Source organism: Oryzobacter faecalis (genome assembly GCF_046764005.1).
In the GTDB taxonomy this organism is placed as follows: Bacteria; Actinomycetota; Actinomycetes; order Actinomycetales; family Dermatophilaceae; genus Oryzobacter; species Oryzobacter faecalis.
The window spans coordinates 450,148-505,984 of record NZ_JBKOFW010000001.1 but is presented as its reverse complement, the minus strand read 5'-3'; the positions used below and the strand labels follow the sequence as shown (position 1 = coordinate 505,984).

General features: G+C 74.0%; 57 protein-coding genes and 1 pseudogene (2 of these 58 running past the window's edge). 31 read left to right on the top strand and 27 right to left on the bottom strand.

Annotated elements, in window-relative coordinates; all coding sequences use genetic code 11:
- On the bottom strand, positions 1-89 hold the beginning of the coding sequence (locus ACK8HX_RS02440) for a glycosyl hydrolase family 28-related protein (protein ID WP_411939048.1). 1,843 nt of this gene lie to the left of the window's left edge; only the first 89 of its 1,932 coding nucleotides appear in the window; its start codon is at positions 87-89; its stop codon lies beyond the left edge, outside the window.
- 216 nt (positions 90-305) lie between these two features.
- Entirely contained in the window at positions 306-1,940 is a 1,635-nt protein-coding gene (locus ACK8HX_RS02435) for an HNH endonuclease signature motif containing protein (RefSeq protein WP_411939047.1), read from the bottom strand.
- 74 nt (positions 1,941-2,014) lie between these two features.
- Between ACK8HX_RS02435 and ACK8HX_RS02430 the strand changes: the two genes are divergently transcribed.
- Entirely contained in the window at positions 2,015-2,605 is a 591-nt protein-coding gene (locus tag ACK8HX_RS02430) for a hypothetical protein (protein WP_411939046.1), read from the top strand.
- A 161-nt stretch (positions 2,606-2,766) separates the two neighbouring features.
- Here ACK8HX_RS02430 and ACK8HX_RS02425 read toward each other — a convergent pair whose 3' ends face one another.
- From ACK8HX_RS02425 to ACK8HX_RS02415, 3 genes are all read right to left on the bottom strand, one after another.
- The gene (locus ACK8HX_RS02425) at positions 2,767-3,555 is read right to left on the bottom strand and encodes a DUF4352 domain-containing protein (protein ID WP_411939045.1); all 789 of its coding nucleotides are present in this window, start codon (positions 3,553-3,555) and stop codon (positions 2,767-2,769) included.
- 219 nt (positions 3,556-3,774) lie between these two features.
- On the bottom strand, positions 3,775-4,683 hold the full coding sequence (locus tag ACK8HX_RS02420) for an ABC transporter permease (protein ID WP_411939044.1): 909 nt from the start codon (positions 4,681-4,683) through the stop codon (positions 3,775-3,777).
- Positions 4,680-5,585 (bottom strand): ABC transporter ATP-binding protein, encoded by a 906-nt coding sequence (locus ACK8HX_RS02415; protein WP_411939043.1) that lies wholly within the window; start codon positions 5,583-5,585, stop codon positions 4,680-4,682. Before ACK8HX_RS02415 ends, ACK8HX_RS02420 begins: the two co-directional genes overlap by 4 nt.
- A gap of 345 nt (positions 5,586-5,930) precedes the next feature.
- Between ACK8HX_RS02415 and ACK8HX_RS02410 the strand changes: the two genes are divergently transcribed.
- The gene (locus tag ACK8HX_RS02410) at positions 5,931-6,629 is read left to right on the top strand and encodes a nuclease-related domain-containing protein (RefSeq protein WP_411939042.1); all 699 of its coding nucleotides are present in this window, start codon (positions 5,931-5,933) and stop codon (positions 6,627-6,629) included.
- 164 nt (positions 6,630-6,793) lie between these two features.
- Here ACK8HX_RS02410 and ACK8HX_RS02405 read toward each other — a convergent pair whose 3' ends face one another.
- Both ACK8HX_RS02405 and nrdR read right to left on the bottom strand, forming a co-directional pair.
- The gene (locus ACK8HX_RS02405) at positions 6,794-9,769 is read right to left on the bottom strand and encodes a vitamin B12-dependent ribonucleotide reductase (protein WP_411939041.1); all 2,976 of its coding nucleotides are present in this window, start codon (positions 9,767-9,769) and stop codon (positions 6,794-6,796) included.
- A gap of 56 nt (positions 9,770-9,825) precedes the next feature.
- On the bottom strand, positions 9,826-10,332 hold the full coding sequence (nrdR, locus tag ACK8HX_RS02400) for a transcriptional regulator NrdR (protein WP_411939040.1): 507 nt from the start codon (positions 10,330-10,332) through the stop codon (positions 9,826-9,828).
- Between the two features lie 439 nt (positions 10,333-10,771).
- Here nrdR and ACK8HX_RS02395 point away from each other — a divergent pair, with 439 nt between their 5' ends.
- From ACK8HX_RS02395 to ACK8HX_RS02380, 4 genes are read left to right on the top strand one after another with little or no spacing between them, the layout of a single operon-like run.
- The gene (locus ACK8HX_RS02395; RefSeq protein ID WP_411939039.1) at positions 10,772-13,591 is read left to right on the top strand and encodes a DUF6603 domain-containing protein; all 2,820 of its coding nucleotides are present in this window, start codon (positions 10,772-10,774) and stop codon (positions 13,589-13,591) included.
- Positions 13,588-16,836, top strand: a complete 3,249-nt coding sequence (locus ACK8HX_RS02390; RefSeq protein WP_411939038.1) for a hypothetical protein — start codon at positions 13,588-13,590, stop codon at positions 16,834-16,836. The genes ACK8HX_RS02395 and ACK8HX_RS02390 overlap by 4 nt, the downstream gene beginning before the upstream one ends.
- A complete protein-coding gene (locus tag ACK8HX_RS02385) occupies positions 16,827-20,987 on the top strand; it encodes a hypothetical protein (RefSeq protein ID WP_411939037.1) in 4,161 nt (1,386 codons plus the stop codon). The genes ACK8HX_RS02390 and ACK8HX_RS02385 overlap by 10 nt, the downstream gene beginning before the upstream one ends.
- 9 nt (positions 20,988-20,996) lie before the next feature.
- Entirely contained in the window at positions 20,997-22,793 is a 1,797-nt protein-coding gene (locus ACK8HX_RS02380; RefSeq protein ID WP_411939036.1) for a hypothetical protein, read from the top strand.
- 36 nt (positions 22,794-22,829) lie between these two features.
- Here ACK8HX_RS02380 and ACK8HX_RS02375 read toward each other — a convergent pair whose 3' ends face one another.
- The 3 genes from ACK8HX_RS02375 to ACK8HX_RS02365 form a co-directional block, all read right to left on the bottom strand.
- On the bottom strand, positions 22,830-23,018 hold the full coding sequence (locus ACK8HX_RS02375; protein WP_411939035.1) for a hypothetical protein: 189 nt from the start codon (positions 23,016-23,018) through the stop codon (positions 22,830-22,832).
- Positions 23,019-23,140: 122 nt separating this feature from the next.
- A complete protein-coding gene (locus ACK8HX_RS02370; RefSeq protein ID WP_411939034.1) occupies positions 23,141-23,362 on the bottom strand; it encodes a hypothetical protein in 222 nt (73 codons plus the stop codon).
- Positions 23,359-23,826 carry a hypothetical protein gene (locus tag ACK8HX_RS02365; RefSeq protein WP_411939033.1) on the bottom strand — a complete coding sequence of 156 codons (468 nt, stop codon included), beginning with the start codon at positions 23,824-23,826 and terminating at the stop codon, positions 23,359-23,361. Before ACK8HX_RS02365 ends, ACK8HX_RS02370 begins: the two co-directional genes overlap by 4 nt.
- 225 nt (positions 23,827-24,051) lie before the next feature.
- Between ACK8HX_RS02365 and ACK8HX_RS02360 the strand changes: the two genes are divergently transcribed.
- Positions 24,052-25,515 (top strand): hypothetical protein, encoded by a 1,464-nt coding sequence (locus ACK8HX_RS02360; RefSeq protein WP_411939032.1) that lies wholly within the window; start codon positions 24,052-24,054, stop codon positions 25,513-25,515.
- Here the strand turns inward: ACK8HX_RS02360 and ACK8HX_RS02355 are convergent.
- Complete coding sequence (locus ACK8HX_RS02355) at positions 25,505-26,359, bottom strand: cobalamin-binding protein (RefSeq protein ID WP_411939031.1); 855 nt, start codon at positions 26,357-26,359, stop codon at positions 25,505-25,507. The two genes, ACK8HX_RS02360 and ACK8HX_RS02355, sit on opposite strands and share 11 nt — an antisense overlap.
- 183 nt (positions 26,360-26,542) lie before the next feature.
- Here ACK8HX_RS02355 and ACK8HX_RS02350 point away from each other — a divergent pair, with 183 nt between their 5' ends.
- A complete protein-coding gene (locus ACK8HX_RS02350) occupies positions 26,543-27,094 on the top strand; it encodes a GNAT family N-acetyltransferase (protein ID WP_411939030.1) in 552 nt (183 codons plus the stop codon).
- Positions 27,095-27,110: 16 nt separating this feature from the next.
- Here the strand turns inward: ACK8HX_RS02350 and ACK8HX_RS02345 are convergent, their stop codons facing one another.
- Positions 27,111-27,779, bottom strand: coding sequence for a hypothetical protein (locus tag ACK8HX_RS02345; protein WP_411939029.1), 669 nt, complete (start codon positions 27,777-27,779; stop codon positions 27,111-27,113).
- Positions 27,780-28,219: 440 nt separating this feature from the next.
- Positions 28,220-28,396: a hypothetical protein gene (locus ACK8HX_RS02340; RefSeq protein ID WP_411939028.1), complete on the bottom strand. Its 177-nt coding sequence runs from the start codon at positions 28,394-28,396 to the stop codon at positions 28,220-28,222.
- A gap of 151 nt (positions 28,397-28,547) precedes the next feature.
- Here ACK8HX_RS02340 and ACK8HX_RS02335 point away from each other — a divergent pair, with 151 nt between their 5' ends.
- Complete coding sequence (locus tag ACK8HX_RS02335; RefSeq protein WP_411939027.1) at positions 28,548-29,816, top strand: winged helix DNA-binding domain-containing protein; 1,269 nt, start codon at positions 28,548-28,550, stop codon at positions 29,814-29,816.
- On the opposite strand, the gene ACK8HX_RS02330 is transcribed toward ACK8HX_RS02335, so the two are convergent.
- A complete protein-coding gene (locus tag ACK8HX_RS02330; RefSeq protein WP_411939026.1) occupies positions 29,800-30,192 on the bottom strand; it encodes a LysM peptidoglycan-binding domain-containing protein in 393 nt (130 codons plus the stop codon). The genes ACK8HX_RS02335 and ACK8HX_RS02330 overlap by 17 nt on opposite strands.
- A 250-nt stretch (positions 30,193-30,442) precedes the next feature.
- Between ACK8HX_RS02330 and lexA the strand changes: the two genes are divergently transcribed.
- The gene (gene lexA / locus ACK8HX_RS02325) at positions 30,443-31,165 is read left to right on the top strand and encodes a transcriptional repressor LexA (RefSeq protein WP_411939025.1); all 723 of its coding nucleotides are present in this window, start codon (positions 30,443-30,445) and stop codon (positions 31,163-31,165) included.
- 29 nt (positions 31,166-31,194) lie between these two features.
- On the opposite strand, the gene ACK8HX_RS02320 is transcribed toward lexA, so the two are convergent.
- Positions 31,195-31,725 carry a GNAT family N-acetyltransferase gene (locus ACK8HX_RS02320; protein WP_411939024.1) on the bottom strand — a complete coding sequence of 177 codons (531 nt, stop codon included), beginning with the start codon at positions 31,723-31,725 and terminating at the stop codon, positions 31,195-31,197.
- A gap of 12 nt (positions 31,726-31,737) precedes the next feature.
- Positions 31,738-32,661 (bottom strand): NAD-dependent protein deacetylase, encoded by a 924-nt coding sequence (locus ACK8HX_RS02315; protein ID WP_411939023.1) that lies wholly within the window; start codon positions 32,659-32,661, stop codon positions 31,738-31,740.
- A gap of 83 nt (positions 32,662-32,744) precedes the next feature.
- On the opposite strand from ACK8HX_RS02315, the gene ACK8HX_RS02310 reads away from it, so the two are divergent.
- Entirely contained in the window at positions 32,745-33,698 is a 954-nt protein-coding gene (locus ACK8HX_RS02310; protein ID WP_411939022.1) for a LysR family transcriptional regulator, read from the top strand.
- A gap of 47 nt (positions 33,699-33,745) precedes the next feature.
- Here the strand turns inward: ACK8HX_RS02310 and ACK8HX_RS02305 are convergent, their stop codons facing one another.
- Together ACK8HX_RS02305 and ACK8HX_RS02300 are read right to left on the bottom strand one after the other, a co-directional pair.
- A complete protein-coding gene (locus ACK8HX_RS02305) occupies positions 33,746-34,393 on the bottom strand; it encodes a response regulator transcription factor (protein ID WP_411939021.1) in 648 nt (215 codons plus the stop codon).
- Entirely contained in the window at positions 34,390-36,123 is a 1,734-nt protein-coding gene (locus ACK8HX_RS02300; protein ID WP_411939020.1) for a sensor histidine kinase, read from the bottom strand. The genes ACK8HX_RS02305 and ACK8HX_RS02300 overlap by 4 nt, the downstream gene beginning before the upstream one ends.
- A 130-nt stretch (positions 36,124-36,253) precedes the next feature.
- Here ACK8HX_RS02300 and ACK8HX_RS02295 point away from each other — a divergent pair, with 130 nt between their 5' ends.
- The gene (locus tag ACK8HX_RS02295; RefSeq protein WP_411939019.1) at positions 36,254-37,150 is read left to right on the top strand and encodes an alpha/beta fold hydrolase; all 897 of its coding nucleotides are present in this window, start codon (positions 36,254-36,256) and stop codon (positions 37,148-37,150) included.
- Positions 37,151-37,211: 61 nt separating this feature from the next.
- Entirely contained in the window at positions 37,212-38,795 is a 1,584-nt protein-coding gene (locus ACK8HX_RS02290) for a TRAP transporter substrate-binding protein (RefSeq protein WP_411939018.1), read from the top strand.
- A gap of 33 nt (positions 38,796-38,828) precedes the next feature.
- Here ACK8HX_RS02290 and ACK8HX_RS02285 read toward each other — a convergent pair whose 3' ends face one another.
- From ACK8HX_RS02285 to ACK8HX_RS02275, 3 genes and pseudogenes are all read right to left on the bottom strand, one after another.
- Positions 38,829-40,478: a sensor histidine kinase gene (locus ACK8HX_RS02285; protein WP_411939017.1), complete on the bottom strand. Its 1,650-nt coding sequence runs from the start codon at positions 40,476-40,478 to the stop codon at positions 38,829-38,831.
- A gap of 98 nt (positions 40,479-40,576) precedes the next feature.
- Positions 40,577-41,338 carry a ComEC/Rec2 family competence protein gene (locus tag ACK8HX_RS02280; protein ID WP_411939340.1) on the bottom strand — a complete coding sequence of 254 codons (762 nt, stop codon included), beginning with the start codon at positions 41,336-41,338 and terminating at the stop codon, positions 40,577-40,579.
- Between the two features lie 138 nt (positions 41,339-41,476).
- Positions 41,477-42,160: pseudogene (locus tag ACK8HX_RS02275) on the bottom strand (ComEC/Rec2 family competence protein); the annotation flags it as partial.
- Between the two features lie 47 nt (positions 42,161-42,207).
- Here ACK8HX_RS02275 and ACK8HX_RS02270 point away from each other — a divergent pair.
- Positions 42,208-43,614: a recombinase family protein gene (locus tag ACK8HX_RS02270; protein ID WP_411939016.1), complete on the top strand. Its 1,407-nt coding sequence runs from the start codon at positions 42,208-42,210 to the stop codon at positions 43,612-43,614.
- Here ACK8HX_RS02270 and ACK8HX_RS02265 read toward each other — a convergent pair.
- Positions 43,598-43,861, bottom strand: a complete 264-nt coding sequence (locus tag ACK8HX_RS02265; RefSeq protein ID WP_411939339.1) for a DUF3263 domain-containing protein — start codon at positions 43,859-43,861, stop codon at positions 43,598-43,600. The genes ACK8HX_RS02270 and ACK8HX_RS02265 overlap by 17 nt on opposite strands.
- Before the next feature lie 112 nt (positions 43,862-43,973).
- Complete coding sequence (locus tag ACK8HX_RS02260) at positions 43,974-44,438, bottom strand: hypothetical protein (protein ID WP_411939015.1); 465 nt, start codon at positions 44,436-44,438, stop codon at positions 43,974-43,976.
- A 101-nt stretch (positions 44,439-44,539) separates the two neighbouring features.
- Between ACK8HX_RS02260 and ACK8HX_RS02255 the strand changes: the two genes are divergently transcribed.
- Positions 44,540-45,106, top strand: coding sequence for a sce7726 family protein (locus ACK8HX_RS02255; RefSeq protein WP_411939014.1), 567 nt, complete (start codon positions 44,540-44,542; stop codon positions 45,104-45,106).
- Here ACK8HX_RS02255 and ACK8HX_RS02250 read toward each other — a convergent pair.
- From ACK8HX_RS02250 to ACK8HX_RS02235, 4 genes are all read right to left on the bottom strand, one after another.
- The gene (locus ACK8HX_RS02250) at positions 45,075-46,163 is read right to left on the bottom strand and encodes a beta family protein (RefSeq protein ID WP_411939013.1); all 1,089 of its coding nucleotides are present in this window, start codon (positions 46,161-46,163) and stop codon (positions 45,075-45,077) included. The genes ACK8HX_RS02255 and ACK8HX_RS02250 overlap by 32 nt on opposite strands.
- A 79-nt stretch (positions 46,164-46,242) precedes the next feature.
- Positions 46,243-46,803: a hypothetical protein gene (locus tag ACK8HX_RS02245; protein WP_411939012.1), complete on the bottom strand. Its 561-nt coding sequence runs from the start codon at positions 46,801-46,803 to the stop codon at positions 46,243-46,245.
- Between the two features lie 88 nt (positions 46,804-46,891).
- A complete protein-coding gene (locus ACK8HX_RS02240; RefSeq protein WP_411939011.1) occupies positions 46,892-47,311 on the bottom strand; it encodes an ImmA/IrrE family metallo-endopeptidase in 420 nt (139 codons plus the stop codon).
- Between the two features lie 34 nt (positions 47,312-47,345).
- Positions 47,346-47,759, bottom strand: a complete 414-nt coding sequence (locus tag ACK8HX_RS02235) for a hypothetical protein (RefSeq protein ID WP_411939010.1) — start codon at positions 47,757-47,759, stop codon at positions 47,346-47,348.
- Positions 47,760-48,003: 244 nt separating this feature from the next.
- Between ACK8HX_RS02235 and ACK8HX_RS02230 the strand changes: the two genes are divergently transcribed.
- From ACK8HX_RS02230 to ACK8HX_RS02155, 16 genes are all read left to right on the top strand, one after another.
- Positions 48,004-48,249, top strand: a complete 246-nt coding sequence (locus tag ACK8HX_RS02230) for a helix-turn-helix domain-containing protein (protein WP_411939009.1) — start codon at positions 48,004-48,006, stop codon at positions 48,247-48,249.
- Positions 48,246-48,443: a hypothetical protein gene (locus tag ACK8HX_RS02225; protein WP_411939008.1), complete on the top strand. Its 198-nt coding sequence runs from the start codon at positions 48,246-48,248 to the stop codon at positions 48,441-48,443. Before ACK8HX_RS02230 ends, ACK8HX_RS02225 begins: the two co-directional genes overlap by 4 nt.
- On the top strand, positions 48,440-48,616 hold the full coding sequence (locus ACK8HX_RS02220) for a hypothetical protein (protein WP_411939007.1): 177 nt from the start codon (positions 48,440-48,442) through the stop codon (positions 48,614-48,616). Before ACK8HX_RS02225 ends, ACK8HX_RS02220 begins: the two co-directional genes overlap by 4 nt.
- Positions 48,613-48,909 carry a hypothetical protein gene (locus tag ACK8HX_RS02215; protein WP_411939006.1) on the top strand — a complete coding sequence of 99 codons (297 nt, stop codon included), beginning with the start codon at positions 48,613-48,615 and terminating at the stop codon, positions 48,907-48,909. The genes ACK8HX_RS02220 and ACK8HX_RS02215 overlap by 4 nt, the downstream gene beginning before the upstream one ends.
- Positions 48,906-49,292: a hypothetical protein gene (locus ACK8HX_RS02210; protein WP_411939005.1), complete on the top strand. Its 387-nt coding sequence runs from the start codon at positions 48,906-48,908 to the stop codon at positions 49,290-49,292. The genes ACK8HX_RS02215 and ACK8HX_RS02210 overlap by 4 nt, the downstream gene beginning before the upstream one ends.
- Before the next feature lie 228 nt (positions 49,293-49,520).
- Positions 49,521-49,973, top strand: a complete 453-nt coding sequence (locus ACK8HX_RS02205) for a hypothetical protein (RefSeq protein WP_411939004.1) — start codon at positions 49,521-49,523, stop codon at positions 49,971-49,973.
- Positions 49,970-50,374 carry a hypothetical protein gene (locus tag ACK8HX_RS02200; protein ID WP_411939003.1) on the top strand — a complete coding sequence of 135 codons (405 nt, stop codon included), beginning with the start codon at positions 49,970-49,972 and terminating at the stop codon, positions 50,372-50,374. Before ACK8HX_RS02205 ends, ACK8HX_RS02200 begins: the two co-directional genes overlap by 4 nt.
- A complete protein-coding gene (locus ACK8HX_RS02195) occupies positions 50,371-50,625 on the top strand; it encodes a hypothetical protein (protein ID WP_411939002.1) in 255 nt (84 codons plus the stop codon). Before ACK8HX_RS02200 ends, ACK8HX_RS02195 begins: the two co-directional genes overlap by 4 nt.
- On the top strand, positions 50,619-51,647 hold the full coding sequence (locus tag ACK8HX_RS02190) for a ParB/RepB/Spo0J family partition protein (protein WP_411939001.1): 1,029 nt from the start codon (positions 50,619-50,621) through the stop codon (positions 51,645-51,647). Before ACK8HX_RS02195 ends, ACK8HX_RS02190 begins: the two co-directional genes overlap by 7 nt.
- Positions 51,644-51,883 carry a hypothetical protein gene (locus ACK8HX_RS02185; protein WP_411939000.1) on the top strand — a complete coding sequence of 80 codons (240 nt, stop codon included), beginning with the start codon at positions 51,644-51,646 and terminating at the stop codon, positions 51,881-51,883. The genes ACK8HX_RS02190 and ACK8HX_RS02185 overlap by 4 nt, the downstream gene beginning before the upstream one ends.
- A gap of 91 nt (positions 51,884-51,974) precedes the next feature.
- The gene (locus ACK8HX_RS02180) at positions 51,975-52,241 is read left to right on the top strand and encodes a hypothetical protein (protein WP_411938999.1); all 267 of its coding nucleotides are present in this window, start codon (positions 51,975-51,977) and stop codon (positions 52,239-52,241) included.
- Positions 52,242-52,268: 27 nt separating this feature from the next.
- The gene (locus ACK8HX_RS02175; protein ID WP_411938998.1) at positions 52,269-53,750 is read left to right on the top strand and encodes a ParB/RepB/Spo0J family partition protein; all 1,482 of its coding nucleotides are present in this window, start codon (positions 52,269-52,271) and stop codon (positions 53,748-53,750) included.
- Positions 53,747-54,367: a hypothetical protein gene (locus ACK8HX_RS02170; protein WP_411938997.1), complete on the top strand. Its 621-nt coding sequence runs from the start codon at positions 53,747-53,749 to the stop codon at positions 54,365-54,367. Before ACK8HX_RS02175 ends, ACK8HX_RS02170 begins: the two co-directional genes overlap by 4 nt.
- Positions 54,364-54,669, top strand: a complete 306-nt coding sequence (locus ACK8HX_RS02165; protein WP_411938996.1) for a hypothetical protein — start codon at positions 54,364-54,366, stop codon at positions 54,667-54,669. The genes ACK8HX_RS02170 and ACK8HX_RS02165 overlap by 4 nt, the downstream gene beginning before the upstream one ends.
- Entirely contained in the window at positions 54,666-54,962 is a 297-nt protein-coding gene (locus ACK8HX_RS02160; RefSeq protein WP_411938995.1) for a hypothetical protein, read from the top strand. Before ACK8HX_RS02165 ends, ACK8HX_RS02160 begins: the two co-directional genes overlap by 4 nt.
- An 84-nt stretch (positions 54,963-55,046) precedes the next feature.
- On the top strand, positions 55,047-55,837 hold the 5' portion of the coding sequence (locus ACK8HX_RS02155) for an HNH endonuclease (protein ID WP_411938994.1). 391 nt of this gene lie beyond the right edge of the window; only the first 791 of its 1,182 coding nucleotides appear in the window; the start codon lies at positions 55,047-55,049; its stop codon lies beyond the right edge, outside the window.

The following is a 55,837-nucleotide window of genomic DNA, read 5'->3' as shown; positions in this document are numbered from 1 at the left end:
GATGCCGTCGCCGTCCCGGCGGCCACCGCCACGCCGGTGAGGGTCAGGGCCGCCGCTGCGCCTGCGATCGAGACACGGTGTCGGGTCATGGGGGCGCCCTTCTGCCGGCTCCCTCGCCGATGAGGGAGCTCTCGCCTTCGCGAGACAACCACAGGGCCCGACGGCTGACAACCGGTGACCGGTTGGCGCTGCACGCTGTCCAAGGTTGGGAGGTGGAGGTGGTCCGACGGGTGGCCAAGGATCGCCGGTCCCCTCCCTGGAGTGGCTGCCACTCGGCCCACCCATCGCCCGGCAGCCGCGGCTCGTCACGCCGGTTCGGCCAGGTCCATCAGCGACAGCCGAGCAACGTCGTCACCGACCTCGGTCCAGGGCGGTCCGCCATCGTCCTCGGACCAGGGCGCTGCGACATCGTCCGCGACCCGGGGCGACCCGTCATGGCCCTCGGCCCAGGCGCGCTCCTCGGCCTCGATCGCGGCGTGGTGGAGCTCGTGGTCGGCCCAGAGGGCCTCGATCCTGTCGTCACCGCCGACCGCGGCGAGCAGCCCTCGCAGTCGTCCGGGGGTCATCGGCTCCGGGTCGGCGGCCCGGCGTTCGCGCGCCAGCCGTTCGAGGTGCCGGTCGTAGCTGCCCCGGCTGAGGTCCCAGACCACGTACCGGCCGCGTTCGTCGGGTCGTCGCCGGACCTCGGCCATCAGCCGCCGCTGGTGCACGAGGGTGTGGTGCCGCTGGCACAGGGAGGCGGCGTTGTCGAGGTCGGACCAGCCGCCGTCGGCCCAGTGCTGCACGTGATGGGCGCGGGTCCAGGAGGCCGGCGCGGAACATCCCGAATACGTACAGCCGCGGTCGCGACGGCGCAGCGCCCGTCGCTGCGCCCGGGTGAACAGGCGCACCACCCGGCCGAGGTCGAGGTCCTCACCTGCCGTACCCAGCACGTGAGGGATGAGGTCGGCCTCGCAGCACAGCCGACGCAGCACCTCGGGCGAGAGCACGACGCCGGTGGCCGTCGACCCCAGCACCTCACCGCATCCGGAGCGCGTCTCGAGGTCGGTCAGGGCGATCGTCACGTGGACGGCAGCCGAGGCGGCGGCCGCCCCGTCAGCGCCACCGCTGGACTCGGCGTCCAGTGCACTCGAGCGGCGGCACACCTCCGCGAGCGCCTCGACACGCCGCTGCCCTGCCGGCCGGAGGTCGCGTTCACCGGTCTCCTCGTTCGGGGCGGGTGCCGACAGCGGGCCGATCGCGGCCTCCATCGCCACGGCCTGCTCGGGCGTCATCCGCAGCTGGTACTCGGTGACGTCCCCCGACGCCACCACCGGCGCCGAGAGGCAGGCCGCCGGCGCGAGCCGCGACTGCATGTCGTCGAACGCTCCCCGGGCGCCGTACTCGGCGAGCAGCCGCGGGCGCAGGCGTCGCATCTGCCCCACTCCCCACGACAGGCCGAGCTCGAGCAACGCCCGCGTGACGGTGGGGCGGGCCTCGTCGCGCAGCAGCGGGTCGAGCCGGACGTGCTCGCGAAGGACGGCGGTCGCCATCGCCGGAGCGACGGAACCGTCGACGACACCCGCCCACACGATGCCCAGGGTCGACTCGTCGTCGACACCTCCACCCACTGCGCCCTCCAGACGCCGCCCCGCGGAGGCGACCGCCTGTGCCAGCACGGCCACGTCCCCGGCGCCGCCCTGGCGCAGCGACGGCGCATGCGCGCGCACCCACGAGAGCACGCTCTCTCCCGACTCGGCCACCACCCCGCGAGCCACGGCCTCCGCTGCGATCGACACGCGCGCGGCTGCGGCCAGCGCCTCGAGCCGGTCGACGACGGTCATCGACTCGGCCAGCTCCGCCGAGCCCGCCTGCCACAGGTCGTCCCCGAGCCCCGCGAGCGCAGCCGACGCCGCGGCCACGGCCTCGCGCCGCTCCCCCAGACCCGTTCCCCCTGTCATGCCATAATCGTACACACGTGCACCGACAGGCCACTGCCGTCATCCACAGGGCGCCGGCCCGGTACGTTGCGGGAGTGGCCGGCGACGAACCCATCGACCCGCTGGAGGACCCCCTCGCTCGAGAGCGGGACCGGGGCCTCGGCGACATCCCGCTCCGGGCGAGCGCCGCCCTCGCGCCGTTCAGCGAGACCCAGCAGGAGGCCGCGGCGAACCTGCTCGAGAAGGCGCTGCTCGCCATCGACGACGGGGACGACGCCAGGGCTCGCCGGATGGTCGAGCGTGCCGTCGCCCTCCCCTACGACGAGCGCGAGCAGGCGCACCCCGCCGCGCTGGTGGCCGAGCAGGCCATGTACGACGCCGTCACGGACGCCATCGAGGAGGACCCGGACGAGGACTGGCTCGACGCGGCCGTCGGCACGCTCACCCATGGGCCCGAGGAGGGACGCCTCGCCATGCGCGACGCCCTCCTCGCCGTGCTCCAGGACTACGACCTGTCGGAGCCCGAGCGCAGACGGCTCCGTCAGGCGATGGCGCGGGTGCCGGAACGATCCGAGCTGCACACGCTGGAGCTGACCCCGGCACAACTGACGGACACCGTGCTCGGGGTCCTCGACGGCGTCCTGTACTTCGAGGACGGTTACGAGGAGCTGGGCCGCCTCCACTGACTCCAAGCGCGTGAGCTCCTGTGCTGGCTCGTGCCGACAGGGGAGGACGACACCACCGCGGGCTCAGGTCGTCGCCCAGCGCGACCGTTACCGCAGGTGACCCGTCCCCCTCCGGCGCCTGGTGCCCCCGCCCGGGCCGGACAGGGGCACCAGCTGCGAGGTCACTTCTTGAGCGCGACCTCGACGCCGCCGGAGAACATCGAGTCGTGCAGCTCGACCGTCACGAGCTTGGTGCCCTTCGGGACGTCGAAGTAGATCCGGCCGTCGACCGTGTTCCCTGGGTTGATCTCCTCCCAGAGCACCTGGGACTTCTCGTCGTAGAACGAGGCCTCCGAGCTCGCCGAGAACTCACGCTTCTTGGCGTCGAAGGCGAGCTGGTTGTCCGCGAACATCGACTGCGCCTTGTCGCCGATGTTGGTGATCTTCACCGCCAGGCGGCAGAACTCGCCCTGGGCCTTCGTGTTCAGGTACTGCGAACCAACCGTCGTGATGCCACACTTCACGCCGGTCACGACGAACTCGAACTTGCCGTCGCGCGCCTTGCTCCCGATCTTCGGGCCGGCCGGAGCCGGCTTGGCCGCGGTCTTCGTCGGCGTGGGCGTGGGCGTGGGCGAGTCCGCGACCGCGGGCTCGGCGGATGCCTCGGTCGACGCCTCCGCGCTCGGCGAGGACGACGCAAGCGCGACGCTGGTGCTCGGGGTGTCGGCACCGCCCATCGCGGAGCCGAGGATTATCAGACCGACGAGGGCACCGGGGATGATGAAGCGCTTCTTCTTGAACCAGGGCCGCTCGGTGCTCACCGGGCCCGCGGCGCCCACGGCGCCCGCGGCGCCCGCGGCAGCGGACTGACCTGCCCCACCGGGCGCGAAGTGCTCGGTCCACTGGGTCCCGTCCCAGTAGCGCTGGCGGCCGTCGGCCTGGGGGTACCAGCCGGCAGGGGTGTTGGTCATGGCATGTCTCCTCGGTGAGTGTGTTCGGGCGCAACGGAGCCCCCCGGTGTTTTCACATGGGCCCCGGGGAAACCGTAGGGCGTGCCGCTGACCTGCGTGTTCGCTTTCGCTCAGCCGTTCGGCCACCGAGTTCGGGCCGATCGGGCGGGTTTCTCCCTGGACCGTGCGACCCGCGCGTCACCCAGGAGCGCGCCGGACCATCTGGCGGGTTGCCTGCTTCTACCGGACCCACTGGAGGCTGGCGTCGCGGGCCGCCTCCACCTGCGATCCCGTCTGGCGGCGCGACATCCGGCGGAGCACCCGCGGTGTGACCAGCCACCCCACGACGGCCCAGACCCCCAGGACGACGAGGGTCTCGCCAGTGCGCCACGACCCGCCGACCTCGAGCGCCGCGGCCTCGCCGGGCAGGAACGCCGAGCGCATCCCGAGGGCGATCCAGTACATCGGGAAGACGTGCGCGACGACCTGCACCCACGTCCACAGCACCTGGATCGGGTAGAAGATCCCGGAGATGCCGGCCAGGACCATGACCGGCAGCATCCCCCACGTGCCGACCTTCTGCGTGCTCGGCACGAGGCTGCCGATCACCATGCCGATCGGCATGGTCGCGAGCAGCCCCAGCACGAGCACCCAGACCACCGTGAGCCAGCCGGACGCCTCCGCCATGAGGTCGTCGAAGAGGAGGAAGCTCGGCACGAGGATGACGACCATCTGCGGCAGCAGCGACAGCGACTGGAACAGCAGCTGTCCGGTGAAGTAGCCGCGCAGTCCATGGGGAACTGCCTTGTGCCGCAGGAGGGTTCCGTCCTCCTTCTCCATCGCGAGGGCGTACGCCGGGCCGATGACGACGCCGAACGCGATGAGCGCGCCGAGGATGCTCGGCAGGGCCACCGACGGGAGCAGCAGGTCGGTACCCTCGACCTCGCTGTTGCGCCGAAGGAAGAGGTAGCCGACCGTGATCGCGGCCGTGAACAGGTAGAACCCCTGGTCCTGGGTGCTGCGGATGCTCTGGCTGAACTCGGTCCACCCGCGCTGCAGGCCGAGCCCGACCGCGTGCCGTGCCGGGCTGGATGAGGACGTGGCGCGCGTGGGGTCGGGCGCGGACGTCGTGCCACCCGGGGTCGTCATCGGGTCACCTCCGCGAAGAGCCTGGCAGCGGCCTCGCCGTGACCGGCCTCGTGCTGCTGGACGAGGGCGAGGTAGGCGTCCTCGAGGCTGGCGCGCCGCACCTCCAGGTCGTGGACGTCGTCACCGTGCTCGGCGAACAGCCGCCGGACGAATCCCGTTGCATCAGAGACCGACTCGGTGTGCCGCACCCCGTCGGTCGTCCACCGCACCTGCGACTCCCCCTCGAGCCGCTGCGACAGCCCGTCGACCGTGTCGTCGGCGACGATCCGCCCGGCCGCGAGGACGAGGACGCGGTCGGCGAGCTTCTCGGCCTCGTCGAGGTCGTGGGTGGTGAGGAGGATCGTGGTGCCCTCCGTCCGCGCGAGGTTGCGGACGAGCTCGTGGAACTCGCGCCGCGCCTGCGGATCGAACCCGGCGGTGGGCTCGTCGAGGAAGAGCAGCTCGGGTCGCCCGACGATGCCGACGGCGACGTCGAGCCGCCGTCGCTGGCCGCCCGACAGCGTGGCGATCTTGCGGTCGGCGAGCTCGGTGAGGCCGACCGTCTCGAGGAGCAGGTCGATGTCGTGGGGGCGGCGCCGCTCCGGCGTGGAGTACGGCGCGAAGTAGCCGCCGAGCTGGGTGAGCAGCCGCCGAGGGGTCCAGCGCGGGTGGTCGCGCCACGACTGGAGGACGACGCCGGTGCGGGCCCGCCAGTCCTCGTCGGCCCTGGCGGGGTCCTGGCCGAGGACGTCCACGTCGCCGGCCGACCGGATCCGGAACCCCTCGAGGATCTCGATGGTCGTCGTCTTCCCCGCACCGTTCGGACCGAGGAGGCACACGACCTGCCCGCCCGCGATGTCGAAGTCGACGCCGGTGAGCACGTCGGTGTCCCCGTACCGCATCCGCAGGTCGCGGACGCTCACCACCGGCTCCATCCTGTGACCTCCCGGTGCGCCACCCGAAGCCAGCAGCGTAGGGGCGCCGACATCCGACCCGCCAGAGCCACGGAGTCGGTGACCCCGAACGCCCTGGCGTGCCGCGACCGACTGACAGCGGACCGTCGCCCGCCCTACGGTCGGACGCATCCACGACAGAGGGGACGGGGAGCTGTGGAGGCAGACGTCAAGGTCATGAGGCTGCGGTACGCCGGTCGCTGCTCCTGCGGGACCGAGCTGCCGCGGGGTGAGCGTGCGGCCTACGACCGACGCAGCCGGACGGTCAGCTGCCTGCCCTGCCACTCGGGGCGTGCGGCGCCGGCAGACCCGACGGTGGACGACGCACCGGCACCACCGACGCTGGACGTCGGGACCGCCGGCGCGGGGGCACGGCGCGAGTACGAGCGACGCAGGGCGAAGGACGACGCGGCCAGGGCCGAGCGCTCGCGCGTCTGGCGGGCGCTCAACGCGTTCTTCTACCCCGACGGTCGGCAGAGCACCCATGCGTGGCGCGTCGGTGCGGCGGGCGAGGAACGCGTCGCCCAGGCGCTGACCGTGCTCGTCGACGCCGGCGAGGGATACGCGCTCCACGACCGGCGCGTCCCCGGGCGCCGCTCCAACATCGACCACCTCTTCGTCGGGGCGAGCGGGGTCTTCGTCATCGATGCCAAGCGGTACCAGAACGCTGACGTGAAGGTCGAGCGGACCGGAGGCCTATTCGGGCCGACCAAGGAGACGCTCCGCGTCGGCGGCCGACGCAAGAACGACCTCGTGGAGGCCGTCATCCGGCAGTGCGACGTCGTGCGGACCGCCTTGGCGTCAGCGGGCCACGATGACGTCGCGGTCGTTCCCGTCCTCTGCTTCGTCGACGCCTACCTCCCGATGATGAAGCGGAGCCGGCGAGTCGGCACGGTGCACCTGTCCGGCCCGCGGAAGCTCGGCGAGGTCGTCGCGGCCCCCGGCGAGCTGGATGACGCGCGCCGGTTCGCCATCGCAATGGCCTTGTCCACGGCACTCCCCTCGATGACCTGAGGCCGCCGCCCACCCCCCTGCTCGGGGTGGGCGGCGGCCCGAGGTGGGCGGCGGTCAGGCGACGCGCGTCTGAGGGGCGTTCGCGGCGGTGAGTCCCGGATCGGGTTCGTTCACGCGTGAAGTGGCCCGGGAGCGAGCTCCCGGGCCACTTCGTTGCTGGTCGCTCAGCTGCAGCCGGAGGTGCTTCCGCAGCCCTCGCAGACGTAGCAGGAGCCAGCGGGGCGCATCTTCGTGCCGCAGGTCATGCACATCGGGGCGTCGGCGGCCTTGGAGTCGCCGAACATCGCGAGCAGGTCCGCGGACGAGTGGATCTCCGACCCGACCTCACGAGCCGAGGCCGCACCGGCCCCGGACGTGACCGTCGAGGCGTCGATCGCCGTCCCCGGCTCGGCAGCCGGGGCCGAAGGAGCAGCAGCGACGGGCGCCGCGGCCTCATCCGACTTCTTCGACGAGGCGCCGATGCCCTGGCTGAAGGACTCGATCTCCTCCTCGAGGTCCTCGCCGGTCTCCTCGTCGACCACCGGGGCGTACGAGCCGGTCTCGAGCTGGCGGGCCCGCTCCTCGGCCGTGTGGATGCCCATGAATGACCGGGTGTCGAAGTCGAGGTAGTCGAGGGCCAGCCGGCGGAACACGTAGTCCATGAGCGACTGCGCCATCCGGACGTCGGGGTCGTCGGTCATGCCGGCCGGCTCGAAGCGCATGTTCGTGAACTTCTCGACGAACGTCTCGAGCGGCACGCCGTACTGGAGCGCGACCGAGGTGACGATCGAGAAGGCGTCCATGACACCGGCGAGCGTGGAGCCCTGCTTGCCGAACTTGAGGAACACCTCGCCGAGGCGACCGTCGTCGTAGGTGCCGGCGGTGAGGTAGCCCTCGGCGCCACCCACGGCGAACGACGTCGTGTGCGAGACGCGGCGCTTGGGGAGGCGCTCACGGGTCGGCCGGTAGACGACCTTCTCGACGATCTCGGTGGTCGCAGCGGAAACCGCGGCGGACGCCTTGTCGGCGGCCGCGTCCTTCGCGGTCGAGCCACCGTCGGACAGCGGCTGGCCGACCTTGCAGTTGTCGCGGTAGACGGCGAGCGCCTTCAGGCCCAGCTTCCAGCCCTGGATGTAGACGTCCTCGATCTCCTCGACCGTCGCGGTCTCGGGCAGGTTGACCGTCTTGGAGATGGCGCCGGACAGGAACGGCTGGACGGCCGCCATCATCCGCACGTGGCCCATCGCGGAGATGGCGCGCGCACCCATCGCGGTGTCGAAGACCTCGTAGTGCTCGGGCTTCAGGCCCGGGGCGTCGACGACGTGGCCCTTGTCGGCGATGTACTCGACGATCGCCTCGACGGTCTCCTCGGTGTAGCCGAGCTTGCGCAGGGCCCGCGGGATCGTGAGGTTGACGATCTGCATCGAGCCGCCACCGACGAGCTTCTTGAACTTCACGAGCGAGAAGTCGGGCTCGATGCCGGTGGTGTCGCAGTCCATCATGAAGCCGATGGTCCCGGTGGGGGCGAGCACCGACGCCTGGGCGTTGCGGTAGCCGTTCTTCTCGCCGACCTTGACGACGGCGTCCCACGCCTTGGTGGCGACGCGGTGGATGTCCTTGTCCATCGTGTGGATGGTGCGGATCGCGTCGTTGGCGGCGGCGTGCTTGCGCATGACCCGCTTGTGGGCGTCGGCGTTGCGGGCGTAGCCGGCGTACGGGCCGACGACACCGGCGAGCTCGGCGGAGCGCTTGTAGGCGGCACCGGTGAGCAGCGAGGTGATCGTCGCGGCGAGCGCGCGGCCACCCTCGGAGTCGTAGCCGTGACCGGTCGCCATCAGCAGGGCGCCGAGGTTGGCGTAGCCGATGCCGAGCTGGCGGTAGTCGCGGGTGGTGATGCCGATCGACTCGGTCGGGAAGTCCGCGAAGCAGATCGAGATGTCCATCGCGGTGATGACGAGCTCGGCGACCTTCTGGAAGGTGACCGCGTCGAAGGTGTCGTCGTCGCGGAGGAACTTCAGCAGGTTGAGCGAGGCCAGGTTGCACGAGGAGTTGTCGAGCGACATGTACTCCGAGCACGGGTTGGACGCGGTGATGCGGCCGGTCTCGGGGTTGGTGTGCCAGTCGTTGATCGTGCCGTCGTACTGGATGCCCGGGTCGGCGCACTCCCACGCGGCCTTGGCCAGCTTGCCCATGAGCTCGCGGGCGTCGACGGTCTCGATGACCGACCCGTCCTTGCGCGAGGTGAGGCCGAACTCGCGGCCCTCCTCGACGGCGCGCATGAACTCGTCGGTGACGCGCACCGAGTTGTTGGCGTTCTGGTACTGGACCGAGGTGATGTCCTTGCCGCCGAGGTCCATGTCGAAGCCGGCGTCGCGCAGCGCGCGGATCTTGTCCTCCTCGCGCGCCTTGGTCTCGATGAACTCCTCGATGTCGGGGTGGTCGACGTCGAGGACGACCATCTTCGCCGCGCGGCGGGTGGCGCCACCGGACTTGATGGTGCCCGCGGACGCGTCGGCGCCGCGCATGAACGACACCGGGCCGGAGGCCGTGCCACCGGAGGACAGCAGCTCCTTCGAGGAGCGGATGCGCGAGAGGTTCAGGCCCGCGCCCGAGCCGCCCTTGAAGATGAAGCCCTCCTCCTTGTACCAGTTGAGGATCGAGTCCATCGAGTCGTCGACCGAGAGGATGAAGCAGGCCGAGACCTGCTGCGGGCTCTTCGTGCCGACGTTGAACCAGACCGGCGAGTTGAAGCTGAAGACCTGGTGCAGCAGGGCGTACGTCAGCTCGTGCTCGAAGATCTCGGCGTCCTCGTCGGACGCGAAGTACCCGTGGTCCTTGCCGGCCTTGACGTAGGTGAGGACGACGCGGTCGATGAGCTGCTTCAGCCCGGTCTCGCGCTCCGGGGTGCCGACGGCGCCGCGGAAGTACTTCGTCGTGACGATCGTGGAGGCGTTGACGCTCCAGAAGTCGGGGAACTCGACGCCGCGCTGGTCGAAGATCGTCTCGCCCGTCTTCCAGTTCTGCTGGACGACGTCGCGCTTCTCCCAGGTCACCTCGTCGTAGGGGTGGACGCCGGGCGTGGTGTAGATGCGCTCGACGATGACCCCCTTGCCCTTGGGGGCCTTGCGGGCACCTGCACGTGCTCCGGCGGTCTCGGTCATTCCTGTTCCCTCTCTTCTGCCCCCCGGGGGGCCTGGTGACCTGGTCTGGTTCTGTTCTACTGCTGGGGTCCGACAGAGCTGTCGGGGCGCGTCCTCGCCGGCTCCTCGCCCGTCGCGTCGCGTTCGGCGCGCAGGAGGGTGATGGCGCCCTCGAAGTCCTCGAGGGAGTCGAACGCCTGGTACACGCTCGCGAAGCGCAGGTACGCGACCTCGTCGAGCTCGCGCAGCGGCTCGAGGACGGCGAGGCCGACCTCGTGGGCGTCGATCTCGGCGCTGCCCGCGCTGCGGATCGACTCCTCGACCTTCTGGGCGAGGAGGGCGAGGTCGTCCTCGGTGACCGGCCGGCCCTGGCAGGCCTTGCGGACGCCGACGAGGACCTTCGCGCGGCTGAACGGCTCGGTGGCGCCCGAGCGCTTGACGACCGACAGGCTGGCGGTCTCGACCGTCGTGAACCGGCGCCCGCACTCGGGGCACTGGCGGCGGCGACGGATGCTCGAGCCGTCGTCGGTGGCGCGGCTGTCCATGACCCGCGAGTCGGTGTGGCGGCAGAACGGGCAGTGCATCTGCGCTCCTCCTCAGGGGCTGCGAGGACCCGCCCCTGTGGACGGACCCGTGGACACCGGTGTGAACAACGTGTGGAGAACCGTCATTTCGTGTGCACAAGATGTGGACGAACTACAACGGTGTAACCACTAGATCTAGATCATGCGCTGGTTCGGGGCGTGACGCAAGCGACACGCGCCGACATCGACCGAACGGCCGATACGGGGGTGCCCAGCAGGCCCGATGACGCCCGCCCGCCCCGCCGCCTCGCGCGGCCAATGCCCCGACCGGGCTATGGACGAGCGCCCCGGAGGGTCGCGATACTCACCTGCAGCGGCGGCTCGGTCCTCGGCGCGCGGCGAGGTCGGCTCACGGAGGGGGTTCCCTGACAGATGCAGGCCCAGCGGACGAGCGCGCCCAGCCGGCCCACCCCGACCACTCCCCGGACGGCCTCCTGACATGGTCGACGCCTCGGGGGTGCTGCTGCGCGCGGCGACCTCGTACGCCGTCGCCCGCCTGCGCAGCGTCCTCACCCCCGACACGCTCGCCGCCGCCCTCGGGCAGCCCGCTCCCCCGGACCCGACCGCCGTCGCCGCCCAGCTCGCCGCCGCACAGGGACACGTCGACGCCGCGGCCTCGGCCGCCGCCCTCGACCCACCCGACGTGGCGAGCGTCGGCGGCCGGTTGTGGTTCGCGCTGGGCGCGGTCCGCTCGGCCGCCGGGCTGCTCGGCGTCCCCGACCCCTCCCCCCACGTGGTCACCCTCCTCGGCGCGACCGCCCCGGGCGGCATCGTGTCCCGGCTCGGCCTCGGCTCGCCCCGCGTGCGGTGGACCGGTGAGTCGTTCACGGTCGGCTGGTCGACCGGCTCCCCGTCCTCGCTCGTCCCGGGCACGACGCTGCGACGGGCCGACCTCCAGGTCACGATCGCACCGGGCGGCCTCAGCGCCACCGTCGGCCTCGGGGACCTCGGGCTCGACCTCGCCGCCGGGCTCGGCGGGGCGGCCGACGCCGTCCTCAGCGGCATCCTCGGCGCGGCCTCGAAGGTCACCGCCGACGTCTCCCTCACCGCGAGCCGGCGCGGGCTGACCGTCGGCGGGTCCGCCGGCCCGGTGAGCATCCCCGGTCGCGCCGACGCGGGCATCGCCGCGCTGGAGGACCTCCGGCTCGGCGTCCGGCCCGACGGCGACCGCATCGCCGTCGTCCTGTCCGCGCGGCTCACCGGCGAGCTCGGGCCCCTCGCCGCCGTCGTCGACGGCCTCGAGGCCGTCCTGCGCGTCGACCCGCGGGCCCTCGTCGGCGGTGGCGGCGCCGTGGCCCAGCCGGCGGCGGGCGGGGCCGTCCGGGGCATCGGCCTCTCGCTCGACACCGGCGTCGCCAAGGGCGGCGGCTACCTCACGCGCTCGGTCGGGGGGCAGCCCGGCTACGGCGGCGTCCTCCAGCTGCGGCTCGGCCCGGTCGACGTCAAGGCGTTCGGGATCCTGCGCGAGAGGGACGGCGCGACCTCGTTCGTCGCCGTCATGTCCGTCGAGCTCGACCCCGCCGTCGAGCTCGGCCTCGGGTTCACCCTCAACGGCGTCGGGGGCCTGCTGGGGCAGGGCGTCACCGTCGACACGACCGCCCTCGCCGCCGGGCTCAAGGACGGCGCGGTCTCCCGCATCCTCTTCCCGCCCGACCCCGTCGCGGCCGCCCCCCAGGTGCTCGGCACCCTCGCCACGGTCTTCCCGACGCGGGAGGACGGGTTCGTCATCGGGCCCATGGTCGCCCTCGGCTGGGGCCGGCCCACGCTCGCCCGCCTCGACGTCGCCGTCGTGCTGGCGCTGCCGGACCCCGTCGTCGTCATCCTCGGGCGGGCCCGCGCCGCCTTCCCGTCCCCGGAGGCGGCCGTCATCGACCTCAGGGCGAGCCTGCTCGCGCAGTTCGGGGGCGGCATCATCCTCGTGCGGGTCCAGCTCGAGGCGTCGCGCGTCGGGTTCGCCACCGTGCAGGGCGGGTTCGGGCTGCTTGCCCGGTTCGGGGGCAGCCCCACGTTCGTCGTCTCCGCCGGTGGGTTCCACCCGCGCTACACGCGGGTCCCGCCCGAGCTCGCCGGGCTCGACCGCATCTCCGCCGAGCTCGCCCCGCCCATCGGGTTCCAGATGCGGATCTCGGGCTACGTGGCGCTGACGCCCAACACCCTCCAGCTCGGCGGCTCGGTCGAGATCGGGTACTCGATCGCCGTCGCGGCGGTGCGGGGCAGCCTCACGCTCGACGCCCTCGTCGAGTTCGACCCCTTCGGCCTCGAGGTCGACCTCGGCCTGCGGGTCGACGTCGAGGCGCTCGGGCAGTCGGTGGCCGGCGTCGACCTCCGGCTCAACCTCCGCGGGCCCGCGCCGTGGCGGGTACAGGGCACCGGGAAGGTCCGGCTCCCCTGGCCGCTGCCCGACCCGAGCATCTCGGTCGGGCCGATCGAGTTCGGCGAGAGGGCGTCCGCGCCCTCCGAGCCGCCCGTCTCGCCGCTTGACGTCGCCGCGCGCGCCCTGTCCGCGCCCGGGGCCTGGGTGCCCCGGCCCCGCCCGGGCGTGCTGCCGCCGGTCGTCCTCGCGCCGGTCGCTGCGCGCCGACCCGGGGACCCGCCCGGCCCCGACCCGGCCGAGCCGTGGGCGCTGCTCCAGGCGACCCAGCGGGCCGTGCCGCTCTTCATGCGGGTCGACCGGATCGGGGCGCGCCGCGCCTCCCCCGGCCCGTGCACGGTCGTCGTGTCGGCCGACCCGACGGTCGGCGGCGAGGAGGGCGCCCGGTGGTCGCAGGTGCGCGAGGCGTTCGCCACCTCCCAGTACGTCGACCTCTCCGACGACGAGGCGCTCGGCGCCCCCGACTTCGAGGACCGGGCGTCGGGCCTCGCCCTGGATGTCGGCGGCGTGAGCACGACCCCCGCCGGGCGCGAGGCGGTGCTGATGTACGAGGACTTCCACCCCTTCGAGTCGTTCGCCCGCCCGCCGCGGCGGCCGTGGTGGGTGCTGCGCGACGACTCGCTCGTCGTCGCGCTGTCGAACACCGCGACCGCGACCTCCGGCCTACGGGCCCGCGACCGCTACGCCGTGGACCCGCGGCCCCTCGCCGTCCGGTCGCCGTCCGCCGTGCGGGTCGCCGACCTCGACACCGCGGCGACGCTGGTCGCGGACTCCCCCGAGCACTCGGGCCTCGACGGCGGCTTCGCGGCGTGGACCGACGCCGCCGCGACGGCCCGCGCCGCCGGCCTGTCGACGCTGCACCTCACGAGGACAGGGGTCACCGGGTGAGCGTCTTCGAGCACCACGTGGCCGACGTCCTCACCGCCGCGCCGCCCGTCCCGCTCGCCTCGACCCCGCTCGGCACCTACACCCTTCTCCCCCACCACCGGGCCGGCGCCGCGGCCGGGTACCGCACGCCGTTCTCGACCGCCGCTCCCGCCCGCGCCGTCATCGAGGTGCGCGTGCCACTCGCCGACGGGACCGGCGGGACCGACGCCGCGGTCGGGCAGGTGGGCCTGCGCGGACCGGGTGACGTCCTCGGCCTCGACCCGCGACAGGTCGTGCGGCGGTACCCGACGCCCGGCACGCGCGACGCCGAGCCGAGCGACCTCGTCCACTGCGAGCTCGACCAGCCGGACCTGCCGTGGATGTTCACCCCGTGCGCCCCCGACGGCGCCGGGCACCTCGCCCCGTGGCTGCGGCTCGTCGTCGTCGCTGACACCGGCGGGGTGGTGCGGCCACCGTCGCGTCCCGGCCTGCCGTCGTGGGCCGAGGTGCCGGCGGCCGAGCTGCCCCCGCCCGAGGAGGCCTGGGCGTGGGCCCACGCGCAGGTCATCGGCCCGGTCGCCACCGCCGCCGGCCGCCTCGGCCCCGAGAACCCGGCCCTCAACGTCGCGCGCCTCCTCTGCCCCCGCCACCTCGAGCCGAACCGGCGGTGGGTGGCCCTCGTCGTGCCGACGTTCGAGGTGGGACGCCGGGCCGGGCTCGGCGACGACCGGGAACCGAGGGTCACCGACCTGCGGTGGGCCTGGGGCTCGACCCCCGACGCCGTGCCCCTCCCCGTCTACGACCACTGGACGTTCAGCACCGGCGACGACGCCGACTTCGAGGCCCTCGCCCGCCGGATCCGCCCGGTCGCGCCACCGCCGGGCACCGGGCGGCGCCTCGTCGACACGACGAACCCCGGGCTGGGGATCACGGTGACGGCCGAGGACGGGCCGCGGCCGGTCCACGGCGCCCTCGTCCGCCCCGTCCCCGCGGGTGAGCCCGACACCGCCGCAGCCGTCCCCCCGCCCGGCACGGCCGGGACGTGGGACGCCACCTCCACCACCGCCCTCGTCGAGCGGGTCGAGCACCCCGACCGCGTGCGCTTCGACCCCGACGAGACCGACCCGGAGGTCGCGCCGCCCCTCTACGCGGGCACCCACCTCGCGACCGGCACCGTGCCCGCCGACGGCGCCGAGCCCGCGTGGCTGCGCCAGCTGAACCTCGACCCCGCGCACCGGGTCGCCGCGAGCCTCGGCGCGGCGGTGGCGCGGATGGACCAGGAGGACCTCATGGCCTCCGCCTGGGCCCAGCTGCCCTCGGTCCTCGAGGCCAACGCCGCCCTGCGCGCGGCCCAGCTCGCCCGGTTCGCCGGCGACCGGCTGCACGCCCGCCACCTCGCCCGCCTCGACCCGGGCGCCCTCCTCGCGGTGACCGCGCGCAGCCACGCCCGCACCGTGCCGACGCCCGGGACCACCACCCGCGGCGCCGTCGGGGCGAGCGCCACCCCGACCGCGGCCACCTCCACGACGCTGCGCCGCCTCGCCCGTCCCGCCGGCCCGCTGCGCCGGTTCACGGATGACGAGGACGTCCGCGGGTCCGGAGCCCTCCTCGCCGACGGCGACGTCGGGCACGACTGGGTGCACCGGTACCGCGCTCCCGACGGCGCCCGCGGCATCGGCGAGGACGCGTCGGACCTGTTGCGCGAGAACGGGATCGACCCCGTGCGGGTCGGGTCGCTGCTCGGTGAGCGGTCCGCCCTCGACGCCCTGGCCGCGGGCGAGCCGCAGCCGGTGGACCCCTCGCTCGTCGCGCGGCTGGGGCGTGGGCGGCTCCTCGAGCAGCTCCTCGACGCCCTCCCCACCCCGGTCGAGATCGAGACCCCCGAGGCCGACGCCGAGGCGGGGCACGAGGACCTCCTGCGGGTGGGCCACGTCCTCGTGAGCCTGATGGCGCTGCTCCAGACCCATGGCGAGTGGCTCCTCTCCCGGCGGGTGGTCGAGCGCCACCGGCTCGACGGCCACGAGGTGCACGAGGCGCCCGGCCGCCTCCTCGTCCCGGGCGACGTCGTCCGGGACAACGTCGTCGGCCCGCTCTCCGACCTGCTCCGCAACGCGCAGATCGAGGTGCCCCGCGAGCCCGACCCAGCGTCCTCCGGCCTGGCCGCCGCGCTCGTCGAGGCGTTCGCGGCCCAGGCCGACGCCCTCGCCGAGGCCCAGGAGCGGGTCGCCGAGGAGGCCTACATCGGCACCGACGACCTGAGGGAGGCCGCGCGCGAGCGCCTCACCGTGGGGGTGCTGCGCCTCCCCGAGCTGCTCCTGCCGCGCCGCACCCTCGGCCGCCGGCTGCGCGAGCGCGTGCCCGGCCTCGAGCTGCACTTCCCCGGCTGGCTCGACAACGACCGCTTCGACCCGGTGATGGCGGCGCCGCGCTTCACGCACCCGATGTACGAGGCGCTGCACCGCCTCGACCCCGAGTGGCTGCTGCCGGGGGTCGCGGCGATCAGCCCGCACGAGATGATGACCGCGCTCGAGACCAACCCGGTGTTCGTCGAGGCGTTCCTCCTCGGGCTCAACCACGAGTTCGCCCGCGAGCTCGTGTGGCGCGGCTACCCCACCGACGGGCGCGGCACGAGCTTCCGCTCCTTCTGGACCGCCCGCGACGAGCTGACCCAGCCCGTGCACCGGCTCCGCACCGGCGCCCTCGGCACCCACCTGGACCGCACGGCCACCGGCACCCTCGTCATCCTCCTGCGCGGCGAGCTGGTCCGGCGGTACCCGCACCTCCTCGGGCACGCGGTGCGGCAGAAGGGCGACACCGCGCCGATCGCGTACGCGGCCGAGCCGGCGCGCACCCTGTTCCAGATGCGGATCGGGGCCGACCTCCTCCTCACCGGCGTCGACCTCTCCGCGGACACGGCGCTCGCCGACGACGCGCCCGGCGCCGACGGGCGGCTGGCACCCGTCCCGCCCGACGGCGCGTGGTGGTTCACCGTGTCCGAGCACGTCGGTGAGCCGCGGTTCGGCCTCGACGTCGCCGAGGGGGCCCTGCCCGCGTGGACCGGCAAGCGCGACGACCTGCACTGGGGGCACTGGCCGATGACGGGCAGCCACCTCTCCGCCGCGGGGGCGCCCACCGTCACCGGTGAGGCCCCGCCGCGCACCGCGGCCGACGTCGCGTGGCAGCTCTTCCAGCAGCCCGCGCGGGCCGGGTACCGCCTCGGCCGGATGCTGCGACCCTCCTCGGACCAGGAGCCGTCGTGGCCGTGATCGACTGGAGCGCCCTCGACACCGAGGTGCCCGTGCTCTTCCTCCCCGTCCGGATCGAGACGCAGACCGAGGCGGTGCCGGAGGACGCCCCCGAGGACACCCCGGTGCGCCTGCGCGTGCGGGTCATGCCGGACGACCTCGGCATCGACCCGACGTCGGGGCGGCCGCTGCTCCTGCCCGACGCCTTCGTCGTCGTGGCCCGGGTCGGGGGCACCTGGCTGCCCGCCGTCGAGGGCGCGCCCGTCCGGCTCGACCACCTCGGCCTCGGGACCGCCGGCGGCACCACCGAGGACCGGTTCGCCGCCCTCGCCACCTCGATGCGCGGGCTGACCCGCCACGACGACCCGGCGACCGAGTGGCTGTGGTCGTACGAGCGGGCGATCGAGGTCGGGATGGCCGTGACGGTCGAGCTGCCCGCCGGGACCACGGAGGTCGAGATGCTCGCCGTCCTCGGCGCACGGGTGGGCCGCGTCCCGGAGGAGGAGTCGGAGGCCGTCGCCCTCGCCCTCGCGGCACACGAGGACGCGGGCTTCCTCCGGCCCGGTGACGCGACGAACTCGACGGAGGAGGGACGGTCGGCCTGGGCGCGGCCCTCCGCCACCGGCGAGGTCCCGGCCCCCGAGGTGGTCGAGCACGACGCCGCGGCCCGCGTCCTCGCCCGGGCCCTCGGCACCGCCGACGCCGTCCTCGCCGGCCGCCCCGGGGCCGGCCACCGCGGCGAGCGCTGGGCCGGGGCGATGGCGACCGCGCTCTGGCCGGTGACCTGGGGGCACTTCCTCGACCGCGGCCTCGCTCCCGGGGCGGTCGGACCGGACGCCGCCGAGGACGTGCGCCGACACCACGCAGCCGCGGTCCGGGGCCGCGGGCCCCTCCCCCTGCTGCGCGTCGCGCGGCAGCCGTACGGCGTCCTCCCCGTCACGCCGTTGTCCCGGTTCCGCGACGACGACCGCGTCCTCGACCGGCTGGGCGCGCTGCTGCGCTCGTCGGCCCGGCTGTGGGACATCGGGTCCCGGTCGGTGCCCACCGTGGGGCGCGGCGGGGTGCGCGCCCTGCCGGCCGTCCTCGGGCAGTCGCCGGTGTCGTGGGGCCTGCGGCTGCGCCGGCTGCTCGGCACGGGCGGTCCGTTCGCGTCGGTCGTCGCGGCGCAGTCCTACGAGCAGGCCCAGGCGCGCGCCGACCTCACGGCCGTGCTCGAGTCGCTCGCCGGGCTCCCCCGCGGCACCTTCGCCGACCCGGACCTGCTCGGGGTCGACCGCACCCTCGGCCTCCCCCTCGTCGCCGACGACGACCCCGTGGCCCTCGCCGCGCTGGCCGACGGCGGTGTCCCCGGTGACGCGAGCGTCCTCCAGGTGCTGCTCGGGCTGGCGGTGTCGACGACGCGGGCCGACCTCGACGCGCGGCTCGGACGCGAGCGCGGGTCCGTCCTCCTCGCCGAGCTGCGCGACGGCGACCTCGGCCGGTGGGTCGGCGACGAGGCCACGGCCTATGCGGCCGAGGTCATCGAGCGGGTGCTCGGAGGCGAGCCGGACGCGCCGGCCGCCCGCAAGGCCCTCGAGCTCATCGGCGACGCCACGGGTACGTGGAGCAGGTCGCCCTGGGCGTGGCGGTTCCAGGCCCTGCCCCCCGAGCTGCGGCCCCCTGACGTGCGCGGCCCCCTCGACGAGCTGCGCGGCCTGCTGCGGGCCGTCGTCGTCGCGGGCGAGGTCCGCGCGGCCGTGCGGGTGCTCGCCGAGGTCGGCGACCCCGACGAGCGGCGCGGGCTGCTCGCCGAGACCCTCGACTGCGCGTCGCACCGGCACGACGCGTGGGTCACCTCGCTCGCGACGTCCCGGCTCGCGCGGCTACGGGCACAGCGCTCCACCGGGCTGACCGTCGGGGCCTACGGCTGGGTCGAGGACGTCCGGCTGGTCCGGCGCACCCGGCCGGCCGACCCGGCGGAACCGGTGCGCCAGCCGGCGGGACCGGGCGGCGTCGTCCACGCGCCCAGCCTCGCCCACGCGGCCACGGCGGCCGTGCTGCGCGGGGCCCGGCTCGCGCACGCACCGGGTGACGAGGCCGACCGGGCCCTCGAGATGGACCTGTCGAGCACGCGGGTCCGTGAGGCGCGCGAGGTTCTCGGCGGGATGCGTGCCGGCCAGGAGCTCGGCGCCCTCCTCGGCTACCGGTTCGAGCGGTGGCTGGAGGACGCCGACCCCGTCCTCAACCGGTTCGTCGCCGGGCTGCGCGCGCTCGCCCCGACGGTGGCCGCGAAGGAGGTCGACCGCGTCGCCGAGGGGCTCGTCGAGCTCGGGGTCGAGGTCGTCGCGGCCTCACAGGTCGTCGACGGGGTGCGGCTGCTCGAGGTCGCGACGCGTCCCGACGGCTCGGTCGACGCCGCGCCGGTCCTCACGGCGCTCGCCACGGCACCGGCCGCGCTCGCGACCTACGCCGCACCGTGGACCGCGCCGACGCCGGGCGAGAGCGAGCACCTCACCGCGGCCCTGCGGCGCCTGGGGTCGCTGCTCGACGCGGTCGGCGACCTCCTGCTCGCCGAGGGCGTCCACCAGCTCGTCGCGGGCAACCCCGCCCGTGCGGCCGCCGCCATGGACGCGCTCTCCGGCGACGGGCTGCCCCCCGACCCCGAGGTGTCCGCACCGCCCGTCGACCGGTCCGGCCTGACCCACCGGCTCACCGTCCTCCTCCCTGCGGCCGGCACCGTCACCGCGACCGCCGGCTGGGCCGTCACGCCACGCGCACAGGCGAACCCGCGCCTGGAGGCGTGGTGCCGCATCGTCCTCGGACCGGCGTCGAGGGTCGTCGTGACGGCAGACGGCCGCACGCTCGAGTCGCTCCACGTCGCTGCACTCGACGTCGTCGAGGCCGCCGGCGGCGACCGCCTCGGCCTCGAGGCGTTCTGGGCACGGGCCCGCAGGACGACCCGCGGCCTGGCCGCCGCCCCGCTGCTCGACCGCCCGCGCGACCTCGCCCCCCGGCGGAGCACGCTCGGGGAGACGTGGCTGCTCGCCGCGACACTGCGGTCACTCCTCGTCTCCGCGCGTCCCCTCGGACCGGTCGACCTCGTCCACGAGCCGCGCGAGGACGTCCTGCGCGACGAGCCCGCGCTGCCGCCGGCGGGCGACCCGTGGGTCGCGTCGCTGCGCACGCTGGTCGACCGGCTCAGTGGCCTGGCAGCCGCTGCCGTCCCCACCGAGAACCGTCGGCTCGCCCCCGCGCTCGACGCCCTCGCCGCCTTCGGTCTCGGGGACGGGACCGCGACCGACGACCCCACGCTGCTGCGGGCCCAGCTCTCGGCCGTGCTGGAGCAGGCGAAGGCGCGGGCCGCCGACCTCGACGCCCGACTCGTCTCTGCCGCAACGGTGTCCGAGGTCGCGGCGATCGCGAGCGAGCTCACCGGCTCCGAGCTGCCCGTGCCGCTGCCGCTGGCCGCCGCCGGGCCGCCCGAGCCGCTCTCGGTCGCCTGGGACGCCTGGGACGCCGGTGGTGGAAGCCAGCGCCACGCCATCCGCCCCTGGCTGGCCCGCCACGCGCGAGTGCGGACGGCGGTGCGCGACTGGACCGGGGCCGCGATGCTGCGGTCCGCGGCCGAGCGCCCCGCGCGGTTGCGGGCCGTGACCCTCGGCGCCGCCGCGTGGCTCGGCGAGACGCTGCCCGACGGGGCGGCGCCCCAGTCCGCGCACACCTCGCTCGTCGTCGAGGCCGCTCCCGGGGTACACCCCGGCGACGACCTCAGCGGGCTCGTCCTCGACGGCTGGCACGAGACGATGCCGCGGCGCCGGTCGGTCCGTGACGACACGAGCACGGTCGTGGAGGACGGGGCGCCGGACCCGCCGCCCGAGGAGGTCGTCGCGACGGGGCTCGCCGTGCACGCCAACGGCCCCGACGCGCGGGCGCCGCAGACCCTGCTGCTCGGCGTGCCCCCGGACCGCGAGCCGTGGAGCCTCCGAACCGTGCTCGACCTCGTCGTCGAGACCCGCGACCAGGCGCGTCGCCGGATGGTGTCGCTGGAACGGCTCCCGCTGGCCGGGTCGGTGCTGCCGGCGCTGACGGTCGAGCACTGGTCGCTCCAGGGCGAACGGGTGCTGGACCCGCGACTGCTCTCCACGGTCGCCGACGCGTCCACCACCCCGCGTTTCGTGCGGTTCGAGGACTGAGGAGCAGCGGTGGCGGACTTCTTCCGGACGGACCCGTTCCCCCTCCAGGCGACCCTGGGCCCGCCGATGTCGACGCGCCTCGAGCCGCAGTCGGTGAGCGGCGACCCCGCCACGGGCCTGCGGGCCCAGGTGTGGGACCCGCTGTGGCTCGTCGGGCGGCAGTGGCAGCTCGGCGAGCTCGTCGGCGAGGACACCGGGACGCCCCTGACGGTCCGGGTGCGGGCGAGTGCCGAGCCGCTCGTGGCGTGGCGACCGGGTCCGTCGGTCGACGCGGGCAGCTGGCGCGCGCTCCCGGCGGGCACCGCCCTCGACGAGCTCGTCGACGCCGAGGCGGGGGCGCCGGCCCGGTCCCGTGACCTCGCGCTGGCGGGCTGGGCCCTCCTCGACACCCTGGAGGACCTCGGGGAGGCCCGCGCCGCCGACGTCCTCCGCCGCCGGTTCCCGGCCGCGGTCCCCGCCTCGGGTGGGGGTGCCGGTGGGGGCGGTGGTGGGGGCGCCGGTGCGGCGGCGCCGCGCACGGCGACGGTCCCGGACACCTGGTCACCGGTCGCGGCGAGCCTCGCCGGCCGCGGCATCGACCCGCTCGCCGTCCTCGAGGCGCTCGACGGTCCCGGTCCGGTCCCCGGCTGGTGGCGGGCCGCGCTACGGCGGGGGACGGCCTCGCGCGACCGCGCCGACAAGGCTCTCGCACAGTGGATCTCGTGGGTCCGGGCCGAGGTCCTCCCCGACCCGGAGGCGACGAGCTCGTGGCTGGCGCCCCGCCTGGAGCACGAGTTCGCCGTGGCGACGGCGACACGGGTCCTGCGCGCCCCGGCGCACCCGGCGGGTGAGGTGTCCTGGGCCACGTTCGACGTCGAGACCCGGTCCGGCGCGGACACGCCCCCGCCATCCGATGCCCCCGCCCGCGCCCTCGACCGCACCCTCCTCGCGACCCCGCTCGGCTTCCCCGGGATGCCGACGAGCCGGTTCTGGGAGCTGGAGGACGCGCGCGTGGACCTCGGCTCGGTGTGGGCCGACCCGCACGAGCTGGCCCGGCTGCTCGTCGTCGAGTGCGCCGTCGTCCACGGCGGGGACTGGGTCGTGGTCCCGGTCGACGTCCCGGCCGGAAGCGTCGTGAGCGTGGAGTCGGTCGAGTACACCGACACCTTCGGCACGGTGTGGACCGTCGACACCTCGGCCGCGGCGACGCCGCGGTGGCGGATGTTCACGGTGACGCCGGGTGCGTCCTCGTCGGCCCCGCTCGACGGGCTCGTCGTCCCCCCGGCGTCGGCCGGTCGGCTCGTCGGCGCCCCGCTGGAGGACGTCGGGTTCGTCCGCGACGAGTCGGCCAACCTCGTGTGGGCGGTCGAGCACGTCGTTCCGGGTCCGGGTGGCGACCCGGTCGTCCCGCGCAGCTCACCACCCGCCGCGCGCCCCGCCCCGGCCGCCGTCGACGGCGAGGCCGTCCTCGACTACGTCCTCATGACCGAGGTCCCCGAGACGTGGGTCCCCTACCTGCCGCGGCTGGGGTCGGTCGACGGTGACGACGACCGCGCCGTCTCGCTCGTCCGGGGCGTCGTGGCCCGGTACGACGGTGACGAGCGCGTCGACGTCGAGCCCGCGGGCACCCTCCTCACCGGCCCGGCGCACCGCGCCGTCGAGTCCGCGGAGGTCCCCCGCGAGGGCGTGCGGGTGCAGCGGGTCCCGGTCGTCGCGCGCCGCGGCGACGGGTCGTGGGCCACGTGGGTCGCCCGCCGGGTCCTCGTCGGTCGGGGTGAGGCCGAGTCGGGGCTGCGCACCGACCTCGCGGTCCGCCGCCGCGGCTGAGCGCCGCCCGGGCTCCCGGGTCGGGGCGCTCCGGCCTCACTCGCCGGGACAGGCGCCCTGGTGGACGAGGGCCGCGGTCACCATCCAGTGCCAGTCCGTCGCCGAGGAGCCAGCGCGCGCCCCGGCGCCGCACTGGCACTCCCAGTGCCAGCGGCCGAACGCGTCACAGGTGACGGCCGGGTGGTGGCTGCGGCGGGCGGTCCGCCGGCGGATGGTGGTCCTCATGTCGCAGAGGAGGCGGCGGCCGCACGCGGTGATACGCGCCCCAGACGGCCCGGTCACCCGAGAAGCTCAAGCCGCTTGATCAATCGCTCCAGCAGGTTGACGACCCCGGGCACGCGAGGAGTTCAAGGCGCTTGATCAATCGCTCCAGCGAGTTGACGACCTCTGGCAAGCGCGAGTTCAAGGCGCTTGATCAATCGCTCCAGCAGGTTGACGACCTCTGGCCGTGGCGGGGTTTTGAGGCCGCGGCGAGGCAGGTCGGACCGAGCGGCTGGACCCTCGATGCCGTGGACCGCGAGCGCCTCCGGGTCGAGGAGGACGGCGCCGCCCTCGTCGTCGGCGCTCACCCGGTGACGGTGAACGGGGTGTCCGCCGACTTCACCGGGTTGCGGCCCTCGGCGACCAGGCTCAGCTGCTGGGGTGCGAACGCCGAGAAGTCGCCCGGCACCGTCACCGTGACGTTCGAGAACGCGCCGGCCTCGTTGGCCGTGGTCTCGCCGAGCTGGACGGTGTGCAGGCGGATGGTGATGCGGTCACCCGGCCCGAAGCCCTCGCCACTCACGGTGACCGTCGTTCCCTCGGCGCCGCTCGTCGGGTTGGCGAAGACCGACGCCGGCGCCTGCATGACGTCGATGCTCCTCCGGATGTCGGCGCCGCCACCGCCGCTGCCGCCTGCGCCGGGGGTCCAGTCGGGCAGGGCTGGGAACAGTCCGAGCAGTGCCGCGGCAAGCCCCACGAGCGCCGTGACGAGGCCGATCGCGGCGGCCGCCGTTCCGGCAGAGCCGCGTTCCCTGGCGTGGGTTCTGGTCACGGGACACCTCCTCGGGCCGGTCGCGGCGCGCTCGACCGCCGCTCGGGGAGCCGGCCCTCGCGTCGGAAGGAGGCGCGCGTCATCCGCCCTGATACGCGGAAGGGAGGACGCCCGGCACCGGGTGCCTCGTATCCGGCACGACGACCCGGACCGCCCCCTTGTCGGCTCTCCCGGAGCCTGCCAGCATCGTTGCGTGGCGCCGCCACGCAGCCCCCGGAGCCGACCATGCCGAACACCACCAGCCCCCGCCGCCAGCGCCGCGTCCTCGCCGCTGCCGCCGCGACCACCGCGGCCGTCCTGAGCGCCGGCGTCCTCGGCGGCGCCGCCACCGCCCACGACGGCGACCCCCACGACGGAACCGCCTACACCCCGCCGCCGGTCGTCGACGCCGGCCCGGTCACCGGCTCGTTCCGCAACACGCCGGCGAGCGCCCGCCACGAGGTGTGGCTGGTCGACCAGTCCGACACGCGCCGCGACGGCGACGCCGCGGCGAACGTCTTCGCGAGCTACGGCGGCACCGTCCACGTCTACGACGGCGCCGACCTGCGCCGCGACGCCACCACGGCACCCGCCGAGCGGGTCGACCTCGGTGGGGCCACCGCAGCGCTGTGCCGGGCGAGCACCGGCGCCAACCCGGTGCGCCCGCACATGCTCAGCTTCAGCCCCGACGACTCGCACGCGATCCTCGCGTTCGTCACGAGCGGCCACGTCGTCGTGTTCGACGCGGCGGCCCGGGAGCCGGTCGCCTGCTTCCGCACCGAGCCCGGTGCCGGCGGTGCCCGGCAGGCACACGCGGCGCTGCCCACGCCCGACGGCCGGTACGTGCTCGTCGCGAACCAGAACGGCAAGAAGCTCGAGCGGATCCGCACCGACTACGCGGCCGGCGTCTTCACCCAGGAGCCCGAGGCGACCCTCGACCTCACGGCCGGGACGACCCCGAACGGGATGCCCATGCAGACGCCGGGCGACCCGACCGTGCGGCCGGACAACGCGCCGATCTGCCCCTTCGTCCCGTCGACCGGCTACCCGGCGTTCGTGTCGCTGCGCGGAGGCGGGCTGTTCGCCGTCGACCCGTACGCCGAGCGGCTGCGCGTGGTCGCCGAGTACCCGGCGACCGAGGTGGCCCGCGACGGCTGCGGCTTCACCGAGGCGGCCGGGTGGGTGTACGGAAACGGTGGCAGCAACCCGGGCAACCTCTCGGGCTGGTTCCAGTACCGGCTGCCCGTCGGCGAGGCCGGGACGTACAGCGCGGCCAACCCGCCGTCCATGCCCGCGGTCGACGTCGTCGACCACGACACCCGCGGCCCACGCGACGCCCACGGCGTGGCGACCGTCGCGCGGAAGTACGTCTGGGCCTTCGACCGCGCCGCCCACGTCGTGCAGGTGTACGACGCGTCCACGGCCGAGACGGTCGTCACGGTCAACCTCCGCACGGCCGGCTCGCAGCGCCCGGCCCCCGACATCGCCGACGTCTCCCCCGACGGGCGGGCCGTCTACGCCTCGACCCGAGGCCCCAACCCGCTGACCGGCACGCACGCCGCCGTCGGCGACGCCCCGGGGGTGCTGGTCCTCGAGGCCGGTCTCGACGGCCGGACCCCGGCGGTGCGCGGCCACGCCGGCATCAGCAACGTCGTCGCCGGCGTGGAGCGGGCCGACCCGCACGGGCTGGCGGTCCGCGTCATCCGCTGACCGGGTGGAGGACGCCCGCCAGTTCCTCGACCCCGTCGACGAGCCGCGGTCCCGGGCGCGCCCACATCCCGTCGGCGTCGACGGCGTGGACCCGCACCCCCGGTGGCAGCGCACCGGCCGCGACGAGGGCGTCGGCCTGCGCCTGCGCGCCGGCGCGGTCGTACCCGCAGGGAGCCACGACGACGAGGTCCGGGCGGGCGGCGGCGACGTCCTCGAACGTCGTTCTCGCAGAACGCTCCCCCGGGCGCCCGAGGACGCACACGCCGCCGGCCAGCTCGACCATCTCGGGGATCCAGTGGCCCGGGAGGTACGGCGGGTCGGTCCACTCGAGGACGGCGACGCGGGGGCGGGTCCGGCCGGCCACCCGGGACCGCACGGCATCGAGGCGGGCCCGAAGGCCGGCGACGAGGGAGGACGCGGCCTCCTCGCGCCCGACCGCGCTGCCGATCGTGGTGACCGACTCGAGGACCTCCTCGAGGGTGTGGGGGTCGACGGTGAGGACGTCGGCCGTGCAGCCGAGGTGGGTGAGCGCGTCGTCGACGGTGGCGACGTCGACCGCGCAGACGGCGCAGAGGTCCTGGGTGACGACGAGGTCGGCGTCGAGACCGGCCAGCACCCCGGCGTCGAGGCGGTACAGGTCCTCGCCGTTCGCGACGGCCGCAGCGACGGCGTCGTCGATCTCCCTCGGGGACAGCCCCTCTCGCAAGGTCGAGGTCGACACGATCGTGCGGGTCCGGGCCTCCGCGGGCGCGTCGCACTCGAAGGTGACGCCGACGACCTCGTCGCCGGCGCCCACCGCGAAGAGGATCTCCGTCGTCGACGGCAGGAGGCTGAAGATGCGCACCCGTCGACCCTACGTGCCTCGCTCGCCCCCACACCGTCGGTGCCGGGTGGTTGGCTGGGAGGACGCTGCAGCCGAGGAAGGGGACGACGGATGGCGGGCACTCCCAGGGAGGCCGGCACACGCCGGGTCGCGGGGCACTCGCAGGTGACGGATGACGACGGGGTGCGGTGGGAGACGCACCCCGTGACGCCTGACCGGTTCGAGGACTTCGCCGACGTCATCAACCCGAACCGCCGCACGGAGTCGTGCTGGTGCCTGTCACACCGGGTTCGCCAGGCCGACATCCGCGAGCTCGGCGACGGTGACCGCGAGGCGACGATGCGGGCGCTGTGCGAGCAGCGGTACCCGCCCGGGGTGGTCACCTACCGCGACGGGACGGCGGTGGGGTGGGTCAACATCGGGCCGCGAGCCGACATCCCGCGCCTGTCGGGGTCGAAGCTCATCCGTCCGGTCGACGACGTGCCCGTGTGGAGCATCGTCTGCGTCGTCGTGCGCGGCGGTCACCGGCGGCAGGGGGTGACCCGCCACCTCGTCGACGGGGCCGTCGAGTACGCCAGGGCCAACGGGGCACCGGCGGTGGAGGTCTACCCCGTCGAGCCGCAGGGCCGGATGGACACGACGATGGCGTTCGTCGGGACCAGGTCGATGTTCGAGCCGGCCGGCTTCGAGAAGGTGGGGACGACCGACGCGGTGGCCAGCAGGATGCCGCGCATCGTCATGCGCCGCACCCTCTGACCCCGCGCGGTCGCCGTCAGAGCTCGGGGCCCTTCGCACGCAGCTTGTCGACCTCGGCCATGGCCTCGCGCAGCTCACCGAGCCAGCTGTCGGCGTGCTCGCCGACCAGACGCACCGACCACGCGAGGGCGTCGCTGCGCGAGCGGGCGACGCCGGCGTCGACGAGCGTGTCGAGGACGGCCCGCTCCGGCTGGCGCAGCCGCGTCATGACCGGGACGGCGAGGTGGGTGAACAAGGCGGTGGTGTCGCCGACGCGGGCGCCCCAGGAGACGGTGCGCTCGTAACGGGCCTGCGCCTCCTGGGCGATGCCGATCCGCTGCTCGCGCGTCTCGGCGCGGAAGCGGCCGATCCGCCCCTCGACCTCGGCGGCGTCGGTGCCGGCGTCGATGCCGGCGAGGGTGCCGATGACGGTGATCTCCTCGCGGTCGACGGTCACGTCGACGTCGTCGAACCAGCCGTCGGGCAGCCGTCCGGCGAACCACTTCTCGGCGTCGTCGGCGCTCGGCAGGTCGCCCTGCTGCCAGCCGCCGGGGCGGCCGAACCCTCGGCCGCGACCGGGGCCGCCGCCGGGTCCGGGTCGACCGCCGCCGGGGCCACGGCCCCAGTGCGGGCCACGGCCACGGGGGCCCTCGTGCGGGGGGGCAGACGTGTCGCCCGGGGTGGGGGTGCGGTGGGGGTGCCTCATGGTCCCTGCTCCTTCTGCAAGTGTGATTACTTCATTACATCACTGCAAAACGCGCGACGTCCACCATGGATTCCCGGCGCTTCCGGCTGCCCGCACGGGGCGGGCAGAGGCCGAACGTGAGCAGGCCGAACGTGGGTGAAGATCGTCGCCCCACCGACGCCTTTCACCCACGTCCCGAGTGAGCAGGCCGAACGTGGGTGAAGATCGTCGCCCCACCGACGCTTTTCACCCACGTTCCGGGGAGGAAGGACGGCAGGGGCGCGCGGGGTGCGGCGTGCGGACCGGGGCCGGACGTGCGGACGGGGCCGCGACCGCTCAGCCGGTCACGACCCCGTCGCCTGTCGTCGGTCGGGCACCGCCCGGCGAGAGCTGGCGCCGCCAGCTGACGACAGCACGGTCCGGGAACCCTCTGTGTGTTCCCGGGCCGTCGTCTCGTGGGCCTACTCCCCCGGGACCTGGCTGGTGTGGACGAGCGCCGCGGTGAGCGCACCGTGCCAGCCGCCCGGGGTCGAGGACCCGCGCGCGCCGCAGCCGCACGACCAGAGCCACTTGCCGGTGTCACAGTGGACGACCGGGTGGTGGCTCAGCCGGGCCGAGCGTCGGCGGCGGTTCCTCATGCGCCCGAGTCTGCTCCCGTGCACCGACACCTCGTGGGACATCGGGCCCTGACCGGCCGAGCGTCGCCGGAAGGGTGCCGTGTCGGTCGATGAGGTCATCGGCCGTTCGGCCCACGCGGCCGGCGCCCGCGGTCGCTGCGAGGATGAGGCCGTGCCCCACGCCTCGCTCCCCGACGTCCGCCGTCGTCGTCTCGCGAGCCAGCGCCTGACCGCCGCCGGCCTCGCCCGCGGCGCCGACGTCGTGCGGCTCCTCACGTGCGTCCAGTCTCAGGACGCCGCGCTCGCGGCGTGGTCGCTCGGCCAGCGGATGCGCCCGGGCGTCAGGTACGCCGACGTCCTGCGTGAACAGTCGTCGGGGGGCTGGGTGCGCACCCACATCCTGCGCCCGACGTGGCACTTCGTCGCTCCCGAGGACCTGCGCTGGGTGCAGGCGGCCACCGGGTCGCGCATCGAGTCCTCCCTCGCCGGGCGGCACCGCCAGCTCGACCTCCCGCCGGCGGCGATCGAGCGCGCCCTCGAGAGCCTGCGCGAGCTCCTCACCGGCCCGGCCCCGATGACCCGCGCCGAGCTGACCGCGGCCTTCGCCGCCCGGGGACTGCCCTCGGGCGGTGAGCAGATGGCGCACCAGCTGGTCGTCGCCGAGCTGCGCGCCGTCATCTGCTCGGGCCCGCCGCGCGGGACGACGCACACCTACGTGCTCGCCGACGAGACCGTCCCGCCGGCGCCCCTCGACGGCCTCGGCGTCGACGATGCCCGCCGCGAGCTGACCCGCCGGTTCGTCGCCGGCCACGGACCCGCCTCGGAGCGCGACCTCGCGCGGTGGGCGACCCTCACCCTGGGCCAGGTCCGCGCCGCCCTCGCCGACCTCGCGGGAGAGCTGGAGCAGGTCGAGGTCGGCGGGGAGACGCTGTGGGTCGACCCTGCCACGCCCTCACGGACGACCCGGCCGGTGCGCGCCTTCCTGCTCCAGACGTTCGACGAGGTCTGCCTCACCTACCCCACGACGGGCTTCCCACGGCGTGCGCCCGACACGACACGCACCCGCCTGCTCTCCGAGGCCGGCGGCGGCATCGTGGTCCTCGACGGGGAGGACGTCGGCACATGGAAGCGGACCGTCGGACGCGAGTCGGTGGCCGTCGACCTGCGCCCCGACCTGCCCCTGTCCGCCGACGACGACGCACAGGTGGGCGAGGCCGCGGAAAGGCTGGCCATGTTCATCGGCCGCCCCCTGGACCTGCGCCTCCACCCCCCCGGCCTGAGCCCGGCGGCGCCGGACGGCACGAAGGGCGTCGCGTCCTCTGCACGGGACACGACGCCCTCCGGCGTTCCTGAGGCGGGTCGAGGGCCTCAGCTCTGGGGTCGCCGCGGCGGCCGGCTGGGGCGGTCCGCGGCGAGGGGCGACCTCAGCCGCGGGGGATGACGAGGCGCTGGCCCGCGCTGATCTGCGCGGTGCTCAGCCCGTTCTCGAGCTGGATCGCGACGATGGCGTTGCCGACCGAGAGGTCGGGCAGCTGCGCCGCGGCGATCTCGGACAGGGTCTGGCCCGGGGCGACGGTGACGACGGGACCAGGCTCGACCGCACCGGCGCCACCGAGCCCCGACACCCCGGACGCGACGGCGGCCGTGAGGGCCAGCGCGAGCAGCGCCAGGCGCCCGCGCCGGGTGATGCGCAGCGCGCCGGACGACGGCGCCGCGCCACCCTCGCCGCCGCCGGGGAGGACGACGAGCCGGGGCCTGCGCGGCACCGAGGGGTCGGCGTACCCGAGGTCTGCGGGGTTCCACGCGACTGCACTCATGCTGGCCTCCATCCCGGCGGCCAGTGCGGCCGTCGAACCGGTGTTCGATAGAACGTCTGTACGAGTTGTAGCACGGATGTTCGACCCGGACAAGACACGCCTCGAAGAAATGTTTGAAACGTGTGTACGATCCGCGTACGCTGCCGTCATGGGAAGAAGCCTGTCGGATCCCACCGACAGAGCACCTGACCTGCGACAACGCCGGGATCGAGGCGACCCGGCGCCGTTGGACCAGACCGAAGGGGTCGACATGGCACGTCCGAGGAACGCCGACATCCACGAGATGCCCGACCGCGGCGACGGCGGGGCGCTCACCCACCGGCAGCGCAAGGTCCTCGAGGTCATCCGCAACTCCATCGACCGGCGCGGCTACCCGCCGAGCATGCGCGAGATCGGGGAGGCCGTCGGGCTCACCTCGCCCAGCTCGGTCGCGCACCAGCTGTCCGCGCTCGAGCGCAAGGGGTTCCTGCGCCGCGACCCCAACCGGCCGCGCGCCATCGAGGTGATCTCGCCGGACACCGCGAACGACGAGCCCGGCTACCGCGGCAGCGCCGAGCACGACGACGAGGACGTCACCGGCATCAACGACCACCGGCCGGAGGCGTCCTACGTCCCGGTGCTCGGCCAGATCGCGGCCGGCGTGCCGATCACGGCCGAGGAGGTCGTCGAGGACGTCTTCCCCCTCCCCCGCCAGATCGTCGGCGAGGGCTCCCTGTTCCTCCTCAAGGTCGTCGGCGACTCGATGGTCGACGCCGCGATCTGCGACGGCGACTGGGTCGTCGTCCGCCAGCAGCCCACCGCCGACAACGGCGACATCGTCGCGGCGATGCTCGACAACGAGGCCACCGTCAAGACCTTCAAGCGCAAGGACGGCAAGGTCTGGCTGCTCCCCCACAACGAGGCGTTCTCGCCCATCGACGGCGACCACGCGACCATCCTCGGCAAGGTCACGGCCGTCCTGCGCCGCATCTGACCATCCGCGGACGGCGCCTCAGTCGCGCCTCAGTCGCGCCTTGGCCCGGCCGCGTCCTCGGACCCGGCCGGGCCGAGGCGCTGCCAGAGGGCGGTGTCGACCCAGGCCCCGAACTTGTGGCCCACCTCGCGCAGCAGCCCGACCCGTTCGAACCCGGTCGCCGCGTGGAGCGCCTCGCTCGCCGGGTTCGGCTGGGCGATGACCGCGAGGCAGGTGTGGATGCCGTCGGCGTCGACCCTGGCGAGCAGCGCGTCGTAGAGCTCGCGCCCCAGCCCGCGCCCGCGGGCATCCTCGGCGAGGTAGACGGACACCTCGCGGGTCCCGTCGTAGGCAGGGCGCGGGCGGTAGGTCGACGCGTGGGCGAAGCCGAGGACGGTGCCGTGGTCCCCCTCGATGACCAGCAGGTGGTCGCCGGGCCGGGTCGAGGCGACGCGGTCGGCGAAGTGCTCGGGAGGACGGTGCTCGGTGTCGAACGTGGACACGGCGGTGTCGACGGTGACGTTGTAGATGCCGGCGATGGCGGGAAGGTCGGCCTCGGTGGCCGGGCGGATCGTCGTCACCGGTGAGGGTCCTCAGGCGGCGAGGGCGCCGCGGACGACGGCTCCGAGGGTCGGGGCGAGGGGTGCGTCGAGGCGCAGCGTCATGAGGTCGTCGCCGCGGGTGGGGCCACGGGTCACGGCCACCACGGGGATGCCGCGCTTCGCGCCGTGGCGCACGAACCGCAGACCGGACATCACGGCGAGCGAGGAGCCGAGGACGAGGAGGGCGGGCGCGGCATCGGTGAGCGCGTAGCAGGCGTCGACCCGGTCGCGCGGGACCGAGCCCCCGAAGAACACGACGTCGGGCTTGAGGGTGTCCGCGCCGCAGGCCAGGCACCGGGGCAGCACGAAGCCGGTGACGAGCTGCTCGTCGAGGACGATGTCGCCGTCGGGGCGGATCTGGCTGCTGACCCGGGAGCCGTCGTGCGCCTCACCGGTCGCGAGGAGCTCGAACCCGGGGTTGGCCTCCACCATCCGGGCCTGCAGCAGGTCGCGGTCGGAGCGGTCCTCGCAGGTGAGGCAGACGACGTCGGCGAGGGTGCCGTGGAGCTCGGTGACGTCGCGGCTGCCGGCCTGCTGGTGCAGCCCGTCGACGTTCTGGGTGATGACCGGTCCGAGGACGCCGCGCGCCTGCAGGGTGGCGACCGCCTCGTGGGACGCGTTGGGCTCGGCGCGTCGGAAGCGCTGCCACCCGATGAACGAGCGCGCCCAGTAGCGCCGCCGCGCCTCGCTCGTGGCGACGAACTCCCCGTGCTGCATCGGCGTGACCCGGCGCGTCCCGTCGGGGCCGCGGTAGTCGGGGATGCCGCTGTCGGTCGACATGCCCGCTCCGGTCAGGACGAGCGTGCCCGGGTGCGCCGCGAGGAGGCGCGTGAGGGCGGCGACGTCGTCCGTGGTGGGGGTCGAGGCAGCGGGCCGTGGGGTGGCCGCCGGCGGGGGTGCGACGGCATCCGGCATGCGCTGATTCTCGCACCCGCCACTGCATCACGCGGCGTGTCGAACGGATGGAGGTCGATAACCGGGCGTTATAGGATGCGCCCATGATCGACGCCGCGGGACTCCGGGTCATGAAGGCCATCGCCGACGAGGGCAGCTTCACCGCTGCTGCAGCAGCCCTCGGGTACACCCAGCCGGCCATCTCGCAGATGGTCCGCCGCCTCGAGCAGCGCACCGGCACCGTGCTCGTCGAGCGCGTCGGTCGCAACGTGCGCCTCACCGAGGCCGGCCAGGTGCTGGCCCGCCACGCGACGCCCGTCCTCGCCGCCCTCGACGCCGCCGAGGAGGAGGTCGCCGCGATCGCGGGGCTGCGCAGCGGCCGGGTTCGCCTCATGGCGTTCCCCTCCGCGTCGGCGACGCTCGTGCCGCGGGCCCTCGCGCTCGTCAAGAGGCGCTTCCCCGACGTCCAGATCTCGTTCACCGAGGCCGAGCCGCCGGAGAGCCTCGCCGCCCTCAAGGCAGGCGAGTGCGACCTGGCGGTGGCCTTCGCCTACGAGGGCACCGACCTCGGCCGCGGCGAGGAGGACCTCGACCAGTTCGTCATCACCCCCCTCCTCGACGACGAGGTCAGGCTCGCGGTGCCCGAGGGCCACGCGGTCGCCGGGCAGGAGACGGTCGACCTCGCCGACCTCTCCGCGGAACCGTGGATCGCCGGGTGCCCGCGCTGCCGCGGCCACCTGCTCCAGCTGACCCACGACGCCGGCTTCCGCCCCGACGTCGCCTACGAGACCGAGGACTACGTCGCCGTCATGGGCCTCGTCGCCGAGGGGCTCGGGGTCGCCCTGATCCCCGACCTCATCCTGCGCACGGTGCACCACCGCGACGTCGTCGCCCTCCCCATGACGCCGGCCTCGCGGCGCTCGATCATGGCGGTGACGACGCCGGACCTCCAGCGGGTCCCCGCCGTCCAGGCCACCCTCGACGCCCTCGCCGAGTCGGCGCGCTCGCAGTCGCAGGCGCCCACGGTCCGCTCCCCCGAGCCCGCCTGGTCGATCTGACCGACGGTCCGAGGCTCGCGCTCTGGCCCCGTGCGGTGACGTCACCCTCAGGGGTGTTCGTCGCGTCGGAGGGCGGCCAGAACGGCGAGGACGCGGCGGTTGACGTCGGGCGACGGCTCCAGCCCCAGCTTGCGGAACACCTGGGAGCACGCGGCCTCCACGGTCCGCTCGCTCAACCCGAGGTCGGCGGCGATGCCCGCGTTGGACCGGCCCTCGGTGACGAGGCCGAGCACGGTGCGTTCCCGCGCGCTCAGCCGGTGCACCGGTGAGGACGGGTCCTGGCCCCGCACCAGGCGCGCGACGATCGTCGGGTCGAGGACGCACTCCCCCTCGTGAACCCGGCGCAGGGCATCGACGAGGACCACCACGTCGAACACACGCTCCTTGAGGAGGTAGGCCAGCCCCGCGGGCTGGTCGGCGAGCAGCCTCCTCGCGTACACCGGCTCGAGGTGCTGGCTCAGGACGACCACGCCGACATCGGGCCACTGCGCCCGAATACGGCGGGCGGCCACGAGCCCCTCGTCCGTCTGGGTCGGCGGCATGCGGATGTCGACCAACGCAACGTCGGGGCGCTCGAGGGCGACGAGCCGGAGCAGCTCGTCGGCATCGGCCGCCTCACCGACGACGTCGACCCCCTCATCCTTGAGCAGCCGTGCGATGCCAGACCGGATGAGCATCACGTCGTCGGCGATCACGACTCGCACGGGAGCACCACCTCGACGCTGACGGCGCTCCCCCGGGCGACCGCCTCGACGCCGCCCCCCACGGCCTCCACCCGGTCGGTCACCTCCCGCAGGGCCGCACGCACCACCTCCGGATCGGCGACGACTCGCAGCTCGAGGGTGAGGCTCCCGCCGGTCACCGCCACCTCGACCGCCTCGATGCTGCGCACCCCCGCCACCCCACTCCCGCCCGGGGCCACGAGCTCGTCGACGACGTGCTGGACGACGGCGTACACCGTGAACCGCACCTGGTCCGTCGCCGCCTCCGCGGACGGGTCGACCGTGAGCACGGCGCCGACCGGGTGGACGAGCTCGCCCAACGCGGTGGCCAAGCCCTCGGTCGTGAGCACCTGCGGGTAGAGGCCGTGCGAGATGTCGCGCAGCGCCCTGAGGGCCCCAAGGGTCGCCGCCTCGGCGTCCCGCAGCGCGTCCCCAGCGGCCGCGGGCGTGCCCTTGACGGCCAGCGCGAGGTGCAGCCCCGCGGAGACCAGTCGCTGCTGCACACCGTCGTGCAGGTCGCGCTCGATGCGGCGCCGCTCCCGGTCACCACGGAGGACGACCTCCCGGGAGGATGCCTCGACCTCCCGGCGGTCCGCCTGGACCAGCGCGGCCGCCCGAAGGTTGTCGAGGAGGACGCGGTCGATGGGCGAGCACTCCCGCGCGCTCAGGGGCGCGCCAGGCGGAAGCCACCCCGGCTCGCCCAGGACCCTGACCCACGGGCGACCGAGGTCATCGTTGAGGACCAGCGCCGGCGCGGTGACAGCGTCGACGCGGCAGCCCCGGGAGTCCACCCAGCCCGTGCCCCCGGCCACGGGCGCGTGCACCTCCGGGCGCGGGTCCCGGGTGGGGACGTCGACGTCGAGCCGGCGCAGACGCGACACGAGGGCCGCAAGCCGCCGTCGCGCGCGCCGCACCTGCCGGAGGTGGGCCAGGATCCCGAGCGCCAGAGCCGCCGGCGGCAGGAAGGACCACACGGACCGCGTCGGCGGTCCCGCGCTCGGCCCCCACGCGACAGTTCGGGTCATCCAGAGCACGACGACCAACGACGACGCCAGTCCGACGGCGAGCAGGACCGGCCCGGGAACGTCGGCGCGGACCAGGAGAGTCACGCCAAGAGCCGCGAGAGCGCCCACCGCCACCAGAGCGCTCGCCGCAGCACCGACGAGGCTCGCTGCACCACCGGCCGTCCACGGACCCAGCCCTTCGGCACACCGCCAGCTGCAGCGCGGATCCGCGATGGGTGCGTACCCGACAAGAAGGGCCGTTCCCGCCGCCGCGACCGGCACCCACACCGTGGCACCCGCGGCCCGGTCGCCTCGGTCCGACCACCCACACCCCGCCCACAACAGACCCACCGGCCCGGCGCAGGCGAGGGCGAGCAGACCCGCCGCCATGACCGAGGGCACGGAGGAGGAGGCGGCGACCGTCGGCCCCGACGCGGCGAGGAGCACGAGTCCGAGTCCTTGGCGGACCCGCCGAGGAAGGGGGCTGACGCTCGGGGTGCCGCCGGCGACGAACCCGGTCACGGCCGCGCCCACCACGAGCACCGCAGTCGCGACGACGGCGGCCCCGGTCGGCGAAGAGACGTCGGCGCCGCGCACCCCGGCCACCAGCACGAACAGCACCACCGCTGCAGGGACGAGCCACCACACCAACCGGATGGTCGAGGGCGTCGTCGTCGCCCGGGACACCGCGGGAGCCATACGTGCATTGTGCTCGCCCTCCCCGCAGCGACCACCGTGTTTCCCGCACGGGGCACCGTGCCGACCCGCTGTCGTCGTGGCCGCGGGTCCGCGACGGTGGGGGGACCAGACACCGACCAAGGAGGCCGACATGGCGCCCACCGGTTCCCACCACCTCTCCTTCGGCCGTCGACGCGGCGCCTCGCTCGCGACGGTCGCGGCCCTCGTCTCGGCGGCACTCCTCCTCGGAGGAGGCACCGCCAGCGCCGGCGATTCCCCCACCCCGGCGTCCGCGGACGGGCCCGTCGACCGCCTCGTCGACGTCGGTGGCCACTCGTTGTACCTCAGCTGCCGCGGGGCGGGCTCGCCGACTGTCATCTACCTGCACGGCGCCATCTGGTCCGAGCAGATCGTGCCGCACCGCAACGCCATCGCGATCCGTGACCGGCTCCAGGACGAGGTTCGGGTGTGCCTGTACGACCGCCGGAACACCGGTCTCAGCGACACGGTCGACGCGATCCAGAAACCGAAGGACGCGATGCGCGACCTCGAGGCACTCCTCTCCGCCGCCGGGGTCGAGCCGCCGTACGTCCTCCTGGGGGCATCCGCGGGTGGGCTGCTGTCGTACCTCTACGCGAACGAGCACCCCGACGAGGTCGTCGGCATGGTCCTGCTCGACGCCATGTTCCCGGACGAACTGTCCCTCGAGAAGTACTGGCCCCGCGAGGACTGGTACCAGAGCTTCCACGCCGACGACCAGTGCTGCACCCTGGAACGGCTGAGCCACTGGAAGGTCATGCAGGAGAGCCAGCGCCACATCGGGCGGGAGCCGGAGATCCCGGTCACCTACCTCACGGCCGGACAGGACCCCCGCGACCAGACGGGCATCGCGGAGTACGACGCGCGCATCATGTCGGTCCTCGCAGGCTACGTCTCAAGGTTCGCACCCGGCGAGGTCATCGAGGTCGACGCCCCCCACTTCATGGAGCCGGTCGTCCCGGACGAGATCGCGGCCGCCGTTCGAGAGGTCGTGGACCGCGCCGCCTGACGGGGGTGGCCGCTCTGGCCACCCCTCGTTCCGTCCCGCCACAATGGCCCGAGGAGCCGATATGCCCACGACCTCTTCCCTCCGCGGACGGCTGACCAGCACCCTCGGCGTCATCCTGCTCGGGGTCCTGCCGGCCGGATGCTCCGGCCTTCCCACGGCGCAGGACAAGGCGGGCAACGCGACGATCACGCTGCGGCTGGCCTCGATCGATGCGGTCGACTCCAACGGCCAGGCCTTCGGACCGGAGACCTTCGTCCGCGCGCTCGAGGAGGTCTCGGGAGGAAGGGTCCGTGTCGAGGTGGACACGACGACCTTCGCGGGGCCGGAGCCCGACGCGGAGAGCCGGCTCGTCGACGCGCTCGAGGCGGGCGAGGTCGACGGCGGGTGGCCGTCGACGCGGGCTTTCGCCGAGGCCGGGATCCCGGGCCTCGAGGTCGTCGAGGCACCGTTCGTCCTCACGAGCCACGAGGCTGTGGCGGACCTGGTCACCTCCCCGGCCGCATCCGTCCTCCTGGCACGGCTGGATGCGACCGGCGTCGTGGGGCTCGGGCTGGCAGCCGGCCCGCTGCGCCGCCCCTTCGCGACGACGGCGCCGCTGCTCGGTGCCGACGACTGGCGCGGCCAGACCTTTCGGTCGTACAACTCCCCGACCCAGGACGCCACGATCCTGGCCCTCGGCGCCACTCCGGTCCGGGTCACCCACGAGTGGGACGGCCTCGCCCGCGCGGGACGGCTCAGGGGCGTGGAGATCGACGTCCCGCAGTACGAGGCCAACGGCCTGACCACCGAGGCCGGGCACGTCACCGGGAACGTGGTGCTCTGGCCCAAGGTGTTCGTCCTGTCGATCTCCCGTCGCACGTGGGAGGGGCTCCACGAGAGGCAGCGGGGCTGGGTGCGCGAGGCCGCCGCGCGGGCGGTCGCCGCCTCGGTCGCAGGTCCTCACGACGACCACGGGCCGCTCGTCCGGATCTGCCGCGACGGCGCGAGGGCACACCTGGCGTCCGAGGCCGAGCTGCGGTCGCTCGAGGAGGCCGTGGCGCCGGTGCTGGCCCGGATGGCGGAGGATCCCCTGTTCGACGAGATCGCGACGATCGCCGCGAGGCATCCGGACACCGGCTCCCTCGACCCCGCCCGGTGTCGAGCACCCGTCAGCACCAGGCGGGTCGAGCACCTCGACGTCCCTACGACCCCCGCCGACCTCCCCTCGGGGGTGTACCGGGTCGAGATCGACCGGTCGGCCGTCGAGGCCTCGGGGATCGGGAGCCCCGCCGAGGGCATCACCGGCGTCTGGACGCTCACCGTGGACGGTCAGGAGTACGCCGTCGACTGCACCCCGCTGCGCGACTCGACGGGGATCGACTGCACGTACGGCGAGGAGCTGCCGCCGGACTTCGACTACAACCCGCGAGAGGTCGGCCGGATCGCCGGCGGCGGGAGCACCGTCTACTTCACCCACGACATGGCCCTCGAGGCCAGGTTGACCGACTGTGACCCCACCAGGACGGACGGACCCACGTCGTGCTTCCCGACGAGCACCAACCGCCTGACGTGGCAGCTGGACGGGGACGTCCTGACCTTTGGTGACCTCGTGGCCGAGGAGCCGGCGTACTACTTCGTCGCCGCGCCCTGGCGGCGCATCTCGTGACGGGCCCGGCTCCTTGCCTGTCGGGAGGCGGCGTCAGGCGGTGGAGTCATCGGGCGGCATCGAGCCCGTGGCGGATCGGCGACCGGCGAGCGGTGACGCACTGCCCGGGTCCTCCCGCGCGGCGGACCCGGCCCGGGGAAGCTCGGCGCTGACCACGGTCCCGCCGCCGCGTGCCTCCCGGACGAGCAGGGTTCCTCCCACGGCCTCGGTCCGGTCACGAAGCCCTCGAAGCCCGGACCCCCCGGGGTCCGCCCCTCCGCGACCGCGGTCGGCGACCGTCACGATCAGGTGCTCGCCCTCCACGACGAGGTGGACGTCGACTGCCTGCACCCCGGCGTGCTTGACGACGTTCGTGAGGGCCTCCGTGCACAGGTAGTAGCACGCCGCCTCGACCTCCTCCGCACCGCTGAAGGCGCCCCGGACCGTGACGGTGACGGCGAGCGGCGCGGACCGTGCGAGGTCGTTCACGGCATTGACGACGCGCCCGTCGCCCAGCGGGGTCGCCGACACCCCCCGGAGGACGTCCTCGATCTCGGACAGGGCCCGCCCCAGCTCGGCGCGCACCACCTCGAGCTCGATGGCAGGCGTCCCGGGGATCGCATCGACCGCGCAGATGGCCAGGTCGAGCGCCGGCACGACCTCGGACTCCAGGCGCCGGCCGAGTCTGGACCGCTCGCGCGAGGCCGCGTGGAGCAGCCGCTCACGGGCGGCGCGCAGGGCCGCCAGCTGGCGTTCGCGCTCGTCGGCCAACCGGATGGACCGCGCCATCAGGGCGACGACGCCATCGACCGTCGCCGACGCCGCTGCATCGCGGGAGGTCGGGCCCCGCGTCCACACGCCCGCGACGACTTCCCCCTCGCGGGTCACGGCGCGGGCCCCCTCGGGGAGGCGAGGCGCCCGGATGCCGCTCCCGTCGGTGAACCCGTGGACCGGATCGGCGACCCAGACCCGGACCGAGGGGTCCTCGAGCGTCTCGGCCAGGAGGCGCTCGAGGGCGCGATGGCGCTCGCGGCTGGACCGCGCCGGAGCGTCGGAGAGCACGCTCGCCACCTGACGTGTGGGCACCGCCGCGAGCGCGCGGGTCGTGAGGACGTGCCCTGCCGCGACGCCGAGCAGTCCGAGTGCCAAGGATGCCGTCACCCGATCCGGATCGGCCCACCCCGGCCAGAGGAGGTCCCCGAGACCGACGCAGACCAGCCCGCCACCGACCGCGACGCCGCACACCACGGGGAACCACTGCACGCGGGCGGCCGTAGACGCCCGTGCGCCGACCAGGCCGGCAATCATCACGAGCGTTCCCGCCGCGATCTGCCCCCCGATTCCGACGGCGACCATCGTTCCGCCGAGCAGGAGGAGGCCGGCGACCGGCAGCCGTGGGCGACCGCGGGGGAAGGACGCGAGGACGGCTGCAAGCAGGGACAGGTGAACCAGGGGGACGTGCAGGAGCGGCGCGGCCAGCCACGCGACGCCGACCGCGCCCACGAGGACGCGTTGGGCGCGCGGCACCGGCGAGAGCCCGGCCGCCACGAGCATGGCCACCCCCGCGGCGACGTCCAACCCTCGCATCCAGGGGTCGACGGAGGAAGGAGCGGCGAGACCTGCGACGACGCCCACGCCGGCGACGAGCGCGGTGCCTGCGGGGACTGCCGCCACCCTCGGCAACCGCGTGAGCAGGTCGGTCATGAGGCAGTGTCCCCTGCCGGGGCTCGCGCGTCACGTCCCCCGGTGCTGGTCCGGGGACGGTGGGCCGCGCACACAGCGGTTCGCCGACAATGCCACGATCATCGCGACGTCACCGCCCTGACGTCTCCCCCGCGCTCGACGACGGCGACATCGCCGTGGAGGTCGGTGCGCAGCACCACGGACCCGCCGCGGCGGAGCACCTCGAGGTGGCGCGCCGCCGGGTGGCCGTAGTCGTTGTCGGCCCCCACGCTGATCACGGCGAGCGGTGAGCGGACGGCGGCCATCAGCTCCTCGTCGAGGTTGGCGCTGCCGTGGTGCGGGGTCTTGACGACCTCGAACCCGCGCGCCGCCGCCGCCATAGACGGCTCCCTCCGCATCCGGAGGAGGAGGTCGCGGGCGGCCTCCCGCTCGACGTCGCCGAGGAGCAGCGCGTCGACGCTGCCGCTGCGCGCGGCCAGGACGAGGCTGGCGTTGTTCGGCACCGACCCAGCGGCGATCCGGCGGACGGGGGACCACACGGCGACGTCGACCTCACCGACCCTCAGCCGGTCGCCCGCCCGCACGACGACGACGGGGATCCCCCGGGCCGCCGCAGTCCGCCGGATGCGTGCGTCGGCCTCCGCGGGCTCGGCGACCGGCCCGACGAGGACGCGTCCGACGGCCCGCCCGGCCAGGGCGCCCGTGAGGCCGTCGACGTGGTCGGCGTGCAGGTGGGTGAGGAGGACCGCGTCGAGGACCTCGACACCGAACCGGTCGAGACACCGGTCGACCGCCGGCGGGTCGGGGCCGGCGTCGACGAGGACGGCGCGCCCCTCCCCGCTGCGCAGGATGACGGCGTCGCCCTGGCCGACGTCGCACACGACGACCCGCCAGCCCTCAGGGGTTCCGGTGACCGTGGCCGTCGGGACGAGCGCCGCCGCGAGGAGGACGGCCGTCCCCACCGCCAGGGCCGGGTGCGCCGCGACGCCGCCCACGAGCGCCCGGCCGGTGAGGACGACGAGCAGGGTGAGGCCCGCGAGCAGCAGGGCGCCCGGTGGGCCGTCGGGCCACGGGAGCGTCCCACCGGGCACCTCGGCGAAGCGGCGGGCGACCTCGGCGATCACGGCCGTCGGGACGATGCCGGCCCAGGCGAGGACCGTTGCGGCGTCGAGCCACACGACGGAGGCCAGGGCGGCGGCGACACCGGCCACCGTCGCGAGGGGGACGAGTGGAGCCGCGACGAGGTTGGCGAGCACGCCCACGACGCTCACCGACCCCTGGAGGAGCACGACGACCGGGGCGGTCATCGCCTGCGCCGCGACGGGCACCGCGACGGCCGGCCCGAGGACGGCGACCCGACGCGGGAGCCGGCGGCCGATCGCGTCGCCCCACGGCCTGGTGAACAGGAGCAGCCCGAGCGTCGCGAGCGCGGAGAGCGCGAACCCGTAGGACCTCGCGAGCCACGGGTCGAGGACGAGCACGACGACGATCGCCGCACCGAGGAGCGGTGGTCCGGCCGACCGTCGCGACCGGCTGAGCCCGAGGAGCCCGATCGCCCCCATGACGGCGGCGCGCACCACGCTCGGTTCCGGGCGCGCGAGGACGACGAACCCCGCGAGGGCGAGCAGGGCGAGCCACGGCCGCAGCACCCGCGGCACCCCGACGAGGACGCACAGCCCGAGGACGAGCCCGGTGACGACGGCGACGTTGCTCCCCTTAAACGTTGCCGATGGGTTGTAGTCTAGCGGGCATGAGAGCCGGCGTCTACGCGAGAGTGAGTGAGGACCAGCGCGGCGAGGGACGCTCGGTCGCTGAGCAGGTGGCCGAGTGCCGCGCCTGGGCTGACCGGGAGGGCTGGACCGTCGTCGACGTGATCGAGGAGACCGGCTCGGCGTCACGGTTCGCCCGGGGCGCCCGGGCCCGGGCCCGCTGGGACGACGTCGTCGCCTTGGTGCGGTCCGGGTCGATCGACGTGCTCCTGACGTGGGAGCACTCGCGCGCAACACGGCAGCTGTCGGAGTACTCCGACCTGGCCGCGGTGTGCTCGGCGGCCGGCGTGCTGTGGGGCTACTCGGGGACGGTGTACGACCTGACCAAGCGCGAGGATCGGTTCCGCACCGGCCTCGACGCCCTCCTCGCCGAGGACGAGTCGGCCCGGACCTCGGAGCGGGTGAGCCGCGCCGTGCGCGCCCGCGCCGCGCAGGGCGCCCCGCACGGGAAGCTGCCCTACGGGTACCGCCGCGAGTACGACCCGGCGACCGGCGCGCTCGTCCGCCAGGTCCCCGACGAGGAGACCGCCCCCGTGGTCCGCGAGATCGTCCAGCGCGTCGCCGACGGCGAGACGCTGATGGCCGTCGCCGCCGACCTCACCCGCCGCGGCGTGCCGATCCCGCGACCGGCCCGCGGCCGCGACCTCGACCAGGCATGGATCCCGATGACGGTGCGCCGGATCGCAGCCTCCCCCACCTACGCCGGCCGCCGCATCCACCGCGGCGTCGACGTCGGCCCAGCCGCGTGGGACCCGATCGTCGACACCGCCCTCCACGAGCGGGCGCTCGCGGCCCTGGACGAGATCGCCTCGAGGCGCCGGCCGAACCCCGATCGCAAGGTCAAGCACCTGCTCTCCGGGATCGCGCGCTGCGCCCGCTGCGACACCCGCATGCATGCACAGAAGAACCGTTCCTCGATGGCGTACACGTGCGAGACGTTCTGCACCACCAGGCGCATGGACCGCGTCGACGACGTCGTCGTCCAGCGGCTCCTCGAGCTGCTCGTCGCGGTCCGCGACGGCAAGGTCGTCGTCGACGTCACCCCCGCCCTGGCCGAGGCCCGCGCCGACGTCGACGCCCTCCACGCCCGCCTCGCGTCGTTCATCGACCAGGCCGCAGACGGCGACCTCACGGCGGCCTCGCTGGCGCGCGTGGAGGCCCGCCTCCGCCCCAAGATCGAGGAGGCCGAGCGTCGAGCCCGCGCGCTCGCGAAGGAGCCCGTGCTGGCCCGCTACGACCTCTCGGACCCCGACGCGCTGTGGAGCCGGCTGGGGATCCTCGAGCGGCGGGACCTGCTGGCGCGGACGGTGGCCATCACCATCCACCCGGTCGGGAAGGGCAACCGCGTGTTCGACCCTCGCGCGATCGAGGTCAGGCCGACATGGTGACCCGGCTCCAGCGCCGCGGATGCTGAGCAGCGCGCCGGCGCTGCAGGATCCGGGTCGTCACCGGATCCTCCTGGAGCGCCTCGACCGAGTCGACCACCTGGCGCACCAGCTGGTAGTACCGCGTCGTGCTCAACCCGAACGTCTCGCGGACGGCGGTGAGCTTGGCCCCGCTGTCCTGCCTGCGGTTGAGCCACTCCCGCTCGAACGCGAGCACGACCTTCACGATGTCCGAATGTTCGGACGGCATCCCCTGCACACTGCGCACCATACGAGGCGGTCCCGACACGCCTTCTATCTGGCCGACCCATTGAGTCGCCTCTCTGATGGCTACAGGAGGTGCTACCGGGTGGGGAGAACGCCTAGACGACCCCCTTCTGCGAGGCCTTCTGCTCGAGCGCCTTGAGCCTATCGAGGCAGGCCCTCGCTCGCCCCAGCGCCGACCGTTGCTGGGTAGTCAAGACCACCCCGTCCCCCGAGATCTCCTGCTCCCTCGTCGGGGGCTGGGTGCCTCGCACCGTGACCAGCTCATCGTTCAGCACCTTGAGCTCAGATCGAAAGCGTCGGTACGGGATCGCCCCCCGATGCGCCGCCAGGTCGTCGAGCGCGGTCTGGACCTGGATGCCCCAAAGGCTGAGCATCGCTTGCGGGCTGGCCCCCGGGTCGACCGCGGAGTCCAGTTCCTCGAGGGACACCTGAATGAGGCGGATGCTGGCGTGGCGACGTCGCCAAAGGCCCCGCCGATCCCAGCCGAAGTAGCTGATGGCTAGCCCTGCCACCCCGGTGATCGCGCCGATCCCGCCGATCCAGCGGGCGAAGACGTCCACCGTCTCCGCAGTCGCCGCCGGATCCGTCGCCCACCTCATGAGCCCCACCAGTCACACGGATGTACGGCTTGGAGGGGCGCCGCTCCGATAGGCTCGTAGCCGTGAGAGACGGAGAAATCAGGCACGTCCTCATTGAGGGTCTCCGGGCCGAACATGCGGGCCAAAGCGACGTCCGGGTGTGGCCCGAGATGAGCGTCTGCCTCGGCGCCTCCCGTGTCGACGTCGGTCTCGTCAACGGCGCTCTGAGCGGATACGAGATCAAGTCCGACCGCGACAACCTCGGCCGGCTGCCCTCGCAGATCGAGCACTACAGCCAGTGCCTGGACTTCGCCTCCCTCGTGGTCGGCCAACGTCACCTCTCCACTGCGAGAAGCCTCGTCCCCCGGTGGTGGGGCATCGTCTTGGCCAGACCGACCGAGGGCGACAGCGTGGCGTTGGTGACAAAGCGCAAGGCCCGACGGAACCCTGCACTGAGCCCATTTCACGTGGCTCAATTGATGTGGCGTGAAGAGGCGATGGCCGTCCTGCGCAACCGCGGGCTTCATCACGGGCTGTCCAAGGCGACCCGGTGGGACCTGTGGGACTTGCTGGCGACGCTCCCGATCGACGAACTGCGGTCGGAGGTCAGGAGCGCACTCACGGCGCGTCCCCTGCTGCCAACTGCCTAGTTACCTGGGCGATGTGCTGACTGGTTCCGATCGCTCTCCAGATCGAGGCGTTGCCGGGGCCCTTGGTCGATGTCGGACTGGCCGCGGTGTGGATGTAGGCGTCTCCCCAGGACGCATACGGGTTGGCGACGACGCCGGGGTACTGGGCAAGAAGCTGACGGCAGAGGTCGAAGAACTGCGCGTGACCGCGGCGGTCGGTGCGACGGCCCTTCACGACCAGCCACTCGGTCTTGGAGGTGTACCGGAGCTGTGGTGGCGCAGCGAAGGCGGTGCCCATCTGCAGGGCCGGATGTGTCACCGCATAGTCGCCGTAGTCCAACCGGCGGCCAATGTTGAAGCCGACGACGCTCATCCACAGATCGCGATCGAGCCTGGGTAGCTGGCCGAACTGAAACGCGGAGACGTCCGCGAGGTTGGCTGGGAACGCTCCGCTGACCAAGGCAAAGGAGCGCCAGTCGGCGACGTCCGTCAGTGGCGGCAGGACAAACCGCGCGAGGCGGCTGTAGAGAGCCAGCGCATCCGCGGCTGGAATCGCACCGAAGTCGAGGACAAGGTCGACGTCCCCGGCGCTCAACTGCATCTGCTTCGCTAGAGCGTGCACGTTGACGTGCAGAGGTGTCACGGCGTCGTCAAGGTCCTCGGCCGTGACTCTGATGCAAGCGCCGCGACCATCGCGGTGGGCAGCCTGACCCGCCTCGTTCACCAGCGCGTCGCTGTCAGAGAGGTGCGTCACCGGGATGGCCGGCACACGGGCTTCGCGGAGACCATTGAGGACTCGGCTGAGGACTGAGGCACCGAGCTGTTGGTCGCTCTCAGGGTCCGCTTCGGCGTACGTCGTGTCGATCATCACCGGCCGCGGCCTGTTGTCCGCCCACGCCTTGCCAACAGAGCGCGTCGCCTTCTCGGCGAACGCTTGGAGCTCGTCTTCGTTGTACACCTCGTCGGCTCGCGTCACCTCCACGAGCGGCTGCATGAGCTCCAGGTGCGGCATCGTCGACGCCTCCTCGAGCGCCCTCATTTCGCCGGCCTTGTTCTTCAGGATCGGTACATACAGCATGGCCGCGCCTCTCTGTCAGTGACTCCTGAAGCAAGATCGTGTCCGAGACGCGCCCCTTCTCGGTCACCCCGCTCCCCCATCATCGCCGCCAGGTGATGGCGTCAACCATGCCTTCGGCTTGGTACCGCGCGCTGACGATCTTGGTGCCGGAGGGGACGTCGAAGAACATCCAGCCCTTGGCGCACTCGCCTTCCTTGAAGATGCCGTCCTGCTCACCGTTGGGGTAGATCGGCCTCGGGGAGCTCCCGTAGACGGTGCCGTTGTCTGGGTAGCGCCCGCCGTCGGCGTCGTACAGCGCCCACGGGCCCCAGCCGAGCCAGAACCCGTTCTTGTACTCGGGGGGCGTGGTGTGCACGCACGTCTTGACTAGGGCGCCGCTGTAGAGCTGATCGGAGCTGTCGCGCTTGTTGACCACGATCTGCTGCACGGTGACGTTGACCTCGGGGCCCTTGTAGGTCTGGCCGACCTTGAACGTCGTCTTGGGGCTCGGGGTTGGGGTCGGCGTGGGTGTCGCGCTCGGCGCGGTGCTCGACGCGGACGGGCTCGGCGACGTCGAAGAGGGGGCAGCGACGGGTGCCGCCCCTCCCCCACAGCCAGTGAGCACGAGCCCTGCACAGACAGCCGTGATCTGCAACTTCACGTTGATCCCCTCCACCTTGCGTGGAGCACAATCGTGCCAGCCGTAGGGGCCATCGCGCAGGAGGTTGACCTTCGGCGCTCGGAGAGGGTCAGGGGTGGTGGTGTTCTCGAGCCTCGTCTACGAGGTGGCGCTCGCCGTCTGTGAGGCCGTCGAGGCGGGCGTGGAGGGTGTCGATGTCGACCCACAGCTCGTCGGCGAGCTCGACCTCGTCGCGGGCCCACTTGAGCCCGATCAGTAGCCGCTCGAAGGGGATGAGCCGGCGCGCGACGACGCGGTGGACGTCGGCTTCGACCGCTGGTGGCTGGCAGCCCTGGTGGCCGCGGCGGGTGTGCTCGAGCTCGTGAGCGAGGGTGCAGCGGCGCTCGACCTGCAGGAGCCGGCTGTCGAGGTAGATCCAGTCGCCGGCGGTCAGGCCCCACACGCCGGGCTCGAGGTCGACGAACGCGACGGTGAGGTGCTCCTGGCGGCGTAGCTCTCGCCACGGGTGGTGGTGGTCGTCCCCCTGCATGCCACGCGACCGTAGCCGCGGCCTCCGACAGGGCTCAGGCTTCGCCCTGTCGGTCCTGGTCGTCGCGGACCAGCTGGCCTTGGCTCTTGCGGCCGGTGCGGCGGGCGGCCGCGTCGAGCGGCACCGGCCTCAGCGTGGTGGTCTCATCATGACTCTCGCTCATGCGCCGGCGGACGAGGTCGAGCAGGTCGTCGTTCGAGAGCTGGGAGTAGTCGGGGGCGGCCGCCGGCCGAACCTTGGCCTCCTCGGGCGTGAGGAACCCCGCCGCGACTAGGGCCTCGATGGCCGGCCTGCCGTAGGCGCGTGCGAACTGCGTCGCCATCTCCGCCTTGGGCACGTGGCCTTGCTTCCACCTCGAGAAGTTCGGTCCGTCGATCCCCGTCGTCGCGCTCATGGCCTTCGGGGACTCAGTGCCAGAGGTGCGAGTGACGTACTCCCACCAGCTCATGGCGAGACCGTAGTGCGCGTCTGCGAGGTATCCACGCCGTCAAGGGTACTTGCGTTCGCGCAACGTGCGAGGTCAACGCATTACACGCGTGTGTTTCCGCACCTCTCCCCCACACCAACCCACCCTTTGCACCCCGTTACCCATTCGTTACAGTTCTGTATTGCGTTATTGCACACGCTGCGCTTACGGTAAGGCATCGCCGCAAAGCAGCAGGTGGAGCGGCTCTACCCGAGGAACGATGACGATGACCGCGACTCTCCGGCTCAAGGTCGAGCAGCTCGCGAAGATCCGCCGCTGGACTGGCCTGACGACCGACACCGCGCTCGCCACCGCGATGCAGATCGACCCGGGCAACCTCTCACGCGTCCTGCGCGGGAAGCAGCAGCCGGGCCCCCGGTTCATCGCCGCCTTGTGCCTCGCCCTCAACGCCGAGCTGAGCGACCTGTTCGAGGTCGTCGACGGCGCCGACGAGCTGGAGCGGGTGGGATGACCGCCGCGGCGTGTGTCGGCGCCCTGGTCCTGGCGCTGCTCCTCGCGATCCTCACGGCCGTCCTGATCGCGGTCCCCGCAGTGCCCGTGATGGTGCCCGCGGTGACGGCCGTCCTCACGGTCGCGGTCGTGACGTACGCACTGTCGTTCGTGGTGCCGCTGGCGGTGGCCGAGGTCGAGGCGGCGGACCGGTGACCCGCCGCCGCGAAGTGGTCGAGGAGCGTCCGGTCGAGACGCCGTCGCAGTGGTGCAAGCGGGTCCTCGCCGAGCACGGCCCTCCCCCGCAGGAGCTGGTCGACCACTACCACGGCCTGGTCTCGCGGGTCACCGCCCGTGAGGCGCTCGCCGGTGAGCGGGGTGCGTCGTGAGGTTCGAGCCGTGGCTGGACGGCGTCCCGTCGGGGCTGACCGTGATTGTGTCCCGCGAGCTGCCGCTGGCCCCGTCGCCGGGTGAGGTTGCGCGCCGCATCGTGCGCCACGGCATGGCCGAGATCCTCGCCTGGCTGGGCGAGGACGTCGGTCCGCGCCCTGACGATGTCACGCACGCGCTGCGCGCCGGCCACAACCTCCTGGTCTCGGGGCAGTACGCGGCCCTCCTCCTCGGCGGTGTCGTCGACGTCGCCGCCCGCCACACCCGCCTCCCGGGAGGTGACGGAGCGTGACGACCGCTACCCGCCGCCGCGCCGAGTCCCGGATCGAGCAGGGCTGGATCCGCTGCCCCGCCTGCCGGCAGCTGTTCAAGGACTCTCACTCGTGCCACGCCTCCGCGCTCGGGCGGGCGACGACCGGCCGCCGCCCGGCCGGGTTCGCCGAGCAGGTGGACCAGGCCCGCGCTCAGGCGCGCGCCGACGCGGCCGCGGCCGCGCAGCTGGCCTTGGACGAGCTCACGAACCCGTGCGCCGACTGCGGCCGCACCGACCTCGACGTCGACACCGAGACCGGCCGGTGCGCCTCCTGCATGTACGCGGCCGCGCTCGCGGCCGCCGGCCTGTCGAACCGTGGCGGCACGATCGCCGCCCGCGAGCCCGGGAGGGCTCCCCCGTAGACGGGGGCGGCCGCCGCGCGTCTCCCCCCACGCGTCGTCCTCGCGCTCCCAGCGGCGTTCCCCCCGACGCCGGCGAGGACCGCGGCCGCCCCTCCACCAGTCCCCCGACCGCGGAGACCGGCACCCCGCGCACCTCGCCGGCTGCGAGCCGCACGACACGGGCCACGCCTCTCCCCGGTCGGGGGACCACACCTCAACATCCCGCACCAGCAGCGAAGGAGGTCCCTCGTGGACTCCACCAGCACCGCCACCGCAACCCCCACACCGCGAGACGTCGCCGCCGCCACCGGCCAGCCACTCCCCCAGCCGGCCGGCCCCCCGGCCGCGGCTCCCGCTGCGGACGCGGACGACATCCCGGCACACCTGGCCGCCGCCGACCACGTGGAGGACATCCTCGACGTCGTCGGCGAGCACGCCCACCGGCAGGCGAAGCCCGTGGTCACGATCAAGCTCGCCGACCTGCCGCGGGAACGGCAGAGGGCCACGTTCGCCGAGCTCGCCACCCGGCCCGACGTCGAGATCAAGATCCCCGTCGACGGCGGCCGCATGGTGACCCTCCGGTTCGCCCGCATGTCCCAGGTGCTCGTGACGTTCGCGCTCGACGCCGTCGCCCACCGCGACGTCGTGCGCGTGCCGTCGACCCGCGTCGAGTGGGTCATCGACCAGGACCTGCTCCGGTGACCACCACCACCCTCCCGGCGGTGCAGGCCCGCCGCGACGACGTCCGCGACGCGCTCGAGCGCCGCTTCACCCGCCTCACCCGCCGCCTCTCCTCCGGCTCCCTGACGCTGCGCGAGGCCGTCACCGAGGTCCACATCCTCCACCTGCGCGCCGCCGTCCTCGACGCCGCCGCGGAGGTCGCCGACTGGCCGCAGGGCGCACGGGACCTCTACATCGCTGCCGAGGCCACCCGCGCCCGCCTCGAGGTCGAGCTCGACGCGCTCGCCGGCGAGGACGTCCTGCGCAGGACCGAGCGCCGCCTCGGGCAGGTCGTCGTCCTCACCGACGGCACCCGACTCGGCCCGCCCCGGCCGGTCCCGGTCGAGGACCGGGAGCCGATCACGGGAAGGAGCCTGTGGTGAGCGAGCAGCCGACCATCCCACCGATGCACCCGTCCGGCCTCCCCGGCCCTGACAGCCCCGGCGTGCCGATCGCGCAGATCACGTTCCTCGCCACGACAGGCGGCATGACGGCGGCGATCGAGCACCACCCCGGCGTCCGCAACGAGGCCCTCGCCGCGCTGCTCGAGCAGGCGGCACGCAACGTCCGCGACGGCACCGTCATCATCGACCCGTTCGGCACACCAGGCCCGCACGGCGGCCCGTCGTGCTGAGGCTCGAGGTCACCACCGAGCGCGAGCTCCGGGTCGTCGAGATCCTCGCCCGCCCGGGCAGCCTCGCCTCCGCGGCCGAGCACACCGGCCTGACGTTCAACCAGGTCCAGCAGGTCGCGACCAGGCACGGGTACCCGGACGTCGCGAAGCTCCGTGCCGCGGTCCCCGCCCTCAAGGACGCGGCGAAGGCTCCCGACGTCGTCCAGGCCCTCGAGGACGGCCACGACCCGGCGGCCGCGCTCGCCGGCCGCGAGCTGCGCACCGTCCCGGTCGCGGCCCTGCACCCGGACCCGGACAACCCCCGCGTCGACGTCGGCGACGTCTCCGAGCTGGCCGAGTCGATCCGCCAGAGCGGGCTGCTGCAGCCGATCGTGGTCCGCGACCGCGCCGGCGCCCTCATCATCGTCGCCGGCCACCGCCGCCACGCCGCCTTGACCTACCTCGGCGTGGTCGAGACCGAGGTCCTCGTCGGACGCGACATGCGCGCCGACGACGCCCTCGCCGCGATGCTCATCGAGAACGGCCACCGCCGCGACCTCGACCCGATCGAGGAGGCACGCGCGATCGCCAAGATCAAGGCGTCGAAGGGCTGGTCCGGCCGGGAGATCGGCGTTCGCATCGGCCGCTCGCAGGCGTTCGTCGACGGCCGCCTCGCGCTCCTCGCGCTCCCGGCCGACCAGCAGGACCAGGTCCGTGACGGCGCGATCGGCATCACCCACGCGGTGCAGCTGGGCCGGATCCGCACCGGCACCGTTCGCACCCACTCGACGTACGGCTTCCACCTCGGCGCGACCCACCCGCTCGCCGGCAAGGCGCGCGCCCGCTGCACCCAGGTCCACAAGCTCAAGGCCCGGATCGTCGGCACCACCGCCTGCGGTGAGTGCTGGGAGTCGGTGATCCGCGCCGACGAGCAGCGCACCAGCCTCGCCCGCTCGATCGACTCCGGCGTCTGCCCGACGTGCGAGCAGCCCGTCGACGTCGAGGGCCTCGCCGGCGACCTCGAGGAGGTGGCGACCGGATGAGGGTCCTCGAGATCGAGTACGAGCCCGGCGACGCCCGCCAGCGGCTCCTGGACGCGCTGACGGTCGAGCGGTTCACCGTCTACCGGCCACAGACGCCCGAGGCCGGCGACGTGGTCCGGCTGGCGGCGATCGACGCCGGCCGGAACCAGTGGCTCCTGCGCCAGGCGATCCGCGACCACGACGCCGCCCCGGAGCCGATCCGGGTCGTCCTGGGCCGCCCACCCCACGCCGTCTGACGGCACCCCCCACACGTGGTGGCACCTCCCCGGCAGGGGCCGGGAGGTGCCGCCCACATCGCAACAGCATCCGACCTTCGAGGAGCCGCTCATGAACCCGGTTCGCCGGCACCACCGCCAGGTCCCGATCCCGGACCCGGCCGCGCTCCCGGCCTTGACGCCCCCGCCGCCGGCGACGTCGGGCCCGCCCCCGGAGAACCCGCCGGCCGACGAGTTCACCGGCCTCTTCCAGTACGGCGTCCTCGTCGGCCTGCAGCGCAAGCACATCTACGCGGGCACCGTCCCGCCCCAGGTGGTCGCCCGCCGGCGCCGCCGCAACAAGCAGGCGCGGCTCTCCCGCCGCGCCAACCGTCGCTGAACCCCAACCCCGGAAGGAACCACCGTCATGACCGCCGCCGTCAAGCAGCCCACCCTCGCGACGAGCCAGCTCGCCGCCCACCCGAACAACCCCCGCCGCGCCGTCGGCAACGTCGACGACATCGTCGCCTCCGCGAAGCAGCTCGGGATCCTCGAGCCCCTCGTCGTCGCCCCGCCACCCACCGACGGCTGGGACAAGGTCAAGGCCGACTACGTCGTCCTGTGCGGGAACCGCCGCTTCGCCGCCGCGAAGAAGGCCCGCCTCAAGGAGGTCCCCGTCGTCATCCGCGCCGACGCGACCACCCTCGCCGCCCAGCTCGAGATCATGCTCGTCGAGAACCTCCACCGCGCCGACCTCACCCCGGTCGAGGAGGGCGACGCCTACCAGCAGGTGATGGACCTCGAGGGCCTCACCCAGAAGGCACTCGCCGACAAGATCGGCCAGCCCCGAGCCCGCATCAGCGAGCGGGTCCGCCTCGCCAGGACCCCCGACGCCGTCCGTGACGCCGCCCACTCCGGCCAGATCTCGATCGCCGACGCGCTCGCGGTCGCCGAGTTCCGGGGCGACCCGGAGGTCGAGAAGCAGCTGCTCGACGCGATCGGCACCGACGAGCTCTCGTTCGCCCTCAACCGGGCCCGCCGCGACCGCGACCAGGTCAAGGCCCGCAAGGAGCGAGCCGCGGAGATCCTCGAGCAGGGCGGCCCGAAGGTCCTCGACGAGCCGACCGACGGAGCGATCGCCCTCGGCAACCTCTGGCTCGACGGCGCCTGGGGCGACACCTGGAACGTCGAGCAGGAGAAGGCGCAGCACGCGGGGTGCGCCGGCCGCACCGCGTGGTGGTCGCACGGGACGACGCCGGCGTTCGGCTGCACCGAGCCGGCGCTGCACGAGCGCCCCGCCGTCCGCCCGAAGGACCCCGTCGTCGACGAGCTCGCCGTGGAGCGGGAGAAGGCTCAGTCCGAGCGCACCGCCAACCTGGCGGCCGCCGCGGACACCCGGCGGGAGTTCGTCAACGAGCTCCTCGCGAAGGGCATCGGCCTCACCGACGCCCTCGTCCGCGCCCGGCTGGTCGAGCTGGTCATCGAGGCGTCGCGCCTCGAGGACCGGTTCGAGCGAGACCTCGAGGCCGGCAAGCTCCTGATGCACTGGTTCGGCGTCCCGAAGAAGCGGATTGAGGACCTCGACAGCGCCCAGGCGATGGCCGACGAGATCCGCAGCAGGCTCGCCGACTGCACCAAGCTGCCGTACCTGGTCGCCTGCCTCGACGTCGCGTGGCACGTCCACCTCGAGCGCTCGATGGCGGTGTCGACGAGCGTCGACGAGTGGGAGCGGCCGTGGCTCGACGCCCTCAACACGTACGGCTACCGCTGGTCGGACTTCGAGCGGGAGACCTACCGGTTCGCCCTCACCGACGAGGATGGCGACGCCACCGGCCGCACCTGGACCGTCGACGGCATCGTCGGCCAGCCGGACGACAGCGGCGACGGCGAGGACGGTGAAGGGTCGTGACCGCCACCCGGCTCCTCGTCGTCGCCTCTACCGCCCCGACCGCGTCCGCCTGGTGCGAGCGCAACGCCCGCTTCACGGTCGGGTTCGACCGCGTCGTGCAGCTGGCCGCGACCGAGGTCGAGATCGGCCTCGCCGGCGTCGACCCGTTCGACGGGGTCGTCATCGTCCGCGACCTCGGCCCCGCCCGGACCGAGCGGTCGGGCCGGCTGCTGTCCGCGCTGCGACACGTCACCCCGGAGGCCGCGATCGTGGTCGCCCCCGCGCCGCGGGACGCGCTCACGGCCGCAGCCCCGCCGGAGGGGATGACCCGCACGGTGGCCGAGGACGGCTGGGGCGGGGTGATGCGCACCGGCGAGGACCTCACCCTCGTCGTCGACGGACAGGTCATGCCGGTGGTGCGCTGGGACCTGCCCCTGTACCGGGCCGACGCCCTGCTCCTCGCGCTCGAGGTCCTCGACGAGATCGGCGACCTCCTGCACGCCCACTCCGGCGAGGGCCCGAACGGCTGGGCCGACGAGCGCAAGGCCCTCGGCCAGCTCCTCGACTCCCTGGTCGACCTCGGCCGCGCCCGACGCGACGAGCGCGGCGACATCGCCGCGTCGGCGGCGCACACGTGACCGCAGGCGACACCGCGCCCTCGCCGGCCGTGCCGATGGACGCTCTCCCCAGCGACCAGGTGGTGCTGTGCATCGACGGGCCTCTGCGGCAGCAGGCGTTCTGGGCCGGCGACCTCGCCGCCCGGCAGCGCGCCGCCGCACGCGTGCGCAACGAGCACACCCCGCTCGTCGCGCTCGGCTCACTGCACTACCGCCCGACCGAGCGCGACCAGTCCCGCGAGATCCGGTTCAAGCGCGACGGCAAGCCGATCACCTACACCGCCCGGGCCGTCACCTACCGGCCCCTGGAGGTGGTCCGGTGATCACCATCGTCACCCCGCCCGGCACGAGCGGCGTCTACGCGGCGGAGGGCCACCACCCGCCGCGCGCGTTCCTCGCCGCCGTCGCCCGCCACCTCGCCGCCACCGCCGCCGACGCCATCCCGCTGTGGGCCGACGACGAGGTCCGGCACGAGTGGCGCGCCCCGGACGACACGACCCCGACCCCGCTCGGCGACGACCTCCTCATCCGCTGCTCCCCCGCCGACCCCGGCGCCGTCGCCTTCACCGTCGTCTACGAGGACGACGAGGACGCCCTCGCCGAGGACCCGGCATGAGCGTGTTCGAGCCCGCCAGGCCGCCACCACGACCGCCGTAGCCCCTGCACCCCGCCTCTCTACCCCTTGGAGATCTCCGACCTCATGGCCTGGCTCCGCAACGGCGACAACGCCGCCACCCACCCGCTCGTCATGGCGCTCGCGACCGTCCGCGACGCCGACGACCGCCTCCAGAACGAGGCGTTCGGGTGGGTGCAGCGGTGCGCGATGCAGTCGGCCGGGCACATGACGGACGGCCTGATCGACCTGGGCACGATGCAGCTGCTGGCGCCGACCCGGTGGGAGCCGCTGCTGGCCGCCGCGGTCGAGGCCGGCCTGCTGATCCCGCGGGCGAAGGGCCGGAAGCCGACGTGGGCGATCCCGCCGGACGCGGACTTCATCCACATCCGCCCTCGCGCGGAGATCGAGTGGGAGCGGCAGCGGAAGCGCGACATCGCGAACCCCGACCTCGTGGTGCCCGTCCGCGAACGCGACGGCGACGGCTGCCGCTACTGCGGGGCCATCGTGAATTGGCGCCAGCGCAAGGGCCCCCGGCGCGGCACGTACGACCACCGCGAGCCGGGGAAGGCCGCCACGGTCGACACCCTCGTTGTGGCCTGCTTCCAGTGCAACAGCGAGCGCTCGAACGACCCCAGGGCCGATGAGCGCAAGCCCCTGCGGCCCGCACCGCTCCACCCGTTCTACGGGGCCGACACCGTCGAGCTGCTCGCGCGGCACGGCCGGATCGTCCAGCCCTCCGACCCCTCAGCGCGACCCGCCACCCAGGCGGACACCGCGCCGGCGCAGCCCGCCGAGCAGCCCGGACCCCGCGCACCCGCGCGACCCGCGAGCGCCGGCGAGGCAGCGCCACCGGAGTGGGCGCGACCCGCCACCCA

Bases quoted from the DNA above. Each gene is read 5' to 3' on its own strand.
- ACK8HX_RS02435 (WP_411939047.1), bottom strand. From the start codon at position 1,940: ATGACAGGGGGAACGGGTCTGGGGGAGCGGCGCGAGGCCGTGGCCGCG.
- ACK8HX_RS02425 (WP_411939045.1), bottom strand. From the start codon at position 3,555: ATGACCAACACCCCTGCCGGCTGGTACCCCCAGGCCGACGGCCGCCAG.
- ACK8HX_RS02420 (WP_411939044.1), bottom strand. From the start codon at position 4,683: ATGACGACCCCGGGTGGCACGACGTCCGCGCCCGACCCCACGCGCGCC.
- ACK8HX_RS02405 (WP_411939041.1), bottom strand. From the start codon at position 9,769: ATGACCGAGACCGCCGGAGCACGTGCAGGTGCCCGCAAGGCCCCCAAG.
- nrdR (WP_411939040.1), bottom strand. From the start codon at position 10,332: ATGCACTGCCCGTTCTGCCGCCACACCGACTCGCGGGTCATGGACAGC.
- ACK8HX_RS02395 (WP_411939039.1), top strand. From the start codon at position 10,772: ATGGTCGACGCCTCGGGGGTGCTGCTGCGCGCGGCGACCTCGTACGCC.
- ACK8HX_RS02375 (WP_411939035.1), bottom strand. From the start codon at position 23,018: ATGAGGACCACCATCCGCCGGCGGACCGCCCGCCGCAGCCACCACCCG.
- ACK8HX_RS02360 (WP_411939032.1), top strand. From the start codon at position 24,052: ATGCCGAACACCACCAGCCCCCGCCGCCAGCGCCGCGTCCTCGCCGCT.
- ACK8HX_RS02345 (WP_411939029.1), bottom strand. From the start codon at position 27,779: ATGAGGCACCCCCACCGCACCCCCACCCCGGGCGACACGTCTGCCCCC.
- ACK8HX_RS02340 (WP_411939028.1), bottom strand. From the start codon at position 28,396: ATGAGGAACCGCCGCCGACGCTCGGCCCGGCTGAGCCACCACCCGGTC.
- ACK8HX_RS02330 (WP_411939026.1), bottom strand. From the start codon at position 30,192: ATGAGTGCAGTCGCGTGGAACCCCGCAGACCTCGGGTACGCCGACCCC.
- lexA (WP_411939025.1), top strand. From the start codon at position 30,443: ATGGCACGTCCGAGGAACGCCGACATCCACGAGATGCCCGACCGCGGC.
- ACK8HX_RS02315 (WP_411939023.1), bottom strand. From the start codon at position 32,661: ATGCCGGATGCCGTCGCACCCCCGCCGGCGGCCACCCCACGGCCCGCT.
- ACK8HX_RS02310 (WP_411939022.1), top strand. From the start codon at position 32,745: ATGATCGACGCCGCGGGACTCCGGGTCATGAAGGCCATCGCCGACGAG.
- ACK8HX_RS02300 (WP_411939020.1), bottom strand. From the start codon at position 36,123: ATGGCTCCCGCGGTGTCCCGGGCGACGACGACGCCCTCGACCATCCGG.
- ACK8HX_RS02295 (WP_411939019.1), top strand. From the start codon at position 36,254: ATGGCGCCCACCGGTTCCCACCACCTCTCCTTCGGCCGTCGACGCGGC.
- ACK8HX_RS02290 (WP_411939018.1), top strand. From the start codon at position 37,212: ATGCCCACGACCTCTTCCCTCCGCGGACGGCTGACCAGCACCCTCGGC.
- ACK8HX_RS02285 (WP_411939017.1), bottom strand. From the start codon at position 40,478: ATGACCGACCTGCTCACGCGGTTGCCGAGGGTGGCGGCAGTCCCCGCA.
- ACK8HX_RS02270 (WP_411939016.1), top strand. From the start codon at position 42,208: ATGAGAGCCGGCGTCTACGCGAGAGTGAGTGAGGACCAGCGCGGCGAG.
- ACK8HX_RS02265 (WP_411939339.1), bottom strand. From the start codon at position 43,861: ATGCCGTCCGAACATTCGGACATCGTGAAGGTCGTGCTCGCGTTCGAG.
- ACK8HX_RS02250 (WP_411939013.1), bottom strand. From the start codon at position 46,163: ATGCTGTATGTACCGATCCTGAAGAACAAGGCCGGCGAAATGAGGGCG.
- ACK8HX_RS02240 (WP_411939011.1), bottom strand. From the start codon at position 47,311: ATGCAGGGGGACGACCACCACCACCCGTGGCGAGAGCTACGCCGCCAG.
- ACK8HX_RS02235 (WP_411939010.1), bottom strand. From the start codon at position 47,759: ATGAGCTGGTGGGAGTACGTCACTCGCACCTCTGGCACTGAGTCCCCG.
- ACK8HX_RS02230 (WP_411939009.1), top strand. From the start codon at position 48,004: ATGACCGCGACTCTCCGGCTCAAGGTCGAGCAGCTCGCGAAGATCCGC.
- ACK8HX_RS02225 (WP_411939008.1), top strand. From the start codon at position 48,246: ATGACCGCCGCGGCGTGTGTCGGCGCCCTGGTCCTGGCGCTGCTCCTC.
- ACK8HX_RS02185 (WP_411939000.1), top strand. From the start codon at position 51,644: ATGAGGGTCCTCGAGATCGAGTACGAGCCCGGCGACGCCCGCCAGCGG.
- ACK8HX_RS02180 (WP_411938999.1), top strand. From the start codon at position 51,975: ATGAACCCGGTTCGCCGGCACCACCGCCAGGTCCCGATCCCGGACCCG.
- ACK8HX_RS02175 (WP_411938998.1), top strand. From the start codon at position 52,269: ATGACCGCCGCCGTCAAGCAGCCCACCCTCGCGACGAGCCAGCTCGCC.